The sequence below is a fragment of the Streptomyces chlorus genome, assembly GCF_042655885.1.
GTDB classification, from domain to species: Bacteria; Actinomycetota; Actinomycetes; order Streptomycetales; family Streptomycetaceae; genus Streptomyces; species Streptomyces chlorus.
The window spans coordinates 1-55,817 of record NZ_JBHSOA010000064.1; the positions used below are offsets into that span (position 1 = coordinate 1).

General features: G+C 71.2%; 50 protein-coding genes and 2 pseudogenes (1 of these 52 running past the window's edge). 29 read left to right on the forward strand and 23 right to left on the reverse strand.

Going from position 1 to position 55,817, the window contains the following annotated elements; translation table 11 throughout:
* The 3 genes from ACFPZI_RS27155 to glgB all read left to right on the forward strand — a co-directional run.
* On the forward strand, nt 1-484 hold a 484-nt coding region (locus tag ACFPZI_RS27155; protein ID WP_381368129.1), incomplete at its 5' end, for an alpha-glucosidase C-terminal domain-containing protein.
* An 84-nt stretch (nt 485-568) separates the two neighbouring features.
* Nucleotides 569-2,017 (forward strand): maltokinase N-terminal cap-like domain-containing protein, encoded by a 1,449-nt coding sequence (locus ACFPZI_RS27160; protein ID WP_381368131.1) that lies wholly within the window; start codon nt 569-571, stop codon nt 2,015-2,017.
* A gap of 32 nt (nt 2,018-2,049) precedes the next feature.
* Entirely contained in the window at nt 2,050-4,536 is a 2,487-nt protein-coding gene (gene glgB / locus ACFPZI_RS27165; RefSeq protein ID WP_381368134.1) for a 1,4-alpha-glucan branching enzyme, read from the forward strand.
* A gap of 14 nt (nt 4,537-4,550) precedes the next feature.
* On the opposite strand, the gene ACFPZI_RS27170 is transcribed toward glgB, so the two are convergent.
* From ACFPZI_RS27170 to ACFPZI_RS27185, 4 genes are all read right to left on the reverse strand, one after another.
* The gene (locus ACFPZI_RS27170; RefSeq protein WP_381368554.1) at nt 4,551-6,872 is read right to left on the reverse strand and encodes a HelD family protein; all 2,322 of its coding nucleotides are present in this window, start codon (nt 6,870-6,872) and stop codon (nt 4,551-4,553) included.
* A 145-nt stretch (nt 6,873-7,017) separates the two neighbouring features.
* Nucleotides 7,018-7,332, reverse strand: coding sequence for a thioredoxin family protein (locus tag ACFPZI_RS27175; RefSeq protein WP_381368137.1), 315 nt, complete (start codon nt 7,330-7,332; stop codon nt 7,018-7,020).
* A gap of 14 nt (nt 7,333-7,346) precedes the next feature.
* Nucleotides 7,347-7,775: a MerR family transcriptional regulator gene (locus tag ACFPZI_RS27180; RefSeq protein ID WP_381368140.1), complete on the reverse strand. Its 429-nt coding sequence runs from the start codon at nt 7,773-7,775 to the stop codon at nt 7,347-7,349.
* A 166-nt stretch (nt 7,776-7,941) separates the two neighbouring features.
* Entirely contained in the window at nt 7,942-9,333 is a 1,392-nt protein-coding gene (locus ACFPZI_RS27185) for a cation:dicarboxylate symporter family transporter (RefSeq protein WP_381368143.1), read from the reverse strand.
* Between the two features lie 164 nt (nt 9,334-9,497).
* Here ACFPZI_RS27185 and ACFPZI_RS27190 point away from each other — a divergent pair, with 164 nt between their 5' ends.
* Nucleotides 9,498-11,168 carry a sensor histidine kinase gene (locus ACFPZI_RS27190; protein WP_381368146.1) on the forward strand — a complete coding sequence of 557 codons (1,671 nt, stop codon included), beginning with the start codon at nt 9,498-9,500 and terminating at the stop codon, nt 11,166-11,168.
* Nucleotides 11,165-11,851, forward strand: coding sequence for a response regulator (locus ACFPZI_RS27195; protein ID WP_381368149.1), 687 nt, complete (start codon nt 11,165-11,167; stop codon nt 11,849-11,851). The genes ACFPZI_RS27190 and ACFPZI_RS27195 overlap by 4 nt, the downstream gene beginning before the upstream one ends.
* A 93-nt stretch (nt 11,852-11,944) precedes the next feature.
* On the opposite strand, the gene ACFPZI_RS27200 is transcribed toward ACFPZI_RS27195, so the two are convergent.
* Entirely contained in the window at nt 11,945-12,970 is a 1,026-nt protein-coding gene (locus ACFPZI_RS27200) for an ATP-dependent 6-phosphofructokinase (RefSeq protein WP_381368152.1), read from the reverse strand.
* 387 nt (nt 12,971-13,357) lie between these two features.
* On the opposite strand from ACFPZI_RS27200, the gene pta reads away from it, so the two are divergent.
* The 3 genes from pta to pyk all read left to right on the forward strand — a co-directional run bounded on the left by pta (nt 13,358) and on the right by pyk (nt 18,226).
* Entirely contained in the window at nt 13,358-15,466 is a 2,109-nt protein-coding gene (gene pta, locus ACFPZI_RS27205; protein WP_381368155.1) for a phosphate acetyltransferase, read from the forward strand.
* Nucleotides 15,463-16,725 (forward strand): acetate kinase, encoded by a 1,263-nt coding sequence (locus tag ACFPZI_RS27210; RefSeq protein ID WP_381368158.1) that lies wholly within the window; start codon nt 15,463-15,465, stop codon nt 16,723-16,725. The genes pta and ACFPZI_RS27210 overlap by 4 nt, the downstream gene beginning before the upstream one ends.
* Nucleotides 16,726-16,798: 73 nt before the next feature.
* On the forward strand, nt 16,799-18,226 hold the full coding sequence (pyk, locus tag ACFPZI_RS27215; protein WP_381368161.1) for a pyruvate kinase: 1,428 nt from the start codon (nt 16,799-16,801) through the stop codon (nt 18,224-18,226).
* Between the two features lie 120 nt (nt 18,227-18,346).
* On the opposite strand, the gene ACFPZI_RS27220 is transcribed toward pyk, so the two are convergent.
* From ACFPZI_RS27220 to ACFPZI_RS27235, 4 genes are all read right to left on the reverse strand, one after another.
* Complete coding sequence (locus ACFPZI_RS27220; protein WP_381368164.1) at nt 18,347-19,729, reverse strand: hypothetical protein; 1,383 nt, start codon at nt 19,727-19,729, stop codon at nt 18,347-18,349.
* A complete protein-coding gene (locus tag ACFPZI_RS27225) occupies nt 19,719-20,315 on the reverse strand; it encodes a DUF6114 domain-containing protein (protein ID WP_381368167.1) in 597 nt (198 codons plus the stop codon). Before ACFPZI_RS27225 ends, ACFPZI_RS27220 begins: the two co-directional genes overlap by 11 nt.
* Nucleotides 20,316-20,508: 193 nt before the next feature.
* Nucleotides 20,509-21,150 carry a DUF6230 family protein gene (locus ACFPZI_RS27230; RefSeq protein ID WP_381368169.1) on the reverse strand — a complete coding sequence of 214 codons (642 nt, stop codon included), beginning with the start codon at nt 21,148-21,150 and terminating at the stop codon, nt 20,509-20,511.
* 646 nt (nt 21,151-21,796) lie between these two features.
* A complete protein-coding gene (locus ACFPZI_RS27235; protein ID WP_381368172.1) occupies nt 21,797-22,783 on the reverse strand; it encodes a tetratricopeptide repeat protein in 987 nt (328 codons plus the stop codon).
* Between the two features lie 304 nt (nt 22,784-23,087).
* Here ACFPZI_RS27235 and ACFPZI_RS27240 point away from each other — a divergent pair, with 304 nt between their 5' ends.
* Nucleotides 23,088-23,714: a TetR/AcrR family transcriptional regulator gene (locus ACFPZI_RS27240; protein ID WP_381368175.1), complete on the forward strand. Its 627-nt coding sequence runs from the start codon at nt 23,088-23,090 to the stop codon at nt 23,712-23,714.
* Between the two features lie 99 nt (nt 23,715-23,813).
* Here the strand turns inward: ACFPZI_RS27240 and ACFPZI_RS27245 are convergent, their stop codons facing one another.
* From ACFPZI_RS27245 to ACFPZI_RS27255, 3 genes are all read right to left on the reverse strand, one after another.
* A complete protein-coding gene (locus tag ACFPZI_RS27245; RefSeq protein ID WP_381368178.1) occupies nt 23,814-25,514 on the reverse strand; it encodes an acyl-CoA mutase large subunit family protein in 1,701 nt (566 codons plus the stop codon).
* 86 nt (nt 25,515-25,600) lie between these two features.
* A complete protein-coding gene (locus tag ACFPZI_RS27250) occupies nt 25,601-25,939 on the reverse strand; it encodes a DUF3817 domain-containing protein (RefSeq protein ID WP_381368181.1) in 339 nt (112 codons plus the stop codon).
* Nucleotides 25,940-26,125: 186 nt separating this feature from the next.
* Nucleotides 26,126-26,335 (reverse strand): hypothetical protein, encoded by a 210-nt coding sequence (locus ACFPZI_RS27255; RefSeq protein ID WP_381368576.1) that lies wholly within the window; start codon nt 26,333-26,335, stop codon nt 26,126-26,128.
* Nucleotides 26,336-26,674: 339 nt separating this feature from the next.
* Here ACFPZI_RS27255 and ACFPZI_RS27260 point away from each other — a divergent pair, with 339 nt between their 5' ends.
* Nucleotides 26,675-27,166 (forward strand): dTMP kinase, encoded by a 492-nt coding sequence (locus ACFPZI_RS27260; protein ID WP_381368183.1) that lies wholly within the window; start codon nt 26,675-26,677, stop codon nt 27,164-27,166.
* Nucleotides 27,163-27,597 carry an NUDIX hydrolase gene (locus ACFPZI_RS27265; protein ID WP_381368186.1) on the forward strand — a complete coding sequence of 145 codons (435 nt, stop codon included), beginning with the start codon at nt 27,163-27,165 and terminating at the stop codon, nt 27,595-27,597. The genes ACFPZI_RS27260 and ACFPZI_RS27265 overlap by 4 nt, the downstream gene beginning before the upstream one ends.
* A gap of 66 nt (nt 27,598-27,663) precedes the next feature.
* On the opposite strand, the gene ACFPZI_RS27270 is transcribed toward ACFPZI_RS27265, so the two are convergent.
* Nucleotides 27,664-28,173, reverse strand: coding sequence for a MarR family winged helix-turn-helix transcriptional regulator (locus ACFPZI_RS27270; RefSeq protein WP_381368189.1), 510 nt, complete (start codon nt 28,171-28,173; stop codon nt 27,664-27,666).
* 161 nt (nt 28,174-28,334) lie between these two features.
* Between ACFPZI_RS27270 and ACFPZI_RS27275 the strand changes: the two genes are divergently transcribed.
* The 3 genes from ACFPZI_RS27275 to ACFPZI_RS27285 are packed head-to-tail and all read left to right on the forward strand — an operon-like array spanning nt 28,335 to nt 30,402.
* Nucleotides 28,335-29,087, forward strand: a complete 753-nt coding sequence (locus ACFPZI_RS27275; protein ID WP_381368192.1) for a hypothetical protein — start codon at nt 28,335-28,337, stop codon at nt 29,085-29,087.
* The gene (locus ACFPZI_RS27280; RefSeq protein WP_381368195.1) at nt 29,084-29,764 is read left to right on the forward strand and encodes a DUF4166 domain-containing protein; all 681 of its coding nucleotides are present in this window, start codon (nt 29,084-29,086) and stop codon (nt 29,762-29,764) included. Before ACFPZI_RS27275 ends, ACFPZI_RS27280 begins: the two co-directional genes overlap by 4 nt.
* Nucleotides 29,761-30,402, forward strand: coding sequence for a TetR/AcrR family transcriptional regulator (locus ACFPZI_RS27285; RefSeq protein ID WP_381368198.1), 642 nt, complete (start codon nt 29,761-29,763; stop codon nt 30,400-30,402). Before ACFPZI_RS27280 ends, ACFPZI_RS27285 begins: the two co-directional genes overlap by 4 nt.
* A 54-nt stretch (nt 30,403-30,456) precedes the next feature.
* On the opposite strand, the gene ACFPZI_RS27290 is transcribed toward ACFPZI_RS27285, so the two are convergent.
* Both ACFPZI_RS27290 and ACFPZI_RS27295 read right to left on the reverse strand, forming a co-directional pair.
* Entirely contained in the window at nt 30,457-30,768 is a 312-nt protein-coding gene (locus ACFPZI_RS27290; RefSeq protein ID WP_381368201.1) for an MTH1187 family thiamine-binding protein, read from the reverse strand.
* Entirely contained in the window at nt 30,765-31,109 is a 345-nt protein-coding gene (locus ACFPZI_RS27295) for a DUF3817 domain-containing protein (RefSeq protein ID WP_381368204.1), read from the reverse strand. Before ACFPZI_RS27295 ends, ACFPZI_RS27290 begins: the two co-directional genes overlap by 4 nt.
* 294 nt (nt 31,110-31,403) lie before the next feature.
* Between ACFPZI_RS27295 and ACFPZI_RS27300 the strand changes: the two genes are divergently transcribed.
* The 4 genes from ACFPZI_RS27300 to ACFPZI_RS27315 all read left to right on the forward strand — a co-directional run bounded on the left by ACFPZI_RS27300 (nt 31,404) and on the right by ACFPZI_RS27315 (nt 34,075).
* The gene (locus ACFPZI_RS27300) at nt 31,404-32,036 is read left to right on the forward strand and encodes an AIM24 family protein (RefSeq protein WP_381368557.1); all 633 of its coding nucleotides are present in this window, start codon (nt 31,404-31,406) and stop codon (nt 32,034-32,036) included.
* A 1-nt stretch (nt 32,037) separates the two neighbouring features.
* The gene (locus ACFPZI_RS27305; RefSeq protein ID WP_381368207.1) at nt 32,038-32,688 is read left to right on the forward strand and encodes an AIM24 family protein; all 651 of its coding nucleotides are present in this window, start codon (nt 32,038-32,040) and stop codon (nt 32,686-32,688) included.
* Complete coding sequence (locus tag ACFPZI_RS27310) at nt 32,685-33,497, forward strand: AIM24 family protein (RefSeq protein ID WP_381368210.1); 813 nt, start codon at nt 32,685-32,687, stop codon at nt 33,495-33,497. The genes ACFPZI_RS27305 and ACFPZI_RS27310 overlap by 4 nt, the downstream gene beginning before the upstream one ends.
* A gap of 101 nt (nt 33,498-33,598) precedes the next feature.
* Nucleotides 33,599-34,075: a MarR family winged helix-turn-helix transcriptional regulator gene (locus ACFPZI_RS27315; RefSeq protein ID WP_381368212.1), complete on the forward strand. Its 477-nt coding sequence runs from the start codon at nt 33,599-33,601 to the stop codon at nt 34,073-34,075.
* A gap of 72 nt (nt 34,076-34,147) precedes the next feature.
* On the opposite strand, the pseudogene ACFPZI_RS27320 reads toward ACFPZI_RS27315, so the two are convergent.
* Nucleotides 34,148-34,333, reverse strand: a pseudogene (locus ACFPZI_RS27320) (ATP-binding protein); the annotation flags it as partial.
* A gap of 80 nt (nt 34,334-34,413) precedes the next feature.
* Between ACFPZI_RS27320 and ACFPZI_RS27325 the strand changes: the two are divergent.
* Complete coding sequence (locus tag ACFPZI_RS27325) at nt 34,414-34,929, forward strand: PepSY domain-containing protein (protein WP_381368215.1); 516 nt, start codon at nt 34,414-34,416, stop codon at nt 34,927-34,929.
* Between the two features lie 149 nt (nt 34,930-35,078).
* Here the strand turns inward: ACFPZI_RS27325 and meaB are convergent, their stop codons facing one another.
* Both meaB and ACFPZI_RS27335 read right to left on the reverse strand, forming a co-directional pair.
* The gene (meaB, locus tag ACFPZI_RS27330; protein WP_381368217.1) at nt 35,079-36,035 is read right to left on the reverse strand and encodes a methylmalonyl Co-A mutase-associated GTPase MeaB; all 957 of its coding nucleotides are present in this window, start codon (nt 36,033-36,035) and stop codon (nt 35,079-35,081) included.
* Between the two features lie 80 nt (nt 36,036-36,115).
* A complete protein-coding gene (locus ACFPZI_RS27335) occupies nt 36,116-37,357 on the reverse strand; it encodes an acetyl-CoA C-acetyltransferase (RefSeq protein WP_381368220.1) in 1,242 nt (413 codons plus the stop codon).
* Nucleotides 37,358-37,504: 147 nt separating this feature from the next.
* On the opposite strand from ACFPZI_RS27335, the gene mce reads away from it, so the two are divergent.
* The 7 genes and pseudogenes from mce (at nt 37,505) to ACFPZI_RS27370 (ending at nt 47,441) form a co-directional block, all read left to right on the forward strand.
* Nucleotides 37,505-37,945, forward strand: a complete 441-nt coding sequence (mce, locus tag ACFPZI_RS27340) for a methylmalonyl-CoA epimerase (RefSeq protein ID WP_381368223.1) — start codon at nt 37,505-37,507, stop codon at nt 37,943-37,945.
* Between the two features lie 273 nt (nt 37,946-38,218).
* Nucleotides 38,219-42,067: a polarized growth protein Scy gene (gene scy / locus ACFPZI_RS27345; RefSeq protein ID WP_381368226.1), complete on the forward strand. Its 3,849-nt coding sequence runs from the start codon at nt 38,219-38,221 to the stop codon at nt 42,065-42,067.
* 236 nt (nt 42,068-42,303) lie between these two features.
* The gene (locus tag ACFPZI_RS27350) at nt 42,304-43,239 is read left to right on the forward strand and encodes a coiled-coil domain-containing protein (RefSeq protein ID WP_381368229.1); all 936 of its coding nucleotides are present in this window, start codon (nt 42,304-42,306) and stop codon (nt 43,237-43,239) included.
* A 117-nt stretch (nt 43,240-43,356) separates the two neighbouring features.
* A complete protein-coding gene (locus tag ACFPZI_RS27355) occupies nt 43,357-44,310 on the forward strand; it encodes an ABC transporter ATP-binding protein (protein WP_381368231.1) in 954 nt (317 codons plus the stop codon).
* A gap of 2 nt (nt 44,311-44,312) precedes the next feature.
* Nucleotides 44,313-45,080: an ABC transporter permease gene (locus ACFPZI_RS27360; protein ID WP_381368233.1), complete on the forward strand. Its 768-nt coding sequence runs from the start codon at nt 44,313-44,315 to the stop codon at nt 45,078-45,080.
* 187 nt (nt 45,081-45,267) lie between these two features.
* Nucleotides 45,268-46,548: pseudogene (locus ACFPZI_RS27365) on the forward strand (ABC transporter ATP-binding protein); the annotation flags it as partial.
* Nucleotides 46,548-47,441, forward strand: coding sequence for an ABC transporter permease subunit (locus ACFPZI_RS27370; RefSeq protein WP_381368239.1), 894 nt, complete (start codon nt 46,548-46,550; stop codon nt 47,439-47,441). The pseudogene ACFPZI_RS27365 and the gene ACFPZI_RS27370, both read left to right, overlap by 1 nt.
* 33 nt (nt 47,442-47,474) lie before the next feature.
* Here ACFPZI_RS27370 and ACFPZI_RS27375 read toward each other — a convergent pair whose 3' ends face one another.
* Nucleotides 47,475-47,807, reverse strand: a complete 333-nt coding sequence (locus ACFPZI_RS27375; RefSeq protein WP_381368242.1) for an ATP/GTP-binding protein — start codon at nt 47,805-47,807, stop codon at nt 47,475-47,477.
* A gap of 244 nt (nt 47,808-48,051) precedes the next feature.
* Here ACFPZI_RS27375 and ACFPZI_RS27380 point away from each other — a divergent pair, with 244 nt between their 5' ends.
* On the forward strand, nt 48,052-49,089 hold the full coding sequence (locus tag ACFPZI_RS27380; RefSeq protein WP_381368245.1) for an LLM class flavin-dependent oxidoreductase: 1,038 nt from the start codon (nt 48,052-48,054) through the stop codon (nt 49,087-49,089).
* A gap of 89 nt (nt 49,090-49,178) precedes the next feature.
* Here the strand turns inward: ACFPZI_RS27380 and ACFPZI_RS27385 are convergent, their stop codons facing one another.
* Entirely contained in the window at nt 49,179-49,571 is a 393-nt protein-coding gene (locus ACFPZI_RS27385; RefSeq protein WP_381175291.1) for an SCO5389 family protein, read from the reverse strand.
* 366 nt (nt 49,572-49,937) lie between these two features.
* Here ACFPZI_RS27385 and nucS point away from each other — a divergent pair, with 366 nt between their 5' ends.
* Nucleotides 49,938-50,609, forward strand: coding sequence for an endonuclease NucS (gene nucS, locus ACFPZI_RS27390; protein ID WP_381368248.1), 672 nt, complete (start codon nt 49,938-49,940; stop codon nt 50,607-50,609).
* Between the two features lie 81 nt (nt 50,610-50,690).
* On the opposite strand, the gene ACFPZI_RS27395 is transcribed toward nucS, so the two are convergent.
* From ACFPZI_RS27395 to ACFPZI_RS27405, 3 genes are all read right to left on the reverse strand, one after another.
* A complete protein-coding gene (locus ACFPZI_RS27395) occupies nt 50,691-53,258 on the reverse strand; it encodes an ATP-binding protein (protein WP_381368251.1) in 2,568 nt (855 codons plus the stop codon).
* A 275-nt stretch (nt 53,259-53,533) separates the two neighbouring features.
* Nucleotides 53,534-53,857 (reverse strand): STAS domain-containing protein, encoded by a 324-nt coding sequence (locus ACFPZI_RS27400; RefSeq protein WP_381368254.1) that lies wholly within the window; start codon nt 53,855-53,857, stop codon nt 53,534-53,536.
* 153 nt (nt 53,858-54,010) lie between these two features.
* Entirely contained in the window at nt 54,011-54,859 is an 849-nt protein-coding gene (locus tag ACFPZI_RS27405) for a 3-hydroxyacyl-CoA dehydrogenase family protein (protein WP_381368257.1), read from the reverse strand.
* Nucleotides 54,860-55,198: 339 nt separating this feature from the next.
* Between ACFPZI_RS27405 and ACFPZI_RS27410 the strand changes: the two genes are divergently transcribed.
* Nucleotides 55,199-55,817: the 5' portion of a D-Ala-D-Ala carboxypeptidase family metallohydrolase gene (locus ACFPZI_RS27410; protein ID WP_381368259.1), read on the forward strand. 116 nt of this gene lie beyond the right edge of the window; only the first 619 of its 735 coding nucleotides appear in the window; its start codon is at nt 55,199-55,201; its stop codon lies off the right edge, out of view.

Below are 55,817 nucleotides of genomic sequence, written 5' to 3' on the forward strand. Positions count from 1 at the left end.
CGGCGACCGCGACGCCGTCCGCACCCCCATGCAGTGGACCCCCGACCGCAACGCCGGCTTCTCGTCGTCGGACCCGGGCCGGCTGTTCCTGCCCACGATCATGGACCCGGTCCACGGCTACCAGGTCATCAACGTCGAGGCGTCCATGGCCTCCCCGTCGTCGCTGCTGCACTGGACCCGCCGGATGATCGAGATCCGCAAGCAGAACCGCGCCTTCGGCCTCGGCACCTACACCGAACTGCCGTCGACGAACCCCGCCGTCCTCGCCTTCCTGCGGGAGTACGAGGACGACTTGGTGCTCTGCGTGAACAACTTCTCCCGTTTCGCGCAGCCCACCGAGCTCGATCTGCGCGCCTTCGAGGGACGCCACCCGGTCGAGCTGTTCGGCGGGGTGCGCTTCCCGGCGGTGGGTGAGTTCCCGTATCTGCTGACCCTCGGGGGCCACGGCTTCTACTGGTTTCGGCTCCGCAGGGACGCCGCGTAGAACCCGGGGCGGGGCGGTTTCTCCCGCCCCGCCCGGGGCACGCATCAGTAACACCCCGACGACCCGGGGAAAGGACGCGATTCCATGCCGGAAGCCGTCATACGTACCGTCGTACCCCCGCCCGGCCTCCTTGCCTCACTGGATCCACTGCTCAGACAGTGGCTGCCGCGACAGCGCTGGTTCGCGGGCAAGGGGCGCCCGGTCACCGGGTTCACCCTGGTCGCGGCCACCGAGCTGCTGCCGCCCGGTGTCAGGCTGGGCCTGTACCACCTGCTCGTCCGTGCTCACCAGCCCGACCCGTCCGTCCCGTCCGCCCCCGGTGCCGGCGCCGCCCGCCCCGGTGACTGCTACCAGTTGCTGATCGGCGTGCGCGAGGCGCTGCCGCCCCGGCTGGCGTCCGCGCTGATCGGGCACGTGAGCGAGGGCCCGCTCGCCGGACGGACGGTCTACGAGGCCCTGCACGACGCCCGGCCCGCCGAACTGCTCCTGGAGGCCTTGCGCACCCGGGCCCGGATCGGCGGGCTGCGCTTCGAGCGGGACCCGGGGCAGGAGATCCGGCCCGGTCTGGTGCCGCGTCTGATGACGGTCGAGCAGTCGAACTCGTCCGTCGTCTACGGAGATACGTTCATCCTGAAGCTGCTGCGCCGGATCGTGCCCGGGATCAACCCCGATCTGGAGCTGCCGCTGGCGCTGGCCCGCGAGGGCTGCCCGCGGGTGCCACCGCCCACGGCGTGGCTGGTCGCGGACCCGGACCCGGCCGATCCCGGCGAGACCCATGTGCTGGGCGTGCTCCAGCCGTTCGTGCAGGGTGCGACGGACGGGTGGGAACTGGCGCTGCGGGAGCTGGCCAAGGGCGAGGACTTCGTCGCCGAGGCACGGGCGCTGGGGCGGGCCACCGCCGAGGTGCACACCGCGCTGGCCCGCGCGCTGCCCACGGTCACCCTGGGCCACAGCCGGCTGCGGGCCATGGCCGCCGGCATGGCCGAGCGGCTGGCGGCGGCCGTCCGGGCGGTGCCCGCGCTGCGGCCGTACGCGACCGGTCTCGGCTCGGCGTACACCGCCCTGGACGACCTGGCCGCCGAGGGACAGACCTGGACCGCCCAGCGGGTGCACGGCGATCTGCATCTCGGCCAGTGCCTGCGGTCCCCGGCCGGGGGCCCCTCCCCCGCTTCCGGCAGTGGGGGAGAGTGGTCGCTGATCGACTTCGAGGGCGAACCGGCCCGGCCGCTCGCCGAGCGGCGGATGCCGCAGCCCGTGGTCCGGGACGTGGCCGCCATGCTGCGGTCCTTCGACTACGCGGCCCGCTCCGCGGACCCGCCGCAGCCGGACTGGGCCGAGCACTGCCGGGCGGCGTACTGCTCCGGCTACGCGGAGGCCGCGGGCGCGGATCCGCGCACCGATCCCGTGATGCTGCGCGCGTACGAGACGGACAAGGCCGTCTACGAGGTGCTGTACGAGGCCCGGCACCGGCCCGAGTGGCTTCCGGTCCCGTTGGCGGCGGTGCGCAGACTCGCCGGACCCGACCAGACCTGACCTGCCCGACCTTCCCTCAGGAGGCTCCGTCCGTGACCCCCCGCCCCGATTCCAGCGGTTCGCATCCGGAGCAGCCGGCCGAGCAGCGGCCCGCCGAGCCGCCGACGGCCGCGCGGAAGAAGAAGCCCGCGGCAGCCAAGGCGGCCCAGGCGATACCCGAGAAGGGCGCCACGAAGAAGGGTGCCGTGAAGAAAGGCGTGGCGAAGAAGGGGGCTCCGAAGCAGAGAGCCCTGAAGCAGGGCAAGGCGAAGCAGGCCAAGGCCGTGCGGGTGCGGGCCTTTGGGGCGCACCCGGCGGCCGGGCAGCTCGCCCCGCCGGAGGTGGAGCTCGCCCTCTCCCCCGCTCTCGGCACCGCCGACCGGGAGCGGTTGCTGGACGGCACGCATCACGACCCGCACGCGGTGCTGGGCGCGCACCCGGTGCCCGGTGGGGTCGTCTTCCGGGCGTTCAAGCCGTACGCCCTGGCCGTCACCGTGGTCTCCGGGGGCCTCACCGTCGAGCTGCACGACGACGGGGGCGGGTTCTTCTCGGCGCTGCTGCCGCTGCGGGAGGTCCCGGCGTATCGGCTGCTCGTGGCGTACGAGGGGACGGTGCGGGAGGTCGAGGACGCGTACCGGCTGCTGCCCACGCTCGGCGAGTTCGATCTGCATCTGATCGGCGAGGGGCGGCACGAGGAGCTGTGGACGGCGCTCGGCGCGCACCCCATGACCCACCAGGGGGTGACCGGCACCCGGTTCGCGGTGTGGGCGCCGAACGCGCGCGGGGTGCGGGTGGCGGGCGGCTTCAACTTCTGGGACGGCGCCGGGCACCCCATGCGGTCGCTGGGCTCGTCGGGGGTGTGGGAGCTGTTCGTGCCGGGGGTCGGTGAGGGCGAGCTGTACAAGTTCGACATCACCCGGCCCGACGGTTCGAAGACCCTGCGCGCCGACCCGATGGCGCGGCGCACGGAGGTCCCGCCGGCCACCTCGTCCGTCGTCACGTCCTCGCGGTACGCGTGGGGGGACGCCGAGTGGCTGGAGCGCCGCGCCGAAGTGCCCGCGCACGAGGCACCGTTCTCGGTGTACGAGGTGCACCTGCCGTCGTGGCGACCGGGACTGACGTACTGTCAACTGGCGGAGCAACTGCCCGCGTACGTCAAGGATCTCGGTTTCACGCACGTCGAGTTGATGCCGGTCGCCGAGCATCCCTTCGGCGGTTCCTGGGGCTACCAGGTCACCGGTTTCTACGCGCCCACGGCCCGCCTCGGCACCCCGGACGACTTCCGGTACCTGGTGGACGCGCTGCACCGGGCCGGGATCGGGGTGCTGATGGACTGGGTGCCGGCGCACTTCCCGCGGGACGAGTGGGCACTGGCCGAGTTCGACGGCCGGCCGCTGTACGAGCACGCCGATCCGCTGCGGGCGGCCCATCCCGACTGGGGGACCCTGGAGTTCGACTTCGGACGGCGCGAGGTGCGCAACTTCCTGGTGGCGAACGCCGTGTACTGGTGCGAGGAGTTCCACATCGACGGGCTGCGGGTGGACGCCGTCGCCTCGATGCTGTACCTCGACTACTCGCGCGAGCCCGGCCGGTGGACGCCGAACGAGCACGGCGGCCGGGAGAACCTGGACGCGGTGGCGTTCCTCCAGGAGATGAACGCCACGGTGTACCGCAGGGTGCCCGGCGTGGTGACGGTCGCGGAGGAGTCCACGGCCTGGGACGGCGTCACCCGGGCCACCCATCACGAGGGCCCGAGCGGTTTCGGCGGGCTCGGCTTCGGGCTGAAGTGGAACATGGGCTGGATGCACGACTCGCTGCAGTACATGAGCCACGAGCCGGTCCACCGCGCTTACCACCACCACGAGATGACGTTCTCGATGGCGTACGCCTACAGCGAGAACTACGTGCTGCCGATCTCCCACGACGAGGTCGTGCACGGCAAGCGGTCGCTGGTGTCGAAGATGCCCGGCGACTGGTGGCAGCAGCGCGCCGATCTGCGCGCCTGTCTCGGCTTCATGTGGGCCCATCCCGGCAAGCAACTGCTGTTCATGGGGCAGGAGTTCGCGCAGGGCGCCGAGTGGTCCGAGCAGCACGGCCCGGACTGGTGGCTGCTGGATCCGGCCTACGGTGCCGAGGCCGACCACCGCGGGGTGCGCGACCTGGTGCGCGACCTCAACACCGTGTACGCGCACACCCCGGCGCTGTGGCGGCTGGACACCGAGCCCGCCGGTTTCCGGTGGGTGGCCGGGGACGCGGCCGAGGACAACGTGCTCGCGTTCCTGCGGTACGACCGGGACGGCACCCCGCTGCTCGCGGTGTCCCACTTCGCCCCCGTGGTCCGGCATGACTACCTGATCGGTGTCCCGGACGACGTGCCCGCCTGGCACGAGGTCCTGAACACCGACGCGGCCCGCTACGGCGGCGGCGACGTGGCCCACCCTGACCCGGTCAAGCCGGAGCCGCAGGGGCGGCACGGGTTCCCGGCGAGCATCCGGCTGACCCTGCCGCCCCTGGCGACGGTCTGGCTGCGCCCGGCCTGACCGGCGGGCGGGCGCTACGCCAGGGTGTCGGCCAGCGGCTTCGGCAGCGGTCCGGTGTGCAGGACGCCGAGCCGCTGGGTGGCGCGGGTCAGCGCCACGTACAGGTCGCTGGTGCCGTAGCGCCCCGGTTCGGCCACGAGGACGGAGTCGAACTCCAGTCCCTTGGCCTGCCGCGGGTCGAGCAGCACGACCCCCTGCGTCAGGTCCGGTTCCGCGCCCGCCGTGACCCCGTCCAGCCGGGCGGCCAGGGCGCGGTGCAGGTCGCGCGGGGCGATGACGGCGAGCCGGCCCGGCAGGGTGCCGTCCGGTCCGGGGGCGTCCTGGGGTCCCGGGGACCCGGCGGTGAGTTCCGCGACGGCCTTGGCGACGGCGTCGGGCAGGTCGTCGGTGGCGCGGACCCAGGGGCGTACGCCGGTGGAGCGGACCGAGCCGGGCGGCTCGAAGCCGGGGTGCTCGGCGCGCACCACGGCCGCCGCGACATCCATGATCTCGGCCGGGGTGCGGTAGTTGACGCCGAGCCGGGTGTGCTCCCAGCGGTCCTCGACGTACGGGGCGAGGATGTCCTCCCAGGAGCCGACACCGCCCGCCTCCGATGTCTGCGCCGGGTCGCCGACCAGGGTCATCGAGCGGGTCGGGCTGCGCCGCATCAGCAGCCTCCAGGCCATCGGCGACAGTTCCTGTGCCTCGTCGACGATGATGTGGCCGAACGCCCAGGTGCGGTCGGCGGCGGCCCGTTCGGCGGCGCTGCGGTGGTCCTCCTCCTCGTGCCGCTCGGCGAAGCGTTCCGCGTCGATGATGTCGTGCGCGGACAGCACCTCGGAGGATTCGGGGTCGCCCTCCTCCTTGTCCTCGAACTCGAAGGTCCGCGACGCGTACGACACGTCCAGGACGCCCTGGGCGTACGCGATCTGCGTCCGCCGCTCCCGGTCGGCCCGCTCGCGCACCCACCGGTCGTCCTCGCCGAGGAGTTCGGCGGCCTCGTCGAGCAGCGGCACGTCGGCGACGGTCCAGTGCCGGGTCACCGGGCGGCGTACGGCGGCGGCGTCCTCGGCCGGCAGGAACTCCTCGGGTGCGGCGAGGAAGTCGGCGATCAGTCGCTGCGGGGTGATCCGGGGCCACAACCGGTCGATGGCGGACCACACTTCGGGGTTCTCGGCGAGCTCGTCGCGGATCTGGCTGATGTCGCTGGGGTCGAGCAGATTGCTGCCGTCGTACGGGTCGGTGCCGATGCGTTCGGCGACCATGTCGGTGAGTGCGTTGAGGATGTGGCCCTCGAAGTACTCGCGGGACGCGTTGTGCGGCAGCTTGGCGGCGCGGGTGCGTTCGCGGGCGACCCGCACCAGGCCGTCGTCCAGCATGAGGATCTCGCGGTCGTGCTCGATGGTGGTCACCGGGTCGGGCAGCGCCTGCCGGCCGCGGACGACCGCGGTGAGGACGTCGGCCATGGCGGCCCGGCCCTTCACGGCGGCGGCCTCGGGGGTGTCCGCCCGGGTGGCCTTCACCCCGGGGAACAGCTCGCCGACGGTCGCGAGCAGCACCCCGGTCTCGCCGAGGCTGGGCAGCACCTCGCCGATGTAGCCGAGGAACGCCGGGTTGGGGCCGACGATCAGGACGGCGCGGCGGGCCAGCAGCTCGCGGTGCTCGTAGAGGAGGTAGGCGGCGCGGTGCAGGGCCACGGCGGTCTTGCCGGTACCGGGGCCGCCCTCGACCACCAGTACACCGCGGTGCGGGGCGCGGATGATGCGGTCCTGGTCGGCCTGGATGGTGCGGACGATGTCGCCCATGCGGCCGGTGCGCGCGGAGGTGAGCGCGGCGAGCAGTACGGCGTCGCCGGTCGGATCCTCGTGGCCGGTACGGGTCTCGTCACCGAGGTCGAGGATCTCGTCGTGCAGGGCGGTGACCGTGCGCCCCTCGGAGGTGATGTGCCGGCGGCGCCTCAGTCCCATCGGGGTGTAGCCGGTGGCCAGGTAGAACGGGCGGGCGACGTCGGCGCGCCAGTCGATGAGGACGGGGGTGCGCTCGGCGTCGTCGGCGCGCAGGCCGATCCGGCCGATGTGGTGGGTGTCGCCGGAGGAGAGGTCGATCCGGCCGAAGCACAGCGAACCGTCCACCGCGTTCAGCGCCGCGAGCAGCCCGGACCGCTCGGCGACGAGGATGTCGCGCTCCAGCCTGGCCTGCAGGGGCGTGTTGCCCTGCCCGAGCGCGTCCGTGAGGGACACCTCGGTGTCACCGCGCAGGGCGTCCACGCGTGCGTACAGTCCGTCGATGAATTCCTGTTCCTGTCGGAATTCACGGTCCGGATATTCGCTGTTTGACAATTCGGCTCCCGCCCGGATATACTGTGCTCACTGAACTTCCTCGCGACCCAATCCTATTGAAGTCGCGAGTCAACGAATATACGCAAAAGAAACCCCCGGGCGCAATTACCCGGGGGTTTCTTTTGTACGGCACCGGCGCCGCCCGCGCCGGTGCCAGTGCCGCTCAGATCACCTCGGCCAGTTCCTCCAGCAGCCGCCGCTTGGGCCTGGCGCCCACCATCGACCGCAGTGGCTCACCATCCCGGAACACCATGAACGTCGGCATCGACAGCACCTTGTACGCGTTGGTGGTGGCCGGGTTGGCATCCACGTTCAGCTGCACGACCTTCAGCCGCTCGCCCTGCTCGGCGGCCAGCGCGCTCAGCACCGGCGCCATCTGCCGGCACGGCGGACACCAGTCGGCGGTGAACTCCACCAGCACCGGCAGTTCGGCCCCGATCACCTCCGCCGCGAAGTCCGCGTCAGTCACCTCGGTCACACCCTTTGCCCTGCTCACCCTTGCCGCCCTCCGAGTTCGCACACCGGTTCCGGACCTCCCGGAACCGCAGCGTCGGCGGCCAGCTCGTCCCGCGCCCCTTCCGCCCGCGCCAACTGCGCCCCGACACCTGCCCGTACGGTCTGCAGCTCGCCGATGAGGGCGTCGAGTTCGTCCAGTTTGCGCCGGTAGACCGCGAGCGAGGCGGGGCACGAGTCGCCCTCGGGGTGCCCGGCCCGCAGACACTCCACGAACGGCCGGGTCTCCTCCAGCTCGAACCCGAAGTCCTGGAGCGTCCGGATCTGCCGCAGCAGCTTCAGGTCGTTCTCGTCGTACATCCGGTGGTTGTTGCCCGTACGCCGCGCGGGCAGCAGTCCCCGTGACTCGTAGTACCGCAGCGTCCGCGTGGTGGTCCCGGCGCGTGCGGCCAGCTCGCCGATTCGCATACCGGGGAACGTACGCCTTGACGTCGGCGTCAGGGCAAGGCGGGACGAGACGAATCCGAACAAAAAGGGCCGAGCGGCCGGGCTCCCGGGGGAAGGAGTCCGGCCGCTCGGCGGCGGGGAAAGCGCTGATGGGGCAGCGCTTGTGCAGCAGGAGGAAGCAGCCCTGTCAGGCCTTGGCGAGTTCCTTCTCGCCGCCCGCTCCGGGGACCTCGGCACGGTCGGCGGGGCCGCCGCCGTCGTGGTCGTCCAGCAGGGTGGTCTCGTCGAAGGGGATGGCGCCGGAGAGGACCTGGGTCACCCGCTCCTTGTCGATCTCCTTGGTCCAGGTGCCGATCAGCACCGTGGCGACCGCGTTGCCCGCGAAGTTGGTCAGGGCGCGGGCCTCGCTCATCAGGCGGTCGATGCCGACGATGAGGCCGATGCCGTCCACCAGGGCCGGCTTGTGCGACTGCAGACCACCGGCCAGCGTCGCCAGGCCCGCACCGGAGACACCGGCGGCGCCCTTGGAGGCGACCAGCAGGAAGAGCAGCAGCGGGATCTGCTCGCCGATCGACATCGGCGTGCCCAGGGCGTCGGCGATGAACAGCGAGGCCATGGTCATGTAGATCATGGTGCCGTCGAGGTTGAAGGAGTATCCGGTCGGGACGGTGATGCCGACCACCGGCTTGCTGACGCCCAGGTGCTCCATCTTCGCGATGAGCCGCGGCAGCGCCGACTCGGACGAGGACGTGGACAGAATCAGCAGGAACTCCCGGCCGAGGTACTTGAACAGGGACCAGACGTTCAGACCCGCGACGATCCGCAGCAGCGCGCCGAGCATCCCGAAGATGAACAGCGCACAGGTGATGTAGAAGCCGAGCATCAGCACCGCGAGGCTCTTCAGCGCGTCCACGCCGGCGGAGCCGGTGACCGCGGCCATGGCGCCGAACGCACCGATCGGGGCGGCCCACATGATCATGGCGAGGACCCGGAAGACCAGCCGCTGGATGTGCTCGATCCCGCGCAGGACCGGCTGGCCGGCGCTGCCCATGGCCTGCAGCGCGAAGCCGCACAGCAGGGCGATCAGCAGGGTCTGCAGGACCTCGCCCTGGGTGAACGCGGACACGATCGTGGTCGGGATGATGCCGAGCAGGAACTCGGTGGTGTCCTTGGCCTCGGCGTCGACCTGGGCCTGACCGGTCTCCTTGACCGCGTCGGTGACCGCGAGGCCCGTACCGGGGTCCAGGATGTTGCCGACGACCAGGCCGATGCCGAGCGCGACCAGCGACATGATCAGGAAGTAGATCATGGCGATACCGCCGACGGCGCCGACCTTGGCGGCCTTCCGGACGGAGCCGATGCCCAGCACGATGGTGCAGAAGATGATGGGCGAGATCATCATCTTGATCAGGCTCACGAACCCGGTGCCGATCGGCTTCAGCTCGACCGCGAAGTCGGGTGCGACCAGACCGACGGTGATACCGAGGGCGACCGCGATGATCACCGCGATGTAGAGATAGTGCGTGCGGTCCCGCTTCACTTTGGGAGCGGCAGGTGCCGTATCGGCTGTGCTGGTCACGGCGGCCTCCTTGACGACGTCGGCATCACCGGCGTGCGGCTCACGTCCGGGGGATGGGGGTGGGGTTGGGGGGTGGGGACTGCCGTGACTATGTCCTGCCTTGTGAGCGCGGTCACCCTTCCGTTCATTTAGTTCACGCCTACATGGGGATGCACACTGACGGGATGCGCATCACCCTCCCGAAACCCCGCAGCCTCGCGGCCCAGCTCTTCGCCATGCAGGCGGTGCTGATAGCGGTGCTCGTGGTGGGGTACGCGCTGTTCAGTTATGTCAGCGACCGCAGCCAGGCGGAGGAGGCGGCGGGCCGCCAGGCCACGGCGGTGGCCCTGTCGATCGCGGACTCCCCCTCGGTGCGGGAGGCGATCCGTACCGCCGATCCCTCGGCGACGCTCCAGCCGTACGCGCTGGCGGTGGTGCGCGACACCGACATCGACTTCGTCACGATCATGGATCCGCGGGGCATCCGCTGGACCCACCCCGACCCGGGCCAGATCGGTCTGCCCTTCCGCGGCCACACCGCTGCCGCCCTCGCGGGCCACACCTTCGCCGAGACCTACACCGGCACCCTCGGCCCGTCCGTCCGCGCGGTCACCCCGGTCCTGGACGGTGACCGGATCGTCGGCCTGGTCAGCGCGGGGATACGGGTCGATTCGATCAGCCGGCTTGCGCAGGGCCAGCTGACCGCGCTGCTCGCGGCCGCGGCCGCCGCCCTGGGGCTCGGCGCGATCGGCACGTACGTGATCAACGCCCGGCTGCGCCGGCACACCCACGGGATGAACGCGTCCGAACTCAGCCACATGCACGACTACCATCAGGCCGCGCTGCACGCCGTGCGCGAGGGGCTCCTGATGCTGGACGGGCAGTACAGGGTGGCGTTGATCAACGACGGCGGCCGGGAGCTGCTGGGTGTGGGGCCGAAGGAGGACGTGGTGGGCAGGTCGGTCGCGGAACTCGGTCTTCCGGCACCGCTGACGGGTGCGCTGCTCGCCTCTCGGCCGCGGGTCGACGAGGTGCATCTGACGGCGGACCGGGTGCTGGTGGTGAACACCTCCCCGGTGTCGGGCGGTGAGCGGCGCGGTTCGGTGGTGACCCTGCGCGATGTGACCGAACTCCAGTCGCTGACGGGCGAACTGGACTCGGAGCGGGGCTTCACGCAGGCGCTGCGTTCGCAGGCGCACGAGGCGGCGAACCGGCTGCACACCGTCGTCTCGCTGATCGAGCTGGGCCGGGCCGAGGAGGCGGTGGACTTCGCGACCGCCGAGCTGGAACTGGCCCAGGCGCTCACCGACCAGGTGGTGGCGGCGGTGGGCGAACCGGTGCTGGCGGCGCTGCTGCTGGGCAAGACCGCCCAGGCCAACGAGCGGGGCGTGGAGCTGCTGGTCACGCCGGACAGCCGGCTGGACGACGGGCTGCTGCCGGACACCCTGCCCGCCCGGGACCTGGTCACCATCCTGGGCAACCTGATCGACAACGCCGTGGACGCGGCGCTGGGCGGCATCAGTCCCCGGGTGGCGGTCACCGCCCTCACCGACGCCGGCGCGGAGCTGATCCTCCGGGTGTCCGACACCGGTCCGGGCGTGGACCCGGACCACACCGAGGCGGTCTTCCAGCGGGGCTTCACGACCAAGCCGTCGGGGCCGGGCGGGCGCGGGCGCGGGCTGGGCCTGGCGCTGGTACGGCAGGCGGTGAACCGGCACGGCGGCACGCTGACGGTGACGTCGGAGGAGGGAAGCGGCGCCCGCTTCGAGGTACGCCTTCCGCTGCGGGCCGCCACCGGGAACCGTGCGGTCGCGAACGATGCGATGGCGGGCTCGGACACGGGAGGCACGGCATGACCGGCAGACCGCCCATCCGTGTCCTGGTGGTGGAGGACGACCCCGTCGCCGCCGACGCCCATGTGATGTACGTCGGCCGGGTGCCGGGATTCGTCGCCGCCGGCAAGGCCGCCACGGGCGCCGAGGCCCGCCGGATGCTGGAGCGCACCCCCGTCGACCTGCTCCTTCTCGACCTGCACCTGCCCGATGTGCACGGGTTGCAGCTGGCCCGCTCGCTGCGGACCGCGGGGCATCACGCGGACGTCGTCGCGGTGACCTCGGCACGGGACCTCACGGTGGTGCGCGAGGGCGTGTCGCTGGGGGTCGTCCAGTACGTGCTGAAACCGTTCACCTTCGCGACGCTGCGGGACCGTCTGGTGCGGTACGCCGAGTTCCGGGCGGCCGTGGGCGAGGCCAGCGGCCAGGCCGAGGTGGACCGGGCGCTGGCCGCCCTGCGCGCCCCCGGACCGGCCGCCCTGCCCAAGGGCCTGAGCGCACCGACCCTGGAACGGGTGACCCTGGCCCTGCGCGACGCCGACGAGGGCCTGACGGCCAGCGGGGTGGCGGAGGCGGTGGGCATCTCCCGCATCACCGCCCGCCGCTACCTGGAGCACCTGGTCGACGCGGGCCGCGCGGGCCGGCACCCCCAGTACGGGGCCGTGGGGCGGCCGGAGTTGCAGTACCGGTGGGTGACGGGCCCGTAGGACCGTCCGCCGGGGCCATGACGCGTAGGGCCGCGCGCCGGGGCGATGACGCGGGCACGGCCCTCCCGCGCCGAGGTCGGGCGGGGCCGTCCGTCAGTAGACCGACTCGGCCTCGTCCATGCGGTCCTTCGGGACCGTCTTCAGTTCGGTGACGGCCTCCGCGAGCGGGACCATCACGACGTCGGTCCCGCGCAGCGCGGTCATCCGGCCGAACCGCTCCTGGTGCGCGGCCTCCACCGCGTGCCATCCGAAGCGCGTGGCGAGCACCCTGTCGTACGCGGTCGGCGTGCCACCGCGCTGGATGTGGCCGAGGATGACCGGCCTGGCCTCCTTGCCGAGGCGCCGCTCCAGCTCGTGGGCCAGTGCCGTGCCGATGCCCTGGAAGCGCTCGTGGCCGAACTTGTCGATCTCGCCCTTGCCGTAGTCCATGGTGCCGTTGGCGGGGTGGGCGCCCTCGGCGACGCAGATCACCGCGAACTTCTTGCCGCGGGCGAAACGTTCCTCGACCATCTTCACCAACCGGGCCGGGTCGAAGGCCCGTTCGGGAAGGCAGATGCCGTGGGCACCGGCGGCCATGCCGGACTCCAGGGCGATCCATCCCGCGTGCCGGCCCATGACCTCGACGACCATGACCCGCTGGTGGGACTCGGCGGTGGTCTTCAGCCGGTCCATCGCCTCGGTGGCGACGCCGACGGCGGTGTCGAAGCCGAAGGTGCGGTCGGTGGAGGAGATGTCGTTGTCGATCGTCTTCGGCACGCCGACCACCGGCAGACCGGCCTCCGACAGCATGTGCGCCGCGGTGAGTGTGCCCTCGCCGCCGATCGGGATGAGCGCGTCGATGCCGAAGTCGCGGATCATGTCCGAGGCGTTCTCGCAGGCCTCGCGGAGCCGGTCGCGCTCCAGCCGGGAGGAGCCGAGTATGGTGCCGCCGCGGGCCAGGATGCCGCTGACCGCGTCGAGGTCGAGGGTGCGGTAGCGGCCGTCGAGCAGGCCCGCGTAGCCGTCCTCGAAGCCGATGACCTCGTCGCCGTAATGGTCGACCGCTCGGTGCACGACCGACCGGATCACTGCGTTCAGGCCGGGGCAGTCGCCGCCTGCGGTGAGAACTCCGATACGCATCGTGCAGTCGTCTCCTGGTCGCTGGGGATACCGGTGAGCCGTCTCCGATTGTTCCATGCCGCCCGGCGCACCGGGGCCCCCTCCCTCCCCCCGGGTTCCGACTCCCCTGCCTCTCCCCGTCCTGCCCACCGTCCTGCCCACCGCCCCCGGCCCGGGTCCGGCTCCCTTCCCGGCTCCTTCGGCCCCTTCGGGGCACACCCCGGCCGCCCCGTTCCTGCCACGCGTCCCGGCCGCGTGCCCGGCCCCTCGGCCGGGCACCCCCACCAGCGGCGGAGGTACTGTCGAGGAGGATCCGCCCACCCCGGCGGGCGGGTGTCGGCCGGCGCCGGGAGGGCTCCGGTCCGCAGGGCCAAAAGCACCGCGAGACCCCGACGAAACGGAGCACGCGTGACCCGCAGTGTGTACGTCACCGGCATCGACCGTGGCGACGGCCGCCAGGTCGTCGACCTGGGAGTGATGGAACTCCTGACCCGGCAGGTCGACCGGGTGGGCGTCTTCCGTCCCCTGGTGCACGACGGCCCGGACCGCCTCTTCGAGCTGCTGCGCGCCCGCTACCGGCTCACCCAGGACCCGGCGACCGTCTACGGCATGGACTACCAGGAGGCGTCCGCCCTCCAGGCCGAACGCGGCCCCGACGAACTGGTGTCGACGCTGGTCGACCGGTTCCACCTGGTCGCCCGCGAGTACGACGTCGTCCTCGTCCTCGGCACCGACTACGCCGACACCCAGTTCCCCGACGAGCTGTCCCTGAACGCCCGCCTCGCCAACGAGTTCGGCGCCTCGGTGATCCCGGTGGTGGGCGGCCGCAGGCAGACCTCCGAGTCGGTGCGCGACGAGACCCGCAACGCCTACCGCGCCTACCACAACCGGGGCTGCGACGTGCTCGCCATGGTGGTCAACCGGGTCGCCCGCGAGGACCGCGACGAGATCGCCGAGCGGCTCGCCTCCCGGCTGCCCGTGCCCTGCTACGTCGTCCCCGACGAACCCGCGCTCGCCGCCCCCACGGTGGCCCAGATCGCCCACACCCTCGGCGCGAAGGTGGTGCTCGGCGACGACTCCGGACTGGCCCGCGACGCCATGGACTTCGTCTTCGGCGGCGCCATGCTGCCCAACCTCCTCGCCGCCCTGACCCCCGGCTGCCTGGTCGTCACCCCGGGCGACCGCGCCGATCTGGTCGTCGGCACGCTGGCCGCGCACAGCGCCGGCACCCCGCCGATAGCGGGCGTGCTGCTCACCCTGGACGAGGTGCCCGGCGACCGCATCCTCACCCTCGCCGCCCGCCTCGCCCCCGGCACCCCGGTGCTGTCGGTGCCCGGCAACAGCTTCCCCACCGCCGAGCAGCTGTTCTCCCTGGAGGGGAAGCTGAACGCGGCCACCCCGCGCAAGGCGGAGACCGCGCTCGGCCTCTTCGAGCGGTACGCCGACACCGCCGAACTCACCCGGCGGGTCTCCGCGCCCAGCAGCGACCGGGTGACGCCGATGATGTTCGAGCACAAGCTGCTCGAACAGGCCCGCTCCGACCTGAAGCGGGTCGTCCTGCCCGAGGGCGACGAGGAGCGGGTGCTGCGCGCGGCCGAGGTGCTGATGCGCCGGGGCGTGTGCGACCTCACCCTGCTCGGGCCGGTCGACCGCATCCACAAGCAGGCCGCCGACCTCGGCATCGACCTCGGCGACACCCAGCTGATCGACCCGGCCACCTCCGAGCTGCGCGACGCCTTCGCCGAGAAGTACGCCGCCCTGCGCACGCACCGGGGCGTCAGCGTCGAACTGGCCTACGACGTCGTCTCGGACGTGAACTACTTCGGCACGCTGATGGTGCAGGAAGGGCTCGCCGACGGCATGGTGTCCGGCTCGGTGCACTCCACGGCCACGACCATCCGGCCGGCCTTCGAGATCATCAAGACCCGGCAGGATGCGTCGATCGTCTCGTCCGTCTTCTTCATGTGCCTGGCCGACCGGGTCCTGGTCTACGGCGACTGCGCGGTCAACCCCGACCCGGACGCCGAGCAGCTCGCCGACATCGCCGTGCAGTCGGCGGCCACGGCCGCGCGGTTCGGGGTGGAGCCGCGGATCGCGATGCTGTCGTACTCGACGGGTACGTCGGGCTCCGGCGCCGACGTCGACAAGGTGCGCGAGGCGACCGAGCTGGTCCGCGCGCGCCGCCCCGACCTGCGGGTCGAGGGGCCGATCCAGTACGACGCGGCCGTGGAGCCGTCGGTCGCGGCGACCAAGCTGCCGGACTCCGAGGTCGCCGGGCAGGCGACCGTGCTGATCTTCCCCGACCTGAACACCGGCAACAACACCTACAAGGCCGTGCAGCGCTCGGCCGGCGCGGTCGCGGTCGGCCCGGTGCTCCAGGGTCTGCGCAAGCCGGTCAACGACCTGTCCCGGGGCGCCCTCGTCCAGGACATCGTGAACACCGTCGCCATCACGGCCATCCAGGCCCAGTCCCCCGCCCCGGCGTCAGCCCCGAGCGAGAAGGCAGCCACCCAGTGAGCGCCCACCCGTCACCCGTCACCGCCCTGCCCGACGAGCTGCGCTCGGCCCCTCCTTCTCGTGTCCTCGTCCTCAACTCCGGTTCCTCGTCGGTGAAGTACCAGCTGCTGGAGATGAACGACCGCAGCCGGCTCGCGTCCGGCCTGGTCGAGCGGATCGGTGAGCGGACCTCGCTGGTCCGGCACACGCCGTCGGCGTCGGGCGGGGAGCCCAGGGAGCGGACCGGTCCGGTCGCGGACCACGAGGCCGCCCTGAAGGCGATGGCCGAGGAGCTGGCAGTCGACGGGCTGGGGCTGGACTCCCCCGAGCTGGCCGCGATCGGGCACCGGGTGGTGCACGGCGGGATGCACTTCACGGAGCCGACCGTCATCGACGACGCGGTGCTCGCCGAGATCGAGCGGCTCATCCCGGTTGCCCCGCTGCACAACCCGGCCAACCTGACGGGCATCCGCACCGCGATGGCGCTGCGCCCGGACCTGCCGCAGGTCGCCGTCTTCGACACCGCCTTCCACACCACGATGCCGGAGTCGGCCGCCCGCTACGCGATCGACGTGCGGACCGCCGACGAGCACCGGATCCGCCGCTACGGCTTCCACGGCACCTCGCACGCGTACGTGTCCCGTCAGACGGCCCGGCTGCTCGGGAAGGCGTCCGAGGATGTGAACGTCATCGTGCTGCACCTGGGCAACGGGGCGTCCGCCTCGGCGGTGCGGGGCGGGAGGTGCGTGGACACCTCGATGGGGCTGACGCCCTTGGAAGGGCTGGTGATGGGTACCCGGTCGGGAGACATGGACCCGGCCGTCATCTTCCATTTGACGCGCGTTGGCGGAATGTCCGTCGACGAGATCGACACTCTTCTCAACAAGAAGAGCGGTCTGGTCGGCCTGTGCGGTGACAACGACATGCGGGAGATCCGCCGCCGGGTCGACGCGGGTGACGAAGAGGCGAAGCTCGCGTTCGACATCTACATTCACCGTCTGAAGAAGTACATCGGCGCCTATTACGCCGTTCTCGGCCGGGTGGACGCGGTGGCGTTCACCGCCGGGGTCGGTGAGAACGCCGCACCGGTGCGGGAGGCGGCCGTGGCGGGCCTGGCCGGGCTGGGCCTGGAGATCGACGCCGAGCGCAACGGCGCGCGCGGCGTCGGGCCGCGGCTGGTCTCGCCCGAGGGTGCGCGGGTCGCGGTCGCCGTGGTCCCGACGGACGAGGAAATGGAGATCGCCACACAGACCTACGCACTGGCCGGAAAGCGCAATTGAGCAGCCGCTTCCTCATATGTATCTTCCGCCAGACGGAATATTCCGGAGCGAAACAAACCGATAGGATCGTCCCATGCGCCGTTCCAAAATCGTCTGTACTCTCGGCCCCGCGGTCGACTCCCACGAGCAGCTCGTCGCTCTGATCGAATCCGGCATGAACGTGGCCCGCTTCAACTTCAGCCACGGCTCGCACGCCGAACACCAGGGCAGGTACGACAGGGTCCGTGCCGCCGCCAAGGAGACGGGCAGGGCCATCGGTGTCCTCGCCGACCTCCAGGGCCCGAAGATCCGTCTGGAGACCTTCGCCGAGGGTCCCGTCGAGCTGACGCGCGGTGACGAGTTCACCATCACCACCGAGGACGTCCCGGGCGACCGGACGATCTGCGGGACGACCTACAAGGGCCTGCCCGGTGATGTCTCCCGCGGCGACCAGGTGCTGATCAACGACGGCAACGTCGAGCTGAAGGTGCTGGACGTCGAGGGCTCCCGGGTCAGGACGATCGTCATCGAGGGCGGCGTCATCTCCGACCACAAGGGCATCAACCTGCCCGGCACGGCCGTGAACGTGCCCGCGCTGTCCGAGAAGGACATCGAGGACCTGCGGTTCGCGCTGCGCATGGGCTGCGACATGGTCGCCCTGTCCTTCGTCCGGGACGCCAAGGACGTCGCCGACGTCCACCGCGTGATGGACGAGGAGGGCCGCCGGGTGCCCGTCATCGCCAAGGTGGAGAAGCCGCAGGCGGTGGAGAACATGGAGGACGTCGTGATGGCGTTCGACGGTGTGATGGTCGCCCGCGGCGACCTCGCCGTCGAGTACCCGCTCGAGAAGGTCCCGATGGTGCAGAAGCGCCTGATCGAGCTCTGCCGGCGCAACGCGAAGCCGGTGATCGTGGCGACCCAGATGATGGAGTCGATGATCACCAACTCGCGCCCGACCCGCGCCGAGGCCTCCGACGTGGCCAACGCGATCCTGGACGGCGCGGACGCGGTCATGCTGTCGGCCGAGTCGAGCGTGGGCGCGTACCCGAACGAGACCGTGCGGACGATGTCGAAGATCGTCCAGGCGGCCGAGCAGGAGCTGCTGTCCAAGGGCCTGCAGCCGCTGGTGCCCGGCAAGAAGCCGCGCACGCAGGGTGGTTCGGTGGCCCGTGCCGCCGCCGAGATCGCCGACTTCCTCGGCGGCAAGGGCCTGGTGGCCTTCACCCAGTCCGGCGACACCGCCCGCCGGCTGTCCCGCTACCGCGCGAGCCAGCCGATCCTGGCGTTCACCACCGACGAGTCCACCAGCAACCAGCTCACGCTCAGCTGGGGCGTGGAGTCGCACGTCGTGCCGTTCGTGAACAGCACGGACGAGATGGTCGACCTGGTCCAGCAGGAACTGGTCCGGCTGCACCGCTTCGACGAGGGCGACATCGTGGTGATCACCGCCGGCTCCCCGCCCGGCGTCCCCGGCACCACCAACATGGTCCGCGTCCACCACATGGGCGACGCGACGAGCTGATCCGCGCAGCACGTGCACGGACACCGAGGGCGCCCCTGGGAAAGCAGGGGCGCCCTCGGTGTCTTCCGCGGCTCCCGGAAGGGTTCTGACGGGTGCCCGGCCGGATGCTCCGGCCGGTACTCAGTCGATGTACTGGCGCAGCCCGGGGATGTGCAGGGTCCCGCCGAACTGGCCGGCCTGCTGGACCGTCACATCCGTGAAGTGGATCAGGGGGATGTTGAGCGGCGGCGGGTTCTCCGGGTCGAAGGTGACCGGGATCAGCCCGAGCAGCTTGCCGGAGATGCTCTCCGTGTACATCACGGTGTCGCCGTCGCGGATGGTGGACATCGACCCCTTGGCCGCCTGCACGTGGTGGGTCTTGCCGGACATCTTGTCCTCGACCGTCTGGTGCAGGTCGCCGATGTCGGTGCCCTTGGAGATGACGTACTTCAGGACCTTCTTGGTCTTGCCGCTCGCGGTCCGCACCTCGACGATGCCCTGGTAGTCGGCGCCCTTCAGCGTCAGCGAGCTGGCGTTCAGGAACCACGGGTCCTCGGGCAGCAGGATCTTGTTGTCGACCCCGCCCTCGGCGTCGGTGGCGACCGGGCAGTCGTCGACGTCGGTCGTGGCGCTCGCGGAGGGGCTCGGCGAGGCGGTGGCCTCCGGGGTCGCGGTGGCCTCGCCGGCCTCCGCAGCGGGTTCCTCCTCCTCCGCCGCCCCTCCGGCTGCCTCGTCCGCCGGGTCGGCGGGTTCCTCGGCGGCGTCCTCGGCGGCTTCGGCGGCCTTCTCGGTGGCTTTCCCGGCGGATTCCTCCGCCGTGTCCGCCTCGTCCTCTGCGGCGCTGCCCGTGGCGGACGCGGAGGCCGACGGGGCGGGGCTCGCGGTTGCCTCGTCGGTCTTCTTGTCCTTCGGGGTGAGGAGGTCGGTGAGGGCGTCGCCGACCTCCTCCAGGGCGTTGCGGTCGGTCTCCGAGGGGGACGGATCGGGCTCCTCGGCCCCGTCGCCGGAGGCTTCGGAGGGGGCGGGCGCGGCCTCGTTCTTGCCGTCCTTGCCGTCGGAACCTGAATCCGGCGAAGAGGACGAGTTCTTGCCCGTGCCCGTGCCCGTGCCCGTGCCCGTGCCCGTACCGGAGTCCTCGGCCGGGTCGTCGCCGGCGGAGACCGAGGGGCTCGGTTCCGTGGCGGGGGCCTCCTCGTCGGGGGAGGCCGTGTCACTCGCCGACGCGGACGGGCCGGCCGAGGAGGGCGCGCCGTCCTCGGTGTCCTCCAGGGCCGCCACGCAGTCCTTGTACTCGTCGGCGGTCAGGCTCCTGGACTTCGGCTGCTCGTCGGCCTGGGCCAGCGTCGGCGTGAACCCCATGCCCATCAGGACCGCGGTCGGCATCGCCGCGAGGGCTATCGCCTTCCCGGCAGGCATGTGGAACCTGGTGAACAGCGGCTTCCTGGGGGCCGCGTGGCGTGGCCCTCTTCTGTCCGGGGTCAGGGCCGCGGCAGCGCTCCGGTCGCGCATCTCGTCAGCCGACACGGTGTCCCCTGTCGCGGTCCTCGATCCGGGCGTCGTCCGCCTCCCCGAGCTCGCCGGCCTCGTACGGCGGATGCGGCTGCCCCGCCGCGCCCGCGGTGCCCTCGGGCGTGCCCTGGGGGACGTCCTTGCGAGCACCGTTGCCGGACGGTCCACCGAAGAACTTCCAGCGCCCGCCCGCCTCGCTCTGCGGCTTGTCCGGCACCCAGGCCAGGGCCAGCGCACCGCCGATCATCGCGAGCAGGTAGCCGGCCCCGAGGCCACCTATGTTGGAGACCACGAGGGACACCAGGGCCAGGAGGATCGACGCCACACCGGCGAAGATGCGGGTGGCCTGCTGGAACCACATGGTCAGACCCAGCGTGATCAGCAGGACACCGATGATCAGAGAGCCCGCGCCGGCGGTCGTCGCCATGGCGATCGACATGTGGCCCAGCTTCAGCGTGGCGTAGGGGAAGTAGGCGATGGGCACCCCGCCGAGCAGGGTGAACAGGCCCGCCCAGAACGGCCGGTGGCCCCGCCAGTCACGGAATCGCAGACGCAGCCGGGTGAAAGTCCCGGCGCTCTGGACCGGAGTCTCGGCACTCATGGAATACAGCTCCCTGGTCCGGTGAAGTTACCTACCGGCTCGGCCTGGGGGTGGAGAAGCCGGAATGTCTGAGTCTGTGCGAACACCCGGGTACGAAGCACCGGGCTGGGTGTGGGGGCGGAGAAGCGACCGCTTCTCCGCCCCCCCCACTCGGCCGCTCAGCCGGCCGAGGACGTCTCCGGAGCGGAGACCGTCAGTAGCACTCCATCTTGGGGTCCGTGCCCAGACGCATCTTCAGGCCGCTGAGCTTGAACGTCCCGGCCGTGGTCGCCCACGCCGTCTGCTTGACGTTGGTGAGGTCGGCCTTCTCCGCCTGCTGGGCGAAGCCGCCCGGCAGTACGCTCTCGCCCTGCTTCACCGCGGGTCCGCGGGTCTTGTCCTTGACCGCGACACCGATGTCGATGTTGGTGAAGGTCGCATCGGCCTCGAGCTGAGCAACGTCGATGTAGAGGTTCTTGGCCTCGACCTTGTTCTTCTCGTTCGGACCCGCGTCCAGACGAAGGTAGATCGTCCCTATGCCGGGAATCTTCGTCTTGACGGACTGGCACATCTTGGTGATCTCGGCACGGTCGAACGACGAGATCGCCACCGGGTGCTGGGTCTTCTCGTCACCCGCGGTAGACGAGTAACCGGTGTCGATACCGCCGTACTGGGCAAAACCCCAGCCCTCGAGGCGATCGGCCGTCACCTTGAAATCCTGGCCCGACACGCTGAACGACGCCGCGAGGGCACCCTGCGCCAGGCCGACGCCCACCGCGGCCGTGGCGACCACGCTGGGCACCATGACCACGGCGAACCGCTTCCATCTGGTCCCGCCACGCACCTGGGACTCCATATTTCCTCCTTCTCGGACGTACATCTCCTGCTCTGACGCGCCGCCAGTCGGCAGACGGCCAGGCAGGGATGGGAGAAGCACTACGTCCTCGGGAAGGAGAGCGCCGCGCTCGGCAGCGCACGAAGCGTCCGAACCACCGGCGCTCACCCCCGAGCGACAACCACTGGTCGCGCCTGACACACATCACGCACAACCTGCTGGACAGGCTTCACCGGGTGGGCGAAGACCCCCCTGCCCAAGAACCGGCTCCACTGCCGCCGGTTCTGCTCGGTGGGGACCCAGGAACACCCGCGTCCCGACCGGATGTCGGGGTACGAGCAAGGGACCGAGCGTCGCCGATCGTGGTGCATTCTCGCCGCCTGCACAAGGGGGTTCGTTACTTGCCAGTAACGGCCGGATGGTCGAGGGACGACTCGCCGGTACCGGACGGCGACCCTGGGTGCCCTGGAGGGGGCTCACAAAGCAGTTGATCGGTGGACAGAATCCGACAGATCAACGCGGGCGACTTACTCGCAGTAACAGCGGCCGCGATTGCCAAGTTTCAGCAAAGCGCGGCCGCACCGGCCTCCGTCGGCCATTCCTTCACTCGGGCATCACGCGTCCGGAAACCACCTTTCGGGGGCCGGAAACCAGGTGCCCGCCCTGTTCAGAACAGGGCGCGTGCCAGTGCCCGGCGCGCGGCGACGACCCGCGGGTCATCGGCGCCGACCACCTCGAACAGCTCCAGCAGCCGTACCCGTACGGCATCGCGGTCGTCGCCCGCCGTACGCCCCACCGTCTCGATGAGCCGGCCGAAGGCGTCCTCGACATGACCGCCCACCAGGTCCAGGTCGGCGGCGGTGATCTGCGCCCCGATGTCCTTGGGGTTGCCGGCGGCGTCCGCACGCACCTGCTGCGGGTCCAGGCCCTGCACCCGCTGGAGCAGTTCGGCCTGGGCGAGACCCAGCTGCGCCTCCGGGTTGCCCGGGTCGTCGCTGAGCACGTTCCTGTAGGCCTGGATCGCGCCGCCCAGGTCACCGGCGTCCAGCGCCTGCACCGCGGCCTCCAGCAGGGCGTCGTACGGACCGACGGGCTCCTCGGCCTCCGGGGCGGCGCCGCCACCCCCGCCCCCGGGCACGGCGTCGGGGTCGACGGTGAGTCCGGTCAGGCCGAAACGCTCCTCGGCGACCTGCACCAACTGGTCCAGGGTCTGGCGGATCTGCGCCTCGCCCGCGGCCCCCTGGAAGAGCGGCAGCGCCTGCCCGGCCACCACCGCGAACACCGCCGGGATGCCCTGGATCCCGAACTGCTGCATCAGCATCTGGTTGGCGTCGACGTCGACCTTGGCAAGGAGGAAGCGCCCGTTGTACTCGACGGCGAGCCGCTCCAGGACGGGGCTCAGCTGCTTGCAGGGCTCGCACCACTCGGCCCAGAAGTCGATGACGACCGGGACCTCGGCGGACCGCTGCAGGACGTCGCTCTCGAAGCCGGCCTCGTCGACGTCGATGACGAGGTCGGCCGGGGAGACGGCACCCCCACCACCCTGCCGGACCGCTTCCGCGCGGGCCTGCTCCGCCTTCGTCTTGGCCTCTTGGGCCGCCTTCACCGCGGCGAGGTCGACGACTCCGCTCATGGACATGTTCCGTGGCTGCATGCGTCTATCCTCCCCCGTCCCCCGCGTGTCTGTGAAAAGCGCCCGAAAACCCGGATGTCCGGGCGTTGTTGGTCGCCGCACTGTCGGACGCCGGGTCCCCACCCCACGCCGGTGGTCGTCGCTCGAGCGCGTCGGCCTCCGAGTGACCCCACGCTTTCGCTACGAGTCGTAGCGTAATACGGAGTGCTGCGTACGAGGCAGCCCCCCGCCCCGGTGATCTCCCTCACGGACACCCGAACACGCACGGGTACGTGGACACGCGCAGGCATACGAGCGCGCACAGGGAGGCGGTTATGGTCGTGCGATGCAGAGCCGCACGACCGCCGGCCGCCCCGGACGTCCGCGCAGTGCCGCCGCCGACGCCGCGATCCTGGCCGCGACCCGGGAGGCGCTGGTCGAACTGGGCTGGTCCGGGCTCACCCTGGGCGACGTCGCGAGCCGCGCGGGGGTCGCCAAGACGACCCTCTACCGGCGCTGGGCGGGCAAGAACGAACTGGTGGTGGACGCGGTCGCCGAGCTCTTCGACGAACTCGAACTCCCCGACCGCGGCAGCCTCGCCGCGGACATCGAGGGCGTGGTCCTGCAGTTCGCGGCGCTGCTGTCCCGCCCGGAGGCCAGAAGCGGGCTGATGGCGGTGATCGCGGAGTCCGTCCTCGACGAGGCGCTGCGCGAGCGCATCCGCGTCTCGATCGTCGAGCGGCAGAAGCGCCTGGTCCGCACCGGCCGGGCGCGCGCCCAGGACCGCGGCGAGCTGCCGCCCGAGCCGGACCCGGACGAGGCGGCCCGCACCGTGGGCCTGATCTTCGACATGGTGGCCGGCGCGGTGGTGCACCGCACGCTGGTCAGCGGGCAGCCGGTGGACGAGGAGTGGCTGCACGGCTTCACCCGGGTCCTGCTGTCGGGCCTCGTCGCGGCCGGTACCGGCCCGTAGCGGGAGACACCCCGCTGCCGGACCGGGCCCGTGCGCCGTCCGGGCATCCAGCCGCCCGGCCATTCAGCCGTCCGGCCATTCAGCCGTCCGGCCGTCCGGTCAGAAGCCCGCGGGCTCCGTGTACACCCCCCACTCGTCCCGTAGCGCGTCGCAGATCTCGCCCAGGGTCGCCTCGGCGCGGACCGCGTCCAGCATCGGCTCGATCATGTTGGCGCCGGAGCGGGCCGCGTCGAGCATGGCGGTCAGGGCCGTGCGGACCGCCGCGTCGTCGCGGGCGGCCTTGCGCTCGCCGAGGGTGCGTACCTGCTCGCGTTCCACCTCGTGGCTGACCCGCAGGATCTCCAGGTCGCCGGTGACCGAGCCGGTGTGGACGTTGACGCCGACGACGTTCTTGTCGCCCTTCTCCAGGGACTGCTGGTAGCGGAACGCCGCCTCGGCGATCTCGCCGGTGAACCAGCCGTCCTCGATGCCGCGCAGGATGCCGGAGGTGATGGGGCCGATCGGGTGCCGCCCGTCGGGGTGGGCGCGCAGGCCGCGTTCCTTGATCTGCTCGAAGATCCTCTCCGCGTCCGCCTCGATCCGGTCCGTCAGCTGTTCGACGAACCAGGAACCGCCGAGCGGGTCGGCCACGTTGGCGACACCGGTCTCCTCCATGAGCACCTGCTGGGTGCGCAGGGCGATCTCGGCGGCCTGCTCGCTGGGCAGCGCGAGCGTCTCGTCCAGGGCGTTGGTGTGCAGGGAGTTGGTCCCGCCGAGGACAGCGGCGAGCGCCTCGACGGCGGTGCGCACGACGTTGTTGTACGGCTGCTGGGCGGTCAGCGAGACGCCCGCGGTCTGGGTGTGGAACCGCAGCCACTGCGCCTTCTCGCTCTGCGCGCCGTACACGTCCCGCATCCAGCGGGCCCAGATGCGGCGCGCGGCGCGGAACTTGGCGATCTCCTCGAAGAAGTCGAGGTGTGCGTCGAAGAAGAAGGACAGGCCGGGGGCGAACACGTCCACGTCGAGTCCGCGGCTGAGCCCCAGTTCCACGTACCCGAAGCCGTCCGCGAGCGTGTACGCCAGCTCCTGGGCGGCCGTCGATCCGGCCTCGCGGATGTGGTAGCCGGAGACGGAGAGCGGCTTGTAGGCAGGGATGCCGGCCGCGCAGTGCTCCATCAGGTCGCCGATGAGGCGCAGATGCGGCTCGGGCGTAAAGAGCCACTCCTTCTGGGCGATGTACTCCTTGAAGATGTCCGTCTGCAGCGTGCCGTTGAGCACGGCGGGGTCCACGCCCTGGCGCTCGGCGGCGACGAGGTACATGCAGAAGACGGGCACGGCCGGCCCGCTGATCGTCATCGAGGTCGTCACGTCCCCGAGCGGGATGTCCTTGAACAGGACCTCCATGTCGGCGGCCGAGTCGATGGCCACCCCGCAGTGCCCGACCTCACCCAGGGAGCGCGGGTCGTCGGAGTCGTGTCCCATGAGCGTGGGCATGTCGAAGGCGACGGACAGCCCGCCGCCGCCGTTGCCCAGGATCATCTTGTAGCGCTCGTTGGTCTGCTCGGCGTTCCCGAACCCGGCGAACTGCCGGATCGTCCAGGTGCGCCCCCGGTAGCCGGTCGGGTACAGGCCGCGGGTGAAGGGGTACTCCCCCGGCCAGCCGATCCGCTCGAACCCCTCGTAGGCGTCACCGGGCCGGGGCCCGTACACCGGCTCCACGGGGTCGCCGGAGAGCGTGGTGAAGTCTGCGTCGCGCTTGCGCGCGGCGTCGTACCGGGCCTGCCAGCGACGGCGGCCCTCCTCGATGGCGTCAGCGTCCATACCTCGAATTTACTTGGACGTCCTAGTAAATGTCGATGGCTGACCGCCGCACGCTGCTCCATGCGGCGGTGTCGAGGCCCGAAACGTTACGCCTTGGCGACCGCGGGCGCCCCGTCGGCGGCCCCGGCCTCCAGCTCACGGCTGATCCTGCGCTCCACGAAGAAGGCCGCCGTGGGAACGGTGCCGGCCAGCAGCACCCAGATCTGCTTCTTGACCGGCCACTTCAGCTTGGAGCCGAGGTCGAAGGCGAAGATCAGGTAGATGACGTACAGCCAGCCGTGGGCGATGCTGACCACCTGCGTGAAGTCGGCCGCGCCGTCCATCTTGAGCGCGTACTTGCCGATCATGCCGAAAACCAGCAGGACCAGCAGGACACCGGTGACGTAGGCCATGACCCGGTAGCGGGTCAGCACGCTCTTCTTCATGGCACGAGCGTAACGGGCCGTTCCAGGAGATCTTGTCCCGGGTCACTCGCCTCGAAGTCCCGCTGCCCAAGGCAACGGGCCGAGGGCGGCGAATGTCGGCACACTTCCCTGGCGCTGCTTCCGAGATCGTCGGCGGCTCGGCGGCCTGCCCCTCGGGAAGTGCAGGCCAGCGCATTGCGGTGGTGATCAGCGGGTGGCGCCCTCCGGCCACAGGACCCGCACCGGGGTGCCGCTCCGCTCCGCGTACGAGACCACGTCCGCGGTACCGCCGAAGCCCCGGGCGGGCTTGCCGTCCCACACCGCGAGGAGTTCGCCGGAGTCGGCCAGGGCCGCCGCGTCTTCCGCGTCGACGGCGTAGAGGTCGACATCATCCAGCGGGACCTGGGGCGCCACCATGTCGGACAGTGCGGTACCTGCCCCCTCAAGCCACGATGCGTCGAAGGGCTCTGGTCGCTGCGCATGGACCACGCCGGTGGAGTACAGCCGTGTCTCCTGCGTGATGATCTACGCCTGGACCTCCGGCCCTTCCTCGCCAAGCAGGTGAACACCGCTTCGGCGGTCGCACGCCACCTGTCCGCTTTCACCGAGGGCACCTTGTGAGCCCCCTGTACGGCGCCTACACTCCCGGCGCCCCCACCCGTGGGAACGGTCCGTTCATCGTCCTGGAAGGGATCTCCGGCATCGGGAAATCCACCCTCGCCCGCCTTCTCGCGGAGCGCCTGAACCCTGCATACCGTGCCCGACTTCTACATGCCGTGGGCGCCGATCATGAACGCGAACACGCACGCCCTGCCGCAGTTCGCGTTCTATCTCTCCGGCGTCCTCCACGCCTCCGACATCATCCGGAACCACCTCGAACGCGGACCCGTGGTCTCCGACCGCTATGTGTCGTCGGTGCTCGCCTACCACTCTGCCGTCCACGAACTCGACATACCTCAAGTCACGGAACTGCTCGCCCCGTTCCGCCCGTACCTCCCCGCCCCCGACCGCACGTTCTATCTGCGGTGCACCAACCGAACGCTCCACACCCGAATGGCCGGCAAGAAGGACTACAACCAGGACGACCACGACATGATCACGGTCCCCGGGCGCCTGGAACGCCTCCGCGCGAACTTCGACAAAGCAGCGGCAGACGATCCCACGGCCGTCATCATCGACACAGACGACCGCACTCCCGGCGAACTCGCCGACACCATCACCGGCCACCTGACAGAACTGAGCACATGACCAACAGCGCGAACCTTCAGGACGCGTCCGTCACCGTCGCCCTCGACGAGGGCGGACGCGTCGCCGTCCTCAGCTCCCGCAACGCCCAGCACGGAGGGATGTTCCTCCCGGGAGGCAGACGGGACCCCGGTGAGAAACCCGAGCAGTGTGCCCGCCGCGAGCTCCGGGAAGAAGCGGGTGTCACCGCCGCGAAATGGCGTCACCTCGGCACCTACGCCATCACCCTCGGAAGCGACGCCCGGATCTCCCTCTACCTCGCCGAGGAACTCACCCTCGGCCCTCAGGAACTCAATGACACCGAAGAGGACTTCAAACTCACCTGGTGGCCCCTGACCGACGCCGTCACCGCAGCCGCCGAAGGCCGTTTCCTCCTGCCCGCCGGTCCCCTCGCGCTCCTGCTCGCCGACCGGTTGTTCAAGAACGGCGATTGATCTGCCGCCACCATGTCGCGAACAGAACTACAAGCGGCATCTTCCGGTCGACCGCTGCGACACCCTTCACTCCTCTGCGAAGTCCCCCGCCGCGAGGCGCAGCGGCCGGAGCATCGCGAACAGTTCCGTGCACTCCGCGGCGTCATAGGCGCCGAGGCCGAAGTCCATCGCCATCAGGTCGGCGGTGGCCGCCTCGACGACCTCGCGTCCCTGGTCGGTGATGCTCGCGAGGGTGCCGCGGCCGTCGTTGGGGTTGGGGCGCTTGGCGACCAGACCCGACCGCACCAGCCGGTCCACGGTGTTCGTCACGGACGTGGGATGCACCATGAGCCGCTCGCCGATCTTGGACATCGGCAGCTCGCCGGCCTTCGAGAAGGTCAGCAGCACCAGCGCCTCGTACCGCGCGAAGGTGAGCCCGTACGGCTTGACGACCGCGTCGACCTCGGCCAGCAGGATCTGGTGGGCGCGCATGACCGAGGTGATCGCGGCCATGGACGGCACGCTCCCCCAGCGCTGCTTCCAGAGTTCGTCGGCGCGGGCGATGGGATCGAACGAGAGACTGAGCGGCTTCGACACGCACCAGACCCTACCGGCCGGTCACATGCCGGTCAGCTCTGTCTCGCCCTTCGATCGGAGCCCGTGCGACACCCCACCGTTGAGCGTTCGCTCAAAACGACGTACGCTCCCCACCGCAGCATTTGAGCACTCGCTCAAACATGCTGCTGACAGGGGGCGACATGAGGCTGTACAGAGAGACACGCGTCCACGCGGATCTCGACGAGCTGTGGGCGCGCACCCAGGACCCGGCCGAGCACCAGCGCTGGGACCTGCGCTTCACCGAGATCCGCCACCTCCCGCGCGCCGGGGGCGATCCGCAGCACTTCCGCTACGCCACGCGCGTGCTGCCGTTCCTCACCCTCGCCGGCACCGGCGTCTCGGCCGGTGAGAAGGAGCGCCCGGACGGCACCCGCACCTCCGCGCTCCGCTTCTCCTGCCCGCACCCGCTCTCCCTGCTCGCGGACGGCAGCGGTTACTGGCGTTACGTCCCCGACGGGAGCGGGGAGGGGGACGGGGTGCGTTTCCTGACCGGGTACGACTACCGGACCCGCTGGGGCGGCGTCGGCGCGCTCGCGGACCGGCTGGTGCTGCGTCCCTTGATGGGCTGGGCGACGGCCTGGTCCTTCGACCGGCTCCGGATCTGGCTGGAGCACGGCGTCACCCCCGAGCGCGCCCGCCGCAACTGGCTGACGGAACTGGCGCTCCGGGCGGCGGTGACCGCCGTCGCCGGAACCGCCCTCGCCCTGAAGCCGGTCGCCCTGCTCGGACCCGCGGGAGCCTTCCTGTCCCCGCTGCTCCTCGTGGCGGCGATCGCCGCCGCGCTCCTCGCCCCGCCGTCGGCCCGCACCCCGGCCGCCCGCCGCTGTCTGCGCACCCCGCCGGCCCCGGCCCGTGTGCCCCGGCTGCTGAGCACCCTGGAGACTCCGCGGTGACCTCGATCTTCCATACCGTGATGGGCGCCGGTTTCGACCGCCTCCACCCCGAGCTGCGACGCCGCTTCTCCGTCGGCCTGACGAGCGGCGAGGCCTGTACGGGCCACGGCGTGATGGACCGCGTCTGGCACGGCGGCGCCTTCGTGAAGCCGTTCCTGGCGCTCGGCGCGACCCGGAACATCCTGATCCCCCGGCAGGGCCGGCACATCCCCTTCACCATCGAGAACGTGCCGTACACCGACGGCTTCGGCCGTGAGACGGTGACCTTCGTGCGCACCTTCCACCTGCCCGGCCGCCCCCGCCGTTTCGACGCCCAGATGGTGCTCGGCCCCCGGAGCGACCGCATCGTCGACTACCTCGGCACCCACCAGCACCTCGCCACCGAACTCCGCTTCCACGCGGAACCCGATGGTTCCCTGCTGATCCGCTCGGGCGAGCACCGCTTCCGGGAGGGACCGGTGGACGTGCGCGTACCCGAGATCGTCGGCGCGAGGGCCGAGGTGCGCGAGTCCTACGACGAACACGCCGGCCGCTTCCGGATCCGGGTCGACGTCACCAACCGCCGCTTCGGGCCGCTCTTCGGCTACCAGGGTTCCTTCACCGCCGTCTACAGCGACATCCGCGCGTGCGGGGTACGCCCCGGTCTGCGTCCGGTCCGTGAGGAGCCGCGCGCGTGAGCCCCGCCGACAGCACCAGGACGAAACTGCTGGAGGGCGCCCTGCGCACGCTCGCCGAGCAGGGCATCGCCAAGGCCTCGGCGCGGGCGATCGCGACGACGGCCGGGGTCAACCAGGCGCTGGTCTTCTACCATTTCGGCTCGGTGGACGAACTGCTCTCCGCCGCCTGCCGCCACGGGGCCGAGCAGCGGGTCGCCCGCTACCGCACCCGCCTCGCGGAGGTCGGTTCCCTCACGGAACTCCTCGCCTTCGGGCGGGAGATGCACGACGAGGAGCGCGCCGCGGGCCAGGTGGCCCTGCTCGGGCAGCTGCTGGCCGGCGCGCAGACCCACGACAGCCTGAAGGCGGCGACGTCGGCGGGGCTCGACCTGTGGATCGTGGAGATCGAGAAGGTCCTCGAACGGATCCTGCCCGGCACCCCGTTCGGCGAGTTCGCCGACGCCGGCGGGCTCGCCCGCGCAGTGGCGGCGTCCTTCGTGGGCCTCGAACTGTACGAGGGGGTGGACCCGGCGGGTGCGGGCGCGGCGCTGGACTCCCTGGAGCAGCTCGGGATCCTCATCGCCGCCCTGGACGACCTCGGCCCGGTCGCCCACCGCGCGGTACGCCATCACCTGCGCCGCGCGGCCGGGCGCCGCTGAGGCGCGGGGCGGCACCGGGGCCCCGCGCCCGCGCGCTCTGCTCCTGGTTCTCGCCTACCGACTCTCGTCCGCGCCCCGGCCCAGGTGCCGCTCGACGGTGTCGACCTTGGAGGTGAGTCCGTCCTCGATCCCTGGCCGGATGTCCGCCTTGAGGACCAGGGACACCCGCGGGGCGCGCGCCTCGACCGCCGCCACGGCGCGCTTCACGACGTCCATCACCTGGTCCCAGTCGCCCTCGATCGAGGTGAACATGGCGTCGGTGCGGTTCGGCAGCCCGGATTCACGGACCACCCGCACGGCGTCGGCGACGTACTCCCCCACGTCCTCGCCGACACCGAGCGGCGTCACGGAGAAGGCGACGATCACGCGCTCACAACCCCTTCCTTGCGGGCGCGGGACGCGATCACCGCGTCCTCGGTCTCCCGCTTGAGTCGGCGCTCGGCGAAGAAGCCGCCGGTGGGCAGGACCGACATCAGGAAGTAGAAGGCGGCGGTCTTCAGCGGCCACTTGGCCCGGTTCCAGGCGTCGGCCCAGAAGAGCGCGTACACGACGAAGAGGAATCCGTGGATCGCGCCCAGCGCCGGGACGGCGTTGAACTCCGTGGTCCGCTTCAGGACCGAGGCGACCAGGAGCAGCAGGAACGAGATCGCCTCGGGGCCCGATACCAGGCGGAGGCGGCGGAGGGCACTGGCGGTCTTGAGGTCCACGGATCACCTTCGGTGGGAGAGACAGCGGTGTCTACGGGTTGTACCGGGCCCGGCGGCCCGATCCGGTGTTCTGCGCCCGACGCTTTGTGAACGCGCGCACAAGCGCTCGCCCATTGTGGCAAACACCGTCCGCGATCACCGGAGGGGGGCCGGGTCCCGCGCCGGGCGACCACCCGCTCGCACGTCCGCACACCCTCCCCCGAAGGCGGCGCCCCTAGGGGGATCTTCAGGGGTATCTCCCCCGTCAGGACCTGTTCCGGGGGCGGAGGTGCGGTTACCGTCACACACGTGGCGATGTTCCGACTTCAGAGCAGCAAGGTGCTCGCCGTCGAGATGACCGGGGACGCCGTGAAGGCGAAGAACGGCTCGATGGTCGCGTACGACGGCGAGATGGCGTTCAAGAAGCTCAGCGGTGGCGGGGACGGCATCCGGGGGATGGTGACCCGGCGGCTGACCGGTGAGCAGATGACGGTGATGGAGGTGAAGGGGCGTGGGGTCTGCTGGTTCGCGGACCGCGCCTCCGACATCAATCTGGTGGGACTCCGGGGGGACACGCTCTACGTGGAGTCGAGCAACCTGCTGGCGACCGACGGCGGCCTGCGCACGGGGACCGGCTTCACCGGCCTGCGCGGCGCCTCGCAGGGCAACGGGCTGTTCACGACCACCGTCGAGGGCCAAGGCCAGGCGGCGATCATGTCGGAGGGTCCCGCGGTGGTGCTCCGGGTCTCCCCGCAGTACCCGCTGACCGTCGACCCCGGCGCCTATGTGGCCCACCAGGGGAATCTTCGCCAGTCCCTCCAGTCCGGGGTGACGTTCCGCACGCTGCTCGGGGAGGGCGGCGGCGAGGCGTTCCAGATGCGGTTCGAGGGCGACGGGCTGGTGTACGTCCAGCCCAGCGAGCGGAACACGATCGCGGGGGACGTCTGACATGACCTTCCGGGAGATCAATTCGAAGGTCGTCGAGGCGACCGTGGTACCGGGTCAGCGGCTGTTCAGTCAGCGCGGCGCGATGCTCGCCTACCGGGGCGAGGTCGGCTTCACCCCGAACATGATGGGCGGCCAGGGCGGGTTCCGGTCGATGATCGGCCGGCGGGTGGCGGGCGAGGACACGCCTCTGATGACCGTCGAGGGCAGCGGCACGGTGCTGTTCGGGCACGGCGGGCACCACATCCAGGTGATCAACCTCTCCGGGGACACCCTGTACGTCGAGGCGGACCGCCTGTTGGCGTTCGAGGGCACGCTGGAGCAGGGCACGATGTTCCTGGGCTCGCAGGGCGGGGTGATGGGCATGGTCCGGGGCCAGGTCTCCGGGCAGGGCCTGTTCACCACCACGCTCAAGGGGCACGGCTCCGTGGCGGTCATGGCGCACGGGGGCGTGATCGAGATCCCGATCACGCCGCAGCGCCCGGTCCACGTCGACCCGCAGGCCTACGTCGCCCATCACGGTGATGTCCGCAACAAGCTGTCCACCGCGCTCGGCTGGCGGGACATGGTGGGGCGCGGCTCCGGCGAGGCGTTCCAGCTGGAGCTCAGCGGCAGCGGCGCGGTGTTCGTCCAGGCGTCGGAGGAGAAGCTGTGAGCACCTACGGAACCCCGGGCGCGGGCCCGCAGCCCGGCGTCACGGTCTTCGACCCGACGACCCTGCCGTCGAACGACAATGTCGATCACTACACCTTCTGCGTGGAGCTCGCCGGGAGCCAGTGGTTCCTGCAGAAGGGGAAGATGATCGCCTACTACGGCACGATCGAGTTCAACGGCATCGGGCACGGCCGACTCGACCGGATTGTCCGTACGTCGTTCCATTCGCCTCTGCACGCGAGCGACTGGGTCGTGGCGGATGGCTCGGGCAAGATGCTCCTCGCTGACCGGGCGTTCGATGTGAATGCGTACGACCTCGAGGACGGCAATCTGACCATTCGCTCGGGCAATCTGCTCGCTTTTCAGCCAAGTCTGTCGCTGAAGCAGTCGATCGTGCCGGGTTTCCTGACGCTCATCGGAACCGGAAAGTTCGTGGCCGTCTCCAACGGCCCGGTGGTGTTCATGGAACCCCCGCTCCGGGTGGACCCGCAGGCGCTGGTCGGGTGGGCGGACTGCCCCTCCCCGTGCCACCACTACGACCATGGGTACATGACCGGCGTCATGGGCGGTCTACGTGCGCTGACGGGCCTCGGCGGGGCCTCCGGCGAGGAGCACCAGTTCGAGTTCGTCGGGGCCGGCACCGTACTCCTGCAGTCGTCCGAGTCGCTGATGCCGGAGCAGGCCACGGGGGCCACTCCACAGCAGGCGGGAGTGCCCGGCGGCGGGGGGTCCGGAGCGCACGGGCAGGGCGCGGGGGCACCGCGCCTTCCCGGACAGCTGGGCGACCTCCAGCGTCGCTTCGGGCTGTGAGCGGTAGTCTGCGGAGTGTGACATCGAACGCGTGCACGCCGTCACCGTCACAGAGAACCCTTCACTAGTTCGCCTTTCAACTTCTTAGGTAGACTTCATTCATGGAGACCGAGACGGCCACACGCTGGCTGACCAATGCGGAGCAGTGCGCCTGGCGCACCCACCTGGAGGTCAACAGGCTGTTGACGTACCAGCTCGAGAAGGATCTGCAGCCCTTCGGCCTGACAATGAACGACTACGAGATTCTGGTGAACCTCTCCGAGTCGGAGGACCGCCGGATGCGGATGAGCGACCTCGCCGCCGCCACCCTCCAGTCCAAGAGCCGCCTCTCGCACCAGGTCACCCGTTTGGAGAACGCGGACCTGGTCCGGCGGAAGAACTGCGAGTCCGACCGGCGCGGCCTCTTCGCCGTCCTCACCGACCACGGCATGGAGACCATGCAGAAGGTCTCGCCCCATCACGTGGCGTCGGTGCGCCGGCACTTCATCGACCTGCTCTCCCCCGAGACCCTCGGCGAGCTGGACAAGGCCCTGAAGCCCATCGCGGAGCACCTGCGCGACCAGCGCGGGCGTCTCTGACCCGGTGACCGTCTGAACCGGTGACCACCGAACCGGTGCCCCGGCCCGGTGGTGGTGTGCCACCCGGCCGGGTCAGGTCCCTCGGGCGAGCGGCAGACGGAGTTCGAACAGGGCTCCGCCCGAGGGTGCCGCACCGGCCGTGAGCGTCCCGCCGTGCCGTACCGCGACGTCCCGCGCGATGGCGAGGCCCAGACCGGCCCCGCCGTCGTCGCGGCTACGGGCGTCGTCCAGCCGGACGAACCGCTCGAAAATCCGCTCCCGGTCGGCCTCGGCCACCCCGTCGGAGCGCCTGCGGGACCGCGGCACCCGTGGCGACGAGGGCCACCAGGACCACGAGCGTGGCGCCGAACGTCGCCCGGGAGCTCTCCGCGGACGTGACCGCCGCCGAGGCCGTCTCCGCCGCGCTGAAGCATCAGTCGGGTACCGCGGTCTCCGTCGAGATGGACGACGACGATGACGACGACCACCGTGGCAAGGCGGCCTGGGAGGTCGACATCCTCGGCGGCGACAACGCCTGGTACAGCGTGTGGATCGACCCGAGCAGCGGCAAGGTCCTGGGCTCGGAGCGGGACGACGAGGACGACGACACCGCCGAGGTGCGCGCCGCGCTGAAGGGGACGTCGGTGAGGGCCGAGGAGGCCGCGAAGGCGGCGGCCGCCAAGGGCACCGTGACGTCGGTGGACCTGGACGACGACGACACCAAGGGCTGGGAGGTCGAGACGGTCACCGCCGGCGGGGACGACCGGGAGTGGCTGGTCGACCTGAACAGCGGCAAGGTCACCGCGGACGACGACGACTCGGACGACCGGGGTGACGACGGGCGTGACGACGACCGCGGCGACGACGACCGCTGAGCGGAGATCCGAGCGTGGAGATCCGAGCGGACCTCTGAACCGGCCACGTGAACAGACAGGGCGGTGCGGGCGAATGTGCCCGCACCGCCCTTCCCGTGTGCTCCCGCCGGCTCCCACGGGCCGGTCCCGGCCCCGCCCCCGGCCCGACGTCAGCCCCGCGTCAGCCCCGCCACCAGTTCGTCCGCCGCTCGGTACGGGTCCAGCTCGCCGCCGATGATCCGTTCCGCCAGCGCGCCCAGGCGGCGGTCGCCGTGCAGGTCACCGATGCGCTCCCGCAGGGTCGTGACGGCGATCGTCTCGACCTCGCGGGCGGCGCGGGCCAGCCGGCGCTCCGCCAGGACCCCGTGCTCCTCCATCCACGCGCGGTGCTTCTCCAGGGCCTCGACGACCTCGTCGACGCCCTCCCCGCGCGAGGCGACGGTCTTGACGATCGGCGGCCGCCAGTCGCCGGGGGCGCGGGACTCGCCGAGGCCCAGCATGTGGTTCAGGTCGCGGGCGGTGGCGTCCGCACCGTCGCGGTCGGCCTTGTTGACGACGTAGACGTCGCCGATCTCCAGGATTCCGGCCTTGGCCGCCTGGATCCCGTCGCCCATGCCGGGCGCGAGGAGCACCACCGACGTGTCGGCCTGGGAGGCGATCTCCACCTCCGACTGGCCGACGCCGACCGTCTCCACCAGGACCACGTCGCAGCCGGCCGCGTCGAGGACGCGGATGGCCTGCGGCGCGGACCAGGCGAGGCCACCCAGATGGCCGCGGGTCGCCATGGAGCGGATGTAGACGCCGGGGTCGGAGGCGTGCTCCGACATCCGGACCCGGTCACCGAGCAGCGCGCCGCCGGAGAAGGGCGAGGACGGGTCGACAGCCAGGACGCCGACCCGCTTGCCCTGCCTGCGGTACGCGCTCACCAGCGCCGAGGTGGACGTCGACTTGCCGACGCCCGGCGAACCCGTCAGGCCGACCACGTACGCGTTGCCGGTCAGCGGTGCCAGGGCCGCCATGACCTCCCTCAGCTGCGGGGACGCCCCCTCCACCAGGGAGATCAGCCGGGCCACGGCACGCGGCGCGCCCTCCCTGGCCCGTGCCACCAGAGTGGAGACGTCCTGCATCACTGCTCCGTTCACAAGTAGGGATCCGCGGTAGGAATCCGCGGTGGAAGTCTGCCGAGAGCGACGGCCGGACGGCCTGCTCAGGCCTTGGGTACCCGCACGATCAGCGCGTCACCCTGCCCGCCGCCGCCACACAGCGCCGCCGCGCCGATGCCGCCGCCGCGCCGCTTCAGCTCCAGCGCCAGGTGCAGCACCAGACGGGCGCCGGACATGCCGATCGGGTGGCCCAGGGCGATGGCACCGCCGTTGACGTTCACCTTGTCCGTGGACACGCCGAGGTCCTTCATGGACTGCACGGCCACCGCCGCGAAGGCCTCGTTGATCTCGACGAGGTCGAGGTCGGAGACCTCGAGACCCTCCTTCTTGAGGGCGTGGGCGATCGCGTTGGACGGCTGCGACTGCAGGGAGTTGTCCGGTCCCGCCACGTTGCCGTGGGCGCCGATCTCGGCGAGCCACTCCAGGCCGAGCTCCTGCGCCTTGGCCTTGCTCATCACGACCACGGCCGCCGCACCGTCCGAGATCTGCGAGGAGGAACCGGCCGTGATCGTGCCGTCCTTGGCGAAGGCGGGACGCAGCTTGCCCAGCGACTCGGCGGTGGTGTCGGCGCGGATGCCCTCGTCCTGGCTGAAGAGGACCGGGTCGCCCTTGCGCTGCGGGATCTCGACGGGGGTGATCTCCGCCTCGAAGATGCCGTTCTTCTGCGCGGCGGCGGCCCGCTGGTGGGACAGGGCGGCGATCTCGTCCTGCTCCGGGCGGCCGATGCCGAGGCGTGTGTTGTGCCTCTCGGTGGACTCGCCCATGGCCACGTTCTCGAACGAATCGGTCAGACCGTCGTACGCCATGGCGTCGATCATCTGGACCGCGCCGTACTTGAAGCCCTCGCGGGACTTCGGCAGCAGGTGCGGGGCGTTGGTCATGGACTCCTGGCCGCCGGCCACGACCACGTCGAACTCGCCGGCCCGGATCAGCTGGTCGGCCAGCGCGATCGCGTCGAGGCCGGACAGGCACACCTTGTTGACGGTGAGCGCCGGGACGTTCATCGGGATGCCGGCCTTGACGGCGGCCTGGCGGGCCGGGATCTGCCCTGCCCCGGCCTGGAGCACCTGCCCCATGATCACATACTGGACCTGGTCGCCGCCGATCCCCGCACGGTCGAGGGCGGCCTTGATCGCGAAGCCGCCGAGGTCGGCTCCGGAGAAGGACTTGAGCGAGCCGAGCAATCGGCCCATCGGGGTCCGGGCACCCGCGACGATGACGGACGTCGTGCCGCTCGCTGCGGAGGATGCGGATGGTGCGGAAGTTTCGGAAGATGCAGAAGTCATGAGCTGCGATCCCCTTCCGGCTGCACAGCCGAGGAGTGAACGAGGGTTTACTTCGAATGTACTGAGCTGCGGTCCGCCCCGTCATCGGGCCGTCGGTGTGATCGCGCGCACGTTGCGTAACCGCCTGGAGACCGTTCCACTGAATCCATGCTGACGCGAATCGACCACATCGGAATCGCCTGCCACGACCTCGACGCAACCGTGGAGTTCTACCGGGCCACCTACGGCTTCGAGGTGTTCCACTCCGAGGTCAACGAGGAGCAGGGCGTGCGTGAGGCCATGCTGAGGATCAACGAGACCTCGGACGGAGGCGCGTCCTACCTCCAGCTGCTGGAGCCGACCCGGGAGGACTCCACCGTCGCGAAGTGGCTCGCGAAGAACGGCGAGGGAGTCCACCACATCGCTTTCGGTACGGCGGACGTCGACGCCGAGGCCGCCGCGATCAAGGACAAGGGCGTACGCGTTCTGTACGAAGAGCCCCGACGCGGCTCCATGGGGTCACGAATCACCTTCCTGCACCCCAAGGACTGTCATGGCGTACTGACAGAACTGGTCACTTCGGCGCCTGTTGAGTCACCTGAGCACTGACCCACGTACATAAGGGCCGGTAGGGTTGGGTGCGGTCGCCGCTCGAGTCAGGGCGATCGGGTCCTGCCGTCAGAAAGGTGACGACTGCCGCCGTTCGGGTGAGCGTCGCCGATCCTGACAGCAGGACGTACCGGGGTCCAGGTTTCGGGGGGCGAGCGCGGGGGTAACAGCGCATGTTCCTCCGTTGATCTGACACCATTCCCCGGGGGTCCCGTTCGGCGGATGGACGGGACTCGGCCAGAGTGACGACCAGGGGACGGATGGGACCGCGCAGTGCGGGGCTACGAGAGCCAGGAGCGAGATCCGGCGGCTGACGTCGACCACCTCACTCGGTTCGAAGCCGAGATGAAGCGGCTGAAGACCGAGCGGGAAAAGGCGATCCAGCACGCCGACGACCTCGGCTACCAGGTCGAGGTGCTGCGCGCCAAGTTGCACGAGGCGCGGCGCACCATCATGTCCCGGCCCGCTTACGAGGGCGGCGACCTCGGCTACCAGGCCGAGCAGTTGCTGCGCAACGCGCAGATGCAGGCCGACCAGCTCCGCGCGGACGCGGAGCACGAGCTGAGCCAGGTGCGGGCGCAGACCCAGCGGATCCTCCAGGAGCACGCCGAGCAGGCGGCCCGGCTCCAGTCGGAGCTGCACCAGGAGGCGGTGACCCGGCGCCAGCAGCTCGACCAGGAGCTGGCGGAGCGCAGGCAGACCGTCGAGTCGCACGTCAACGAGAACGTGGCGTGGGCCGAGCAGGTGCGGGCCCGTTCCGAGCAGCAGGCCCGCCGGCTGCTCGACGAGTCCCGCGCGGAGGCCGAGCAGGCGCTGGCCGCCGCCCGCGCGGAGGCCGAGCGAGTGACCGCCGAGGCCCGTCACCGGCTGCGGAGCGAGGCCGAGGCGGCCCGCGCGGAGGCCGAGCAGACGCTGCGCCGGGCCCGCGCGGACGCCGAGCGGCTGCTGACCGCCGCCTCCACGCAGGCGCAGGAGGCCACCGACCACGCCGAGCAGGTGCGGACGTCGACGGCCAGCGAGTCGGAGTCCACCCGCCGCGAGGCCCAGGAGCTCACCAAGGCCGCCGAGCAGCGCATGGCGGCCTCCGAGGAGGCGCTGCGCGAGGCCCGCGCCGAGGCGGACAAGGTGCTCGCCGAGGCGAAGGAGGCCGCGTCGAAGGCGCTCACCTCCGCCGAGTCCGCCAACGAGACCCGTACGCGCACGGCCAAGGAGCAGGTCGCCCGGCTGGTCAGCGAGGCCACCAAGGAGGCCGAGACCACCAAGGCGGACGCCGAGCAGGTCGTCGCGGACGCCCGCGCGGAGGCGGAGAAGATCGTCGCGGAGGCCTCCGAGAAGGCCCGTACGATCACCGCCGAGGAGAGCGCCACCCAGCTGTCGAAGGCGGCCCGGACCGCCGAGGACGTGCTCAACAAGGCGTCGGAGGAAGCCAAGCGAACCACCAGGGAGGCGGCCGAGGAGGCGGAGCGGATCCGTGCCGAGGCCGAGGCCGAGGCGGACCGGCTGCGCGCCGAGGCGCACGACATCGCCACGCAGCTCAAGGGCGCGGCGAAGGACGACACCAAGGAGTACCGCGCCAAGACGGTCGAGCTCCAGGAGGAGGCCCGCCGGCTGCGCGGCGAGGCCGAGCACCTGCGGGCCGACGCGGTCGCCGAGGGCGAGAAGATCCGCGCGGAGGCCCGTAAGCAGGCCGTGGCGCAGATCGAGGAGGCCGCCCGGTCCGCCGAGGAGCTGCTGTCCAAGGCGAAGGCGGACGCGGACGAGCTGCGTTCCACCGCGCAGACGGACAGCGAGAAGGTCCGTACCGAGGCCATCGAGCGCGCCACGACGCTGCGCCGGCAGGCCGAGGAGACGCTGGAGCGCACCCGCAAGGAGGCGGAGCGGCACCGCGCGGAGGCCGTCGAGCAGGCCGACGCGCTCAAGGAGGACGCCGAGCGGGCCGCGCGCGAGGTCCACGAGGAGACCGAGCGGGCCGTCGCCGCGCGCCGCGCGGAGGCCGCCGAGGAGCTGACCCGGCTGCACACGGAGGCCGAGGAGCGGCTCGCCTCGGCCGAACAGGCGCTGAGCGACGCCCGCGAGGAGGCGGGCCGTATCCGCCGGGAGGCCGCGGACGAGGCCGAGCGGCTGCGCACCGAGGCGGCGGAGCGGGGCCGAACGCTGCGGCAGCAGGCACAGGCGGAGGCGGAGCGGCTGCGCGACGAGGCCGCGGCGGACGCGGCGGCGTCCCGCGCGGAGGGCGAGTCCGTGGCCGTGCAGCTGCGGTCGGAGGCCGCGGCGGAGGCGGAGCGGCTGAAGTCGGAGGCTCAGGAGAGCGCCGACCGGATGCGGGCCGAGGCACGGGCCGCCGCCGAGCGGCTCGGCGCGGAGGCGCAGGAGACGCTGGCGGGCGCGCAGGAGGAGGCCGCCCGGCGTCGGCGCGAGGCCGAGGAGTTGCTGGGCGCGGCCCGCACGGAGGCCGACCAGGAGCGCGAGCGGGCCCGGGAGCAGAGCGAGGAGCTGCTGGCCTCGGCCCGCAAGCGGGTGGAGGAGGCGCAGGCCGAGGCCGTACGGCTGGTCGAGGAGGCCGACCGGCGTGCCACCGAGATGGTGTCGGCGGCCGAGCAGAACGCCCAGCAGGTGCGGGACGCGGTCGCGGGGCTGCAGGAGCAGGCGCAGGACGAGATCGCCGGGGTGCGCCGGGCCGCCGAGCACGCGGCGGACCGTATGCGCCGCGAGGCGGAGGAGGAGTCGGACCGGGTCCGGGCCGACGCCTACGCGGAGCGGGAGCGGGCCGGCGAGGACGCCGGCCGGATGCGGCGCGAGGCGCAGGAGGAGACGGAGGCCGCCAAGGCGCTCGCCGAGCGCACCGTGACCGAGGCGATCACCGAGGCGGACCGGGCCCGTTCGGAGGTCTCCGAGCAGACCCTGCGGATGCGTACGGAGGCGTCGGACGCGGTCGCCGAGGCCGAGCGGAACGCGTCGCACACCCGGGCCGAGGCCCGGGAGGACGCCAACCGGATCCGTTCGGACGCGGCGGCCCAGGTGGACACTCTCATCACCGAGGCGCGCGGCGAGGCGGAGCGGCTCACCGCGGAGACGATCGCGGAGACCGACCGGCTGCGTACGGATTCGGTGGCCAAGGCCGAGAAGCTGATCTCGGACGCGTCCGGCGACGCGGAGCGGCTGCGGGCCGAGGCGGCCCGGACGGTCGGCTCGGCGCAGCAGCACGCGGAGCGGGTCCGCACCGATTCCGCGCGGCTCAAGGCCGACACGGAGCGGGAGGCGGAGCGGCTGGTGACGTCCGCGCGCGAGGAGTCCGAGCGCACCCTCGACGAGGCCCGCAAGGACGCCAACAAGCGGCGTTCGGAGGCGGCCGAGCAGGTCGACACGCTCATCACGGAGTCCGCCGCCGAGGCGGACAAGCTGCTCACCGAGGCGCAGCAGCAGGCGCAGAAGACCACCGCGGAGGCGGAGGCCCAGGCCGACTCGATGGTCGGCGCGGCCCGCACGGAGGCCGACCGGCTCGTCGCCGAGGCGACGGTCGAGGGCAACTCCCGGGTGGAGAAGTCCCGTACGGACGCGGATGAGCTGCTGGTCGGGGCCCGCCGGGACGCGACCCGGATCAGGGAGCGTGCCGAGGAGCTGCGGGACCGGGTCACCAGTGAGATCGAGGAGCTGCACGAGCGGGCCCGCCGTGAGGCGGCCGAGACGATGAAGTCCACCGGCGACCGCTGCGACGCACTGATCAAGGCGTCGGAGGAGCAGCTGGCCAAGGCGCAGGCGCAGGCCAAGGAGCTCGTGTCCGAGGCCAACTCCGAGGCGGGCAAGGTGCGTATCGCCGCGGTGAAGAAGGCCGAGGGGCTCCTGAAGGAGGCCGAGCAGAAGAAGGCCACGCTGATCAAGGAGGCCGAGGAGCTGAAGGCCGAGGCGATCCGCGAGGCGCGGGCCACGGTCGCGGAGGGCAAGCGCGAGCTGGAGGTCCTGGTGCGGCGGCGCGCGGACATCAACGTCGAGATCTCGCGGGTGCAGGACGTCCTGGAGGCGCTGGAGTCGTTCGAGACGCCTGGCGGCGGCAAGGACCACGGGGTGAAGGCGGCCGCGGCGGCCGGTACGCCCGGTCAGCGGGGCAAGTCTTCGGACAGTTAGGGCTCCTGAGGGCGAACCGGGCAAAATTCTTCGATGCTGCGAGAAACCCCCCTGTCGGCAGGTGAAATCCCTTGCCATTCAGGGGGTTTGAGCATGTGCTGGGCAAGCACTCCGGGGGTCAGCCACTCAAAAGGGGTGTCATTCTCCGTATCAAACGTGCATCCGCTCGATGACACAGCGCTTCGGCGCCTAGGATTCCCCCTATCACCTCACCGGTCTCATTCGACAGGAACCCCATGAGCGACACTTCCCCCTACGGCTTCGAGCTTGTGCGGCGTGGATACGACCGCGCTCAGGTGGACGAACGTATCTCCAAACTCGTCTCCGACCGTGACAGCGCTCTAGCCCGCATCACCGCTCTGGAAAAGCGCATCGAGGAACTCCACCTCGAGACGCAGAACGCCCAGGCCCAGGTCACCGACGCCGAGCCGTCGTACGCGGGTCTCGGCGCGCGTGTGGAGAAGATCCTGCGTCTGGCCGAGGAGGAGGCGAAGGACCTCCGTGAGGAGGCTCGGCGCGCGGCCGAGCAGCACCGCGAGCTCGCCGAGTCCTCCGCCCAGCAGGTGCGCAACGACGCGGAGTCGTACTCCGCCGAGCGCAAGGCCAAGGCCGAGGACGACGGCGTCCGGATCGTCGAGAAGGCGCAGAGCGAGGCCTCGCAGCTGCGGTCGGACGCGCAGAAGGACGCCCAGTCCAAGCGCGAGGAGGCGGACGCCCTCTTCGAGGAGACCCGCGCGAAGGCCGCGCAGGCCGCCGCCGACTTCGAGACGAACCTCGCCAAGCGCCGCGAGCAGTCCGAGCGCGACCTGGCGTCGCGTCAGGCCAAGGCCGAGAAGCGTCTCGCCGAGATCGAGCACCGGGCGGAGCAGCTGCGCCTGGAGGCCGAGAAACTGCGCACGGACGCCGAGCGCCGGGCCCGCCAGACGGTGGAGACCGCCCAGCGCCAGGCCGAGGACATCGTGGCCGACGCCAACGCCAAGGCCGACCGGATCCGTTCGGAATCCGAGCGGGAGCTGGCCGCGCTGACCAACCGCCGCGACTCCATCAACGCCCAGCTGACCAACGTCCGCGAGATGCTGGCGACGCTCACGGGCGCCGCGGTGGCCGCGGCCGGTTCGCCGGCCGAGGAGGAGCCCGCCTCCCGCGGGGTCCCGGCCCAGCAGACCCGGTAACCGGCAGAACCGGTAACCGGAGGTTCCGGTTACCGGCCGGAATACGTTGGCTGAACATCGGCGAAGCCCTTTGCCACTGAGGTGGCAGAGGGCTTTGTCCCGTTCTAGCGTGGCGGCATGATCGAGCTCGAGGGGCTGACCAAGCGGTACGGCGAGAAGGTGGCGGTCAACAACCTGACGTTCACCGTCAGACCGGGCATCGTCACGGGCTTCCTCGGCCCCAACGGCGCGGGCAAGTCCACCACCATGCGGATGATGCTGGGCCTGGACCGGCCCACCGCGGGTGACGTCCGGATCGACGGCAAGCACTACGACCGGCTCAAGGACCCGCTGAAGTACATCGGCGCCCTGCTCGACGCCAAGGCCGTGCACGGCGGCCGTAGCGCCTTCAACCACCTGCTGTGCCTCGCCCAGAGCAACGGCATCCCCCGGCAGCGGGTGCACGAGGTACTGGACACGGTGGGGCTGCCGTCGGTGGCGAGGAAGAAAACCAAGGGCTTCTCGCTCGGCATGGGCCAGCGGCTCGGCATCGCCGGCGCGCTGCTCGGCGACCCGCGCATCCTGATGTTCGACGAGCCGGTCAACGGGCTCGACCCCGAGGGCATCCACTGGATCCGCACCCTGATGAAAACGCTGGCGGCGCAGGGCCGTACGGTCTTCGTCTCCTCCCACCTGATGAGCGAGATGGCGCTGACGGCGGACCATCTCGTCGTCATCGGGCAGGGCCGGCTGCTCGCCGACACCTCCATGGCCGATTTCATCGCGCGCAACTCCCGTACATATGTCCGGATTCGCTCCCCGCAGCGGGAGCGGCTGCTGGACGTGCTGCACGAGGCCGGCATCACGGTCGTGGAGAACGGAGGCGGGACACTGGAGGTGGACGGCACCGGGGCGGAGCGGATCGGGGAGCTGGCGGCCCGGCACCAGCTGGTGCTGCACGAGCTGAGCCCGCAGCGGGCCTCCCTGGAGGAGGCGTTCATGCGGTTGACCGCGGAGTCGGTGGAGTACCACGCGCACTCCGACGCACCCGCGGCCCCGCAGCAGTGGGGCGACGGCTGGAAGAAGGACTGAGCATGGCGGCGGCGCAGGTCATCCGGTCCGAGTGGACCAAGATCCGGTCGGTGGCGTCCACCATGTGGACACTCTCCCTGGCGGTGGTCGTCACCATCGCGCTCGGCATGCTGATCTCGGCGCTGTCGGCGCACGAGCTCGACACCATGAGCGCCCGCCGGCGGCTCTCCTTCGACCCGACCTTCATCAGCTTCGCGGGGATGAGTCTCGGTCAGCTCGCGATGATCGTGTTCGGGGTGCTGGTGGTGTCGAACGAGTACAGCACCGGCATGATCCGCACCTCGCTGGCGGCCGTACCGCAGCGCGGCTCGTTCCTGGCCGGCAAGCTCGGGGTGGCGACCGCGCTCGCGCTCGCCGTGGGCATGGCCACCAGCTTCGCCGCCTTCTTCCTCGGGCAGGCGATGCTCGGCGAGCACAAGGCATCCCTCGGCGACGACGGCGTGCTGCGGGCCGTGATCGGCGGCGGCCTGTACATGACCCTGATCGCGGTGTTCTCGATGGGCGTCGCCACGATGCTGCGCTCCCCGATGCTGTCGCTGGGCATCCTGATGCCGTTCTTCTTCCTGATCTCCAACATCCTGGGCAACGTCGACGCGACGAAGAAGATCGGCCGGTTCCTGCCGGATCAGGCCGGCAGCAGGATCATGCAGGTGGTGCCGCCGCTCGACGACACCCCGTACGGGCCCTGGGGCGGACTCGGCATTATGGTGCTGTGGGTGATCGCGGCGCTCGCCGGCGGCTACCTGCTGCTGAAGAAGCGCGACGCGTAGGGTCTTTCGTTCGGATCGGGCCGGGCCCCGCGGGGCCCGGCCCGATCCGAACGAAAGACCCTGGGGATGCGGAGGGGCGGACCAATTTTTACCTCGTCTTGGGTGGAACCGTCAGCCTCTCGATATCCTCCTAACCCTTACGGGGGCGTGCGCCCCCGTTGTCCTGGACCTCTCGATGGGGCGGAGCATGATCGAGGCAGTCGGCCTGACCAAGCGGTACGGCGGCAAAACCGCTGTGTACAACCTTTCCTTCCAGGTGCGGCCCGGCGCCGTCACCGGCTTCCTGGGCCCCAACGGCTCGGGCAAGTCGACGACGATGCGGATGATCCTCGGTCTCGACAACCCCACCGCGGGCCACGTCACGATCGGCGGCTATCCCTACCGCAGGCTGCCCAACGCCGCCCGGCAGGTCGGCGCGCTGCTGGACGCCAAAGCAGTGCACGGCGGCCGGTCCGCGCGCAGCCATCTGCTGAGCCTGGCCCAGCTGTCCGGCATCCCGGCCCGCCGTGTGGACGAGGTGCTGGGCGTGGTCGGGCTGCACGAGGTGGCGCGGCAGCGTTCCAAGGGCTTCTCCCTGGGTATGGGCCAGCGGCTCGGCATCGCCGCCGCGCTGCTCGGCGACCCCCAGGTGCTGCTGTTCGACGAGCCGGTCAACGGCCTCGACCCCGAGGGCATCCTCTGGGTGCGCAACCTGATGAAGGCGCTCGCCGCGGAGGGCCGTACGGTCTTCGTCTCGTCCCACCTGATGAGCGAGATGGCGCTGACCGCCGACCACCTCATCGTGATCGGGCGGGGGCAGCTGCTGTCCGACATGAGTGTGAAGGACTTCATCTCCGCGAACTCCGCCGACTTCGCGCGGATGCGCACCCCGGACACCGAGCCGCAGCAGCGCGAGAAGCTGTCCGCCGCGCTCACCGAGGCGGGCGGCAGTGTGCTGCCCGAGCAGGACGGCGCGCTGCGGGTGACGGGACTGCCGCTGCCCCGTCTGAGCGACATCGCCCACGAGGCCGGCGTACGGCTGTGGGAGCTGTCACCGCACCAGGCCTCGCTGGAGGAGGCGTACATGCGGATGACGCAGGGCGTGGTCGACTACCGCTCGACCACCGACCAGAAGGAGGGGTTCCAGGAGCCGCTCCCGCCGGGCGCGCAGCCGCCGGTACCGGTGCCGGTGCCGGGTCAGGGCCAGCCCGGCTGGTACGCCCCTCCGCCACCCCAGCAGGGCGGTCAGTACGTCGCGGCGGCGCCGGGCACACCGCACCCGTACGGTGCTCCGGGCGCCCCTGGAGCGGTTCCGGGCGCACCGGTGGCCCCGGTGGCCAACCCGTACGCCCAGCCCGTACCGCAGCCCGGCCAGGGCGCCGCTGTGGCCGCTCCCCCGTCGGCCGCCCCGGCCGCCGCTCCGGCCGCGTCGCCGGCCGCCCCCGCCGGCCCGGCCGGCTCCGACGTGACCAAGCCCGAGGACGCCCGATGAGCACGCCCCAGCCCCCGACACAGCCGGCCGCGCCCGCATGGGAGGCGGCGGCGCCCGGTACCGCGCATCCCGCCTCCGGCTCGGCGGGTCCCGGTTACACCTCGCCGATCCCGGTGGTGCGCACCCACTTCGGGCATGCGTTCGCCTCCGAGTGGACGAAGATCAAGTCGGTGCGCTCCACGATGTGGACGCTGGGTGTGTTCGTACTGCTCGTCGTCGGTATCGGCCTGCTGACCGGTGTGCTGGTGGCGAGCACCGACCCGGATCTGAACGGTGAGAACGCACTGTCCATGGGCTTCTTCGGACTGCTCGTGGGCAGTATGTGCATCATCACGCTGGGGGTGCTGACCACGGCCTCGGAGTACGGCACCGGCATGATCCGCACGACCATGGTCGCCTGTCCCTCGCGCGGGCGGGTGCTCGTGGCGAAGGCCCTGGTGTTCTTCCTGGTCGCGTTCGTGGTGACGTTGCTGTCCGCCACGGTCGTCGCGTTCCTGCACGTGGCGATGCTGGAGGGCAACAACACGGGGGAACCCACCGGGGGCGAGTGGCTGAAGGCCACCGTCGGCATCTCGCTCTACATCGCGCTGCTCGGCACGCTCTCGCTGGCCCTCGGCTCGATCATCCGGCACTCGGCGGGCGCCATCACCCTCATGATCGGCGCCGTGCTCGCCCCTCTGGTGATCGCGCTGTTCATGTTCTCGTCCTCACTGGAGAGCGTGCGCACCGCGCTGTTCGAGTACTCCATCCCGAACCAGCTGAGCATCTTCTACGCCAACTCCCTCAGCCCGTCCGGCCCGTCCGGCTGGGACCCGCTGTGGATCATGATCGGGCTCACGGCCGTGGGGCTCGGCGGCGCCTTCGCGCTGCTCGGCAAGCGGGACGTGTAGGAGCCCCTCCGGCACCCGAGGGCCTGACGGCCCTCAGAACCTCGGCGCGTTACGGGACCGCTGCACCCGCGTGGTGCGGCGGTCCTTGGCGTTCCAGCAGGCCTTGTGCCAGTGCCGGCGGTCGTCGACCCCCGCGTGCTCCGGCCAGGCCACCACGTGCGGCACCCCGTCCGGAATCAACTGGTCGCAGCCGGGGCAGCGGTACTCCTTGCCCTGGGCGCTGGCCCCCGCCACGTGCCGTACGTTCCACTCCTCGTCCTGCCAGCTCTCCGTGGACTGCCAGCCGCCGTAGCGCCCGGACCGGTCGTCCTCGGCGCTCCGGCCGGACGAACCGGCTCCCTTGGCTCGGTTGCGACGCGGGGACACAGGACACCTCACGGGGCTATACAGGATGCAGGGACCGCATCCAGCCTACGCGGGGCGGAGCCGGGTACGCGTACGGAACCAATCATCACAAGCTTCCTTTCATGGCAGCGCAACACCGGCTCCAGAACCGCCTGTTCTGCAGACAATCCGCAAATTCCCCCCTCCCGGCCGTGTCCTCGGCACGTGTCAGACGGTTATGCCCTGCGGGGGAGCTCCGTGTCGGAGCCAAGGAAGCAGGAAAGCAATGCGCGTTGGAAGTTTCGTGTTGGGCGCCCAGTTCCCCGGGCAGGGCGAAGGGGAGGCACTGCACCGAGCGGTCCGTTCCGCCGAACTGGCGGAGGAGGCGGGGCTGGACGCGGTCTGGCTGGGTGAGCACCACTTCGTGCCGTACGGCACCTGCCCGTCGGCGATCACCCTGGCGGCGTTACTGCTCGGTCGCACCCGCCGCATCCGGGTCGGTACGGCGGTGAGCGTGCTGCCCACCGTCCATCCGGTGGCGCTCGGCGAACAGGCCGCGCTGCTGCACGTCACCAGCGGCGGACGGTTCTCGCTGGGCGTCGGGCGCGGCGGGCCGTGGGTCGACCTGGAGGTCTTCGGAGCCGGCCTGAAAGCGTACGAGCAGGGGTTCGGGGAATCGCTCGATCTGCTGGTGCGCTGGCTGCGCGAACCGTCCGTCGCGGCCGACGGGGAGCGGTACCGCTTCCGTGAAGTGCCCGTCGTCCCGCGCCCGTCGGAGGCTCTCACCGAGGCCGCGGGTCCCGAGATCGTGGTTGCCTGCACCTCTCCGGCGAGCGTGCGGCTCGCCGCCGAGCGCGGGCTGCCGATGCTGCTCGGCATGCATGTCGGGGACGAGGAGAAGGCCGAGATGGTCGCCCTGTGGCAGCGGTACGCACGCGCGTGCGGGCGGCCGGCACCGGAGATCCATCGCGCCTCTCATGTGTCGGCCGGTGTCTGCCAGATCGCCGACCGGCGCACCGACGCGGCGGAGGCGCTGCTGAAGGCGATGCCGGGCTGGCTGCGGCAGGGGCTCGAGGCCCATGTCACGGTGGACGGGCGCCGGCGGCGGATGCGTGACCCGCTGGCCTACACCGAGCTGCTCTGCGGGCTGCACCCAGTGGGCACCCCGCGGCTGTGCGCGGACCGGCTCGCCGCGACCAGCGAGCGGACCGGCATCTCCCGGTTCGCGCTGCTCGTCGAGGGTTCCGGCGACCTCGCGGCGACCGAGGAGACCGTACGGCGGCTCGGATCCGAGGTGATCCCCCAACTCGTCGACAGGCCCTGAACGAGTCGGGGGCTCGATGATGGCTTGCCGCCCCGGTACAAAAAACCGCACCTCCCGCGTACGGGACGGCAAGCGACCGACGTGGTGCGTCAGCAGTCGCGCAGTTCCGGTGACTGGTTCAGCAGCTGGCCTCGGACCGAGGTGAACTTGGCCAGCCTCTCGTCGACCGAGGAGTCCAGCGGGAACACGGCCACCCGGTGGCAGTTCTGGAAGGCCAGCCGGACACCGAAGTGCCGCTGCAGCGCTCCGCGGATCGCGTCACTCGCGAGCGCGCGCAGCAGCTGACCGCGCGCCTGCTCGTCCGACGGGGGCGTCTGGTTGTCGGCGAACTCTCCGCCGTCGACCTTCAGCTGGGCCACCAGGGAACTGATCATCTCCCACGCGTAGGGCAGGGAGGTCCGGACGCAGTCGACGAAGTCGGCTTCGTCGACCTCGCCTCGCTCGGCCTGTTCGAGTAGGGCCGGTGAGACGTCGAGCGACATGGGTTCTCCTCTCGCACCCCCGCGGCGCGGGGGTTGCCTGACAGATACGGGAGCTCGCAATTTCCGACACGCTGCGTACACACCTTGCGACCTCCCGTTCAATACCGTAAGCAACGGACCATGACCGCACCAGGCGAATCCCCGGATGTGAGACTTCCTGTAGGCCGGTAATCGGCCATCGGCGAACACGCGTTTTCCAGGAGATACAGGACGCGTCGCGCGGGTCTGGAGGGGCTCCTGCGGGTCGGCCGCGAGGGCTGTGCCGCGGCTGTGCGGGACCTGCCGCGGCGCTGTGCGCGTGCGCCGGCGGGGTGCCCGTGAGGGCGAATCGCATCGACCCCGGCCCGTCGAGTAGCGTTGCCGACCATGCGTCTCGTCATTGCCCGCTGCTCCGTGGATTACGCCGGGCGGCTCACCGCGCACCTGCCCTCGGCACCCCGTCTGATCCTGGTCAAGGCGGACGGCAGCGTGTCGATCCATGCCGACGACCGGGCCTACAAGCCCTTGAACTGGATGTCGCCGCCCTGTGCGCTCAAGGAGGGCACCGGCGACGAGGAGGGGGTCTGGACCGTCGTCAACAAGGCGGGCGAGAAACTCATCATCACGATGGAGGAGATCCTCCACGATTCCTCGCACGAACTGGGGGTCGATCCCGGCCTGATCAAGGACGGCGTGGAAGCGCACCTCCAGGAGCTGCTGGCGGACCGTATCGAAACGCTCGGCGAGGGCTACACCCTCATCCGCCGCGAGTACATGACCGCCATCGGCCCCGTCGACATCCTCTGCCGCGACGCCGAGGGACAGACCGTCGCGGTGGAGATCAAGCGGCGCGGTGAGATCGACGGTGTCGAGCAGCTCACGCGCTATCTGGAGCTGCTGAACCGCGATCCGCATCTCGCCCCGGTGCGCGGTGTGTTCGCCGCCCAGGAGATCAAGCCGCAGGCCCGGGTGCTCGCCACCGACCGGGGCATCGGCTGCCAGGTCCTCGACTACAACGCGATGCGGGGCATCGAGGACGACAAGCTGCGCCTGTTCTGACGTCACCGCGGTGCCCGGTGCCACGGCATGCGCGAAGGGCCGGATTCCCCTCGGGAGTCCGGCCCTTCCCGCGTACGTCCGTCAGATCACCATCGTCCCGGAGCTGCCGGGCGTGCCCTCGTCGCTGCTCTGCGGGGCGCTCGCCGAACCGCTCGCCGAACCGCTCGCCTCCGACCCCGTCTCCGCGGGGGTGGAAGGGGCGGGGCCGCTCGCCGAGTTGGTCGTCTCCGGCGACGAGGGCCCGTCCGTCGGCTCCGCCGTCGGCTCGGTGGGGTCGGTCGTCGGGCCGGTCGGCTCCTCGGTGGGGTCGGTCGGGTCGTCCGTGGGCTTGGTCGGCTCGTTGGAGGTCGGCGGCTTGGTGGGTGACGTCGGCGGCTTGGTGGGCTTCGTCGGGCCGGTGCCGGTCGTCGGGTCGTCCGGTTCCTTCGTGTCGCTCGGGTCGTCCGAGGGCCCGCCCGACTCGGTGGCCGTCGGCGTCGGGTCGTCCGAGGTGCCGAGGGTGCCGTCCGGGCCGGGGTCGGTCGGCCGGCTGGTGGCGTCGCCGGTGTCGCCGTTCTCGTCGGCCCGCGGGTCGGCGCCCAGGCTGCCGTCGTCGATGCCCTGGCTCGCGGACGGGTTGACGCCGACGTTCTCCGACGAGGTGCCCTCGTCGCTCTCCGAGGTGGCGCCGAGGGTGACCACCGTGCCCAGCACGGCGACGAGCAGCGCGCCCGCGCCGGCCGCCACGAGGTTGCGCCGGGCCAGGCCCTTCAGTCCGCCGCCCGCCTTGTACGCGGGCGCGGGCCCCGGTACGGGCGCGGTGCGGTGGACGATCAGCCCGGTGTCGGCGGGCGGCTGGAGCTCCGGGAACGCCGACGGCACCCCGCGGGGCGGCGACACCGACTCCTCGTAGTGGGCGTCGGGCACCTCCTCCCCCACGGTCGGCATCAGCGCCATCGGGATGCCGGAGCGGTCGGCGACCAGGGCCAGCGCGCGGCGTCCGGCGACGGTGCCGCGCTTGTCGGCGAGGGCCCCGCGCAGGCCGATGGAGGCCTCCAGCTCGGCGCGGGCCCGGTCGAGGTCGCCGGTGCACAGGGCGTGGACGCCGAGCTCGTGGTGGAAGTAGGCCTCCTCCGCCACGTCCCCGGCGTGCCGGGCGGCCTCGGCGCCGGCCCGCAGCGCCCGTTCCCAGGCGCTCCAGTGCAGGCCCGCGGCGAACGCGGGTGCCGCGGAGCGGGCCAGCTGTACGGCGGTGCTGGGCTCGCCCTCGCCGCCGGCCGAGGCGAGCGGCGACAGCAGGCCGAGCGCGGCGAGCACGGCGTCGGCCTCGGCGCAGACCCGCTCCGGGGTGACCGAGGGGTGCCCGGTCCACCAGGCGTAGTGCTGGGCGGCGGTACGGGCCTGCGCCTCGATGTCGTCGGTGTACCCGGCGGCCTCCAGCTGGGCCGGCACACCGGCGGCGAGCCGGTAGCGGGAGCCGACGGCACAGACCAGTCCGCACGCGGTCAGTTCGCCGAGAGCGGCGTCGGCGTGGGTGTCGCCGACCAGCGCGGGCAGGTGTGCCTGGTGCGGGAGTTCGCCGCCGAGCGCGACGGCGAACCGCAGGGTGGCGCGGGCGGAGGTGCTGAGCCGGGAGGCGAGCAGCGGGGCGGGGGCGGCCGCATCGCCGAGCGAGGGCAGCGGGATCTCGTCGCCCTCGACGGCGCCCTCGGGCAGGTCCTCGGGCGGGGTGTCCTCGAAGACACCGAACTCGTCGACGGCGCTGGTGCCGACGCGCAGCCGGTCGCGCTGCCGCAGCAGGGCGCCGGCCTGGACGAAGCGCAGGGGCAGGCCCTCGGACTCGAACCAGAGGTCGCCGGCCCAGTTCGACTCGTCCTCGGTGAGGCGCCGGCCGACGGCGTGCTCCAGCAGTTCCAGGCCGGCCGCGCGGTCGAGGCCGTCGAGGGTGATCTCCTCGACACCGGAGCCGGCGGACGGGGCGGGCACGTCCGGACTGGCACCGAGCAGGAAGGCGCACTCGGGGGTGGCGTCCAGCAGTTCGTCGAGGGCGGCGCCGCCGAACCCGAGGTCGTCCAGGACGACGACCGCGCCGACCTCCCGCAGGCAGTCGGCCAGTTCGTCCCGGTCGGGGCGGTGCAGGGGCGCGCCGTGGACGGCGTAGAAGAGGTCGTACAGCAGGTCCTCGCTGCTGCGGCGATGGCCGTTCAGGCGGACGACGCCGTCGGGGGCGAGGTCCGCGCAGTCCTCGGCGACGGTGTCGAGCAGCCGGGTGCGGCCGGAGCCCGCGGGCCCGGTGAGGAGCACGGAGCGGCCGCGGGCGAGCAGCCGGACCAGCTTCTCGCGCTCGTCCTGGCGGGCCAGCAGCGGCAGCACGGGCTGCGCGGGTCCCGGCGGGACGGGCGGCTGCGCGGCGCGGGCGGTCTCGGCGCGCTCGGCCTCCGTCAGCTTCGCCGGGCGGGCGGGCCGCTCGGCGGGCGGGCAGGGCTCTATCTCGCTGCCGTCGACGGGGTTGACGGTGAGCAGGAAGTCGCCGGAGACGAGCTGCACCGCGCGCGCGAGCGCGGGCGGTCCGAAGTCGGATGCGAGGGGATCCCTGGGCGGGCGCTGGCGCGGCGCGTGCCCGTCGCCGTCGCGACCGTACTCCTCGGGTCCCGGGTTGTTCGGGTCCATTAGGTCCTAGCCCCCCAAAAGCGTTGTGTGCCTGGGTCCTGTCGTCGGACTTCCGGCGTCGCTGCACACCGCGCTGTCGCTTCTGGTCCGGTCCCGCTCGAGGGTTGCAAGGCGGCGGGCAGCCGAACCCTAAACCTTCGCCCAGTATCTACGACAGCTCGGGGTACCGGGCGGTCCGAGACGTCACAGTCTCGTGAGGATTGTGCGCGCGCCGTACGGTACGCCGAGGCCGGCCGGGTCCGTCCGGTCCTGGCCGGCCGGGCCTGTCCCGCACCTCATACCCGGGGCAGCGTGTCCACCCCGATACCTCCTTCGATCGCCAGGATCCGGTGCAGCCGGGTGGCCACCAACAGGCGCTGCATCTGCGGCGGTACGTCGCGCAGCACCAAACGCCGGCCGCAGCGGCCGGCCCGTCGGTGGGCTCCCATGATCACGCCGAGTCCGGTGGCGTCCCAGGAGTCCAGTTCGGACAGGTCCAGCAGCAGGTCGCCGACTCCGTCATCGACGGCCGCGTGCAGGACCGTACGGGCGTCCGCCGCGCTGCGGACGTCGAGGCGGCCCCCGACGACCAGCTCGGCGTGGTCGCCCCTGATGTACATATGCGCTCCCCGATGCGTGCGTCTCGTGCTCCACGTTTCGTCATGCCGGTGATGCAACCTCTGACTGCGTGGAGCCCGCAGAGGTTGCCCCGCGTAAGCGAACCGATACCGAATTCACCCCGGCGTGTGACCGAGCCGAGGCGTTCGGGGTGATCAGTACGTGTAGAAGCCCTGCCCGCTCTTCCGCCCGATGTCACCGGCGTCAACCATCCGGCGCATCAGCTCGGGAGCGGCGAACTTCTCGTCCTGGGACTCGGTGTAGATGTTGCTGGTGGCGTGCAGCAGGATGTCCACGCCGGTCAGGTCCGCGGTGGCCAGCGGTCCCATGGCGTGCCCGAAGCCCAGCTTGCAGGCCAGGTCGATGTCCTCGGCGCTCGCCACACCCGACTCGTGGAGCTTCGCGGCCTCGACGACAAGGGCGGAGATGAGACGGGTGGTCACGAAGCCGGCCACATCGCGGTTGACGACGATGCAGGTCTTGCCGACCGACTCGGCGAACTCCCGTGCGGTGGCGAGGGTTTCGTCGCTGGTCTTGTAGCCGCGAACCAGTTCGCACAGCTGCATCATCGGCACCGGCGAGAAGAAGTGGACGCCGACGACCCGCTCCGGACGCTGCGTCGCGGCCGCGATCTTGGTGATCGGGATGGCGGAGGTGTTGGAGGCGAGAACGGCGTCGTCGCGCACGATCCCGTCCAGGGCACGGAAGATCTCGTGCTTGACCTCGAGCTTCTCGAAGACCGCCTCGACCACGACGTCCGCGTCGGCGCAGGCGTCCAGGTCGGTGGTCGCGGTGATCCGGGCGAGGGCCGTGTCGGCGTCGTGGGCCTCGAGCTTGCCCTTGCTCACGAACTTGTCGTACGAGGACTTGATTCCGTCGGTGCCGCGCGTGAGCGCCTCGTCGGTGACGTCGCGCAGAACGACGTCCCAGCCCGCCTGGGCGGAGACCTGGGCGATTCCGGACCCCATGAGACCGGCCCCGATGACGGCGAGCTTCCGTGCCACTGTGCGACTCCCCTTCGAAACGCTCACGCACTGTTCATGTCTGTCACTCGCGGACATTAGCGTCCGTGAGCGGGTGCGTGAGGGGTTAGTAATGCGTGTCACGTCTCACGCCGTGAGACACCCGTCACGCCCGAGGACCGTACCGTTCCCGGTTCCTGCGTCCCTCCCGGCCGGTGCCGGACGGCACTATTCACTCACCGGATCTCCCCGTCATCAACTCCCCGGATCCACCGGTGCGTTGTTGACGCGCGTAGCTGCGTGGCGCACGCTGGTCGGCGGTCGCCGTCCGGCCGGCCGGCGGCACCACCTCGTCCACCGACCGACGGCCAGGAGGCCACCATGCTCAGACGCACGGCACGCACCCTTCTCTCATTTGTCATGATCATGGCGGGTGCGGTCCTCGGTGTGAGTGTCACCGCGGGCACGGCGCATGCCGACGACTGCTACACCTGGAGCCGCTCCCTGTCCCAGGGCTCCTCCGGCAACGATGTGACCCAGCTGCAGATCCGGGTCGCGGGCTGGGTGACCTCGGGCGAACGGCTCTCCTACGACGGCCAGTACGGCGCCCGCACCACCGCCGCCGTCAAGAAGTTCCAGGCGGCCTACGGGCTGGCCGCGGACGGCGCGGCCGGACCGGCGACCTTCAACAAGATCTACGCGCTCCAGGACTCCGACTGCACGCCGGTCCACTTCAGCTACGCCGAGCTCAACAAGTGCAACTCCGACTGGTCGGGCGGCGCGGTCTCGGCGACCACCGCCAGGGCGAACGCCCTGAAGACCATGTGGAAGCTGGAAGCCATGCGGCGCCAGCTCGGCGACGTGCCGATCACCATCTCCAGCGGCTTCCGCTCCTACGCCTGCAACAACGCGGTCGGCGGCTCCTCGACCAGCCGTCACCTCTACGGCGACGCGGCCGACCTGGTCGGCTCGCCGAGCTTCTGCACCCTCGCCCAGCAGA

Bases quoted from the DNA above. Each gene is read 5' to 3' on its own strand.
- ACFPZI_RS27275 (WP_381368192.1), top strand. From the start codon at position 28,335: ATGAGGCTGTACAGAGAGACACGCGTCCACGCGGATCTCGACGAGCTG.
- ACFPZI_RS27190 (WP_381368146.1), top strand. From the start codon at position 9,498: ATGCGCATCACCCTCCCGAAACCCCGCAGCCTCGCGGCCCAGCTCTTC.
- ACFPZI_RS27300 (WP_381368557.1), top strand. From the start codon at position 31,404: ATGTTCCGACTTCAGAGCAGCAAGGTGCTCGCCGTCGAGATGACCGGG.
- ACFPZI_RS27200 (WP_381368152.1), bottom strand. From the start codon at position 12,970: ATGCGTATCGGAGTTCTCACCGCAGGCGGCGACTGCCCCGGCCTGAAC.
- ACFPZI_RS27315 (WP_381368212.1), top strand. From the start codon at position 33,599: ATGGAGACCGAGACGGCCACACGCTGGCTGACCAATGCGGAGCAGTGC.
- ACFPZI_RS27380 (WP_381368245.1), top strand. From the start codon at position 48,052: ATGCGCGTTGGAAGTTTCGTGTTGGGCGCCCAGTTCCCCGGGCAGGGC.
- ACFPZI_RS27180 (WP_381368140.1), bottom strand. From the start codon at position 7,775: ATGCGAATCGGCGAGCTGGCCGCACGCGCCGGGACCACCACGCGGACG.
- meaB (WP_381368217.1), bottom strand. From the start codon at position 36,035: ATGCAGGACGTCTCCACTCTGGTGGCACGGGCCAGGGAGGGCGCGCCG.
- ACFPZI_RS27265 (WP_381368186.1), top strand. From the start codon at position 27,163: ATGACCAACAGCGCGAACCTTCAGGACGCGTCCGTCACCGTCGCCCTC.
- ACFPZI_RS27240 (WP_381368175.1), top strand. From the start codon at position 23,088: ATGCAGAGCCGCACGACCGCCGGCCGCCCCGGACGTCCGCGCAGTGCC.
- ACFPZI_RS27395 (WP_381368251.1), bottom strand. From the start codon at position 53,258: ATGGACCCGAACAACCCGGGACCCGAGGAGTACGGTCGCGACGGCGAC.
- ACFPZI_RS27160 (WP_381368131.1), top strand. From the start codon at position 569: ATGCCGGAAGCCGTCATACGTACCGTCGTACCCCCGCCCGGCCTCCTT.
- ACFPZI_RS27225 (WP_381368167.1), bottom strand. From the start codon at position 20,315: ATGAGTGCCGAGACTCCGGTCCAGAGCGCCGGGACTTTCACCCGGCTG.
- pyk (WP_381368161.1), top strand. From the start codon at position 16,799: ATGCGCCGTTCCAAAATCGTCTGTACTCTCGGCCCCGCGGTCGACTCC.
- ACFPZI_RS27235 (WP_381368172.1), bottom strand. From the start codon at position 22,783: ATGCAGCCACGGAACATGTCCATGAGCGGAGTCGTCGACCTCGCCGCG.
- mce (WP_381368223.1), top strand. From the start codon at position 37,505: ATGCTGACGCGAATCGACCACATCGGAATCGCCTGCCACGACCTCGAC.
- ACFPZI_RS27335 (WP_381368220.1), bottom strand. From the start codon at position 37,357: ATGACTTCTGCATCTTCCGAAACTTCCGCACCATCCGCATCCTCCGCA.
- ACFPZI_RS27305 (WP_381368207.1), top strand. From the start codon at position 32,038: ATGACCTTCCGGGAGATCAATTCGAAGGTCGTCGAGGCGACCGTGGTA.
- ACFPZI_RS27370 (WP_381368239.1), top strand. From the start codon at position 46,548: ATGAGCACGCCCCAGCCCCCGACACAGCCGGCCGCGCCCGCATGGGAG.
- ACFPZI_RS27245 (WP_381368178.1), bottom strand. From the start codon at position 25,514: ATGGACGCTGACGCCATCGAGGAGGGCCGCCGTCGCTGGCAGGCCCGG.
- ACFPZI_RS27385 (WP_381175291.1), bottom strand. From the start codon at position 49,571: ATGTCGCTCGACGTCTCACCGGCCCTACTCGAACAGGCCGAGCGAGGC.
- ACFPZI_RS27350 (WP_381368229.1), top strand. From the start codon at position 42,304: ATGAGCGACACTTCCCCCTACGGCTTCGAGCTTGTGCGGCGTGGATAC.
- ACFPZI_RS27255 (WP_381368576.1), bottom strand. From the start codon at position 26,335: ATGGTGGCGCCCCAGGTCCCGCTGGATGATGTCGACCTCTACGCCGTC.
- ACFPZI_RS27400 (WP_381368254.1), bottom strand. From the start codon at position 53,857: ATGTACATCAGGGGCGACCACGCCGAGCTGGTCGTCGGGGGCCGCCTC.
- ACFPZI_RS27355 (WP_381368231.1), top strand. From the start codon at position 43,357: ATGATCGAGCTCGAGGGGCTGACCAAGCGGTACGGCGAGAAGGTGGCG.
- ACFPZI_RS27250 (WP_381368181.1), bottom strand. From the start codon at position 25,939: ATGAAGAAGAGCGTGCTGACCCGCTACCGGGTCATGGCCTACGTCACC.
- ACFPZI_RS27195 (WP_381368149.1), top strand. From the start codon at position 11,165: ATGACCGGCAGACCGCCCATCCGTGTCCTGGTGGTGGAGGACGACCCC.
- ACFPZI_RS27360 (WP_381368233.1), top strand. From the start codon at position 44,313: ATGGCGGCGGCGCAGGTCATCCGGTCCGAGTGGACCAAGATCCGGTCG.
- ACFPZI_RS27230 (WP_381368169.1), bottom strand. From the start codon at position 21,150: ATGGAGTCCCAGGTGCGTGGCGGGACCAGATGGAAGCGGTTCGCCGTG.
- nucS (WP_381368248.1), top strand. From the start codon at position 49,938: ATGCGTCTCGTCATTGCCCGCTGCTCCGTGGATTACGCCGGGCGGCTC.